Genomic DNA, 55,753 nt, shown 5'->3' on the forward strand with positions numbered 1-55,753 from the left:
GCAGCTGGCGCCCTGACCTGCTCGAGGAGTTCGGCGTCGGACCGATCGTGGCCGCGACGGTGTTGTGCGCCTGGTCCCACCCCGGCCGTATCCACTCCGAGGCGGCGTTCGCGATGCTCGCCGGCGTGGCACCGATCCCGGCCAACAGCGGCCAAGTCACCACCCGCTATCGGCTCAACCGTTACGGCGACCGCCAGCTCAACAACGCACTGCACACCGTGGTCCAGAGCCGGATCCAGTACCAGCCAGCCACCCGCGACTACGTCGCTCGCCGCACTGCCGAAGGCAAGACCGGCCGCGAGATCAAACGCTGCCTAGCCCGCTACGTCGCACGCGACCTATACCGGCTCCTTGAAAACACGCCCACAGCTGCTTGACGAAGCATAGGAGCGTCGCTCCTGGCATGGATCTCTGAACCGTTCCGACGGGCCCCCGTCTGGGGCCTTGATCAACTCGAGAGTCTCGATCCCGTACGGCTGCAGATCACGCAAATCCGCCGGTGTTGCGGAAGACGCCGTGTTCGCCAACGTCGCGGCAATTGGCCTGCGGCGTCATGCCGGTGGGGCGTCATAGTGGATCGTGCGGGGTTCGGTCGCGCCGACGCAGTCGGTGTGGCTCGGAGCCTCGGCTCGCAGGGATAGGAGTACCAGGGCGGCGCCGAGCGGCAGAAGGGGCACGGCGGCGGTGAGGAGGCCGCCGGCGCTGCTGGCTGGGACCAGGAGCGGTCCGAAGAGGGTGAGCACGCCGAGCCACGTCGGGACGGTGCGGGCTCGCAGGAGGGCGATAGCGAAGAGGGTGCCGCCCAGGACGAAGGCCGGGGCGAAGAGGAAGGGCAACCCGAGGATGCCTTGCTGTGCCACCTCGATGACGGCTCGGGCGGTGTCCGGGTGGGTAGGCACCAGCGCGGACATCACCAGGGTCTGCATGACGTCGCCCGCACCCAGGGCGATGGCGCCCGTCCCCCATAGCGCTGCCGCGATGGTGGCCAACCGCGCACCACGTCCGGTGACCAGCCGAAGCAGCGACACGAGACCGGGCACGAGAAGGAACGCGCCGAGCGCGATGCTCAACCCGCCCATGGTCCCCCTAAGGTGGTGGGCGGTGAAGTCCGCGAGATAAGCCGCGGTCCCCTGACCGGAGTCGATGCTCAGGGCATGCCCGGCCACGATGCCGACGCCGGCGCCCGCGAGGGCCAGGGCGGAGAGGCGCCGCCGCAGCGGCGTCGAGGGGGTCTGGGCCGGCGGGGTCGAGGTCGACTGGGCGGGGATCACGCTGTTCGTCATGGTGCTGTCCTTCATGGTCGGCTGTCGCCTCGGATGGGGCGTTGCACGACACTAGGTAGGCGGACCGTCGGCCCGGATCGGCCGCAGCGACCAGAGCGCACCTACCGCGCGGACCACCCCAGCTCATCCCTGAGACCGATCTACCGGCCCCGCCGGTCGGCCTACGCTCGCCCCATGAGCAGATGGCACGGGCGCACGCAGCCGCTCGACGCCGCGATCGCGCTCGGCTTCGCTGTGGTCGCCGAGATCGAGCGGTCGGTGTCCTCGACGAACGTGCTGCAGGGGACCGCTGCGCCGGGGCTGGACGCCGTGCTCGTGGTGGTGCCGGTCGTCCCGCTGCTGTGGCGGCGACGGAACCCGTTCGCGGTCCTTGTCGCCACCACCGCCGCCCTCGGTATCGTCGGCGGTCTGTTCCACGGCACGATCTGCTTTTTCGGCGGCCTGTTTGCGTTGCTCACGGCCCTGTATGCCGCGTCGAGCTATGCCAGTGCCGCAGCGGACAAGGTGGCCGTTGCGGTTCCCTTTGGCCTCTACGGCCTGTTGCCGCTGTTCGCTGGCAGCTACTTCAAGATCCCCGGCGACCTCGTCTTTGCCACGGTGCTGACGGCCGGGACCTGGCTGGCCGGTCAGGGCGCGCGACGGTGGCGCAGTCAGAGCCAGGCGCTGGCGGCAGCGCTGGTGGAGGTCGAGGCGGCCCGGGCCGCCCAGGCCGAGGTCGCCGTGCAGGCCGAACGCACGCGACTGGCGCGTGAGCTGCACGACATCGTCACCCACGGCCTGAGCGTGGTCGTCCTGCAGGCCAACCGGGCCCGGCTGGAGCTGCACGACCGCCCGCAGGAGGCGGCCGATGCGATCGTTGCCATTGAGTCGACCGGCCGGGAAGCCCTGATCGAGATGCGCCGGCTGCTCGGGATCCTGCGCGCCAGCCCCGATCGCAGGCTTGAGCCCGGTCTGGAACCCGCGCCCGGCCTGGCGAGCCTGCCCACCCTGCTGGAGCGGTTGCGCCGGTCCGGGCTGGACGTCGTCGCCAGCGGGAACGCCGGCCCGGCCCTGCCGACGGCGCTGGACCTCACGGCATACCGGATCGTCCAGGAGTCACTGACCAACGCGCTCAACCATGCGCGCCCTCCGGCCGCCCGTGTCGAGCTCACTCGGCTCGACGGCTCGCTGCGGCTTCGGGTGACCAGTCCAGGCGGCCAGCCCAGACAGGCTGGGGCCGCCCTGGCGCCCCGCGCCAGCAGGGGCCAGGGACTGGTCGGCCTCAGGGAGCGGGTCGGCCTGTTCGGCGGTACCTGCCATGCAGGCCCGACGACGGACGGTTCGTTCGTCGTCGACGTCACCCTGCCCGTGCCCGAGCATGAGGCGGCGTCGTGATCAGCGTGCTCCTCGCTGACGACCAAGCCCTCATCCGCAGCGGCCTGGCCGCGGTGCTCGACCCTGAGCCCGACATCGAGGTGGTCGGCGAGGCGAGCAACGGCCGGCAGGCGGTGACCGCCGCGACCCGGCTCCGGCCGGACGTGGTGCTGATGGACATCCGGATGCCGGAACTGGACGGTCTGGCCGCGACCCGGGAGCTGACCGCTCTACCGGGCGGTCCGCGCGTGGTCATCCTCACCACCTACGACCTGGACGAGTACGTGTATGCCGGTCTCAAGGCCGGCGCGAGCGGCTTCCTGCTCAAGGACGCCGAGCAGGGCCGGATCATCGAGGCCGTGCGGACCGTGGCCGCTGGGGAGGCGCTCCTTGACCCCGGCGTCACCCTACGGCTGATCGAGTCGTTCGTCGCTTCGCCCAGCCCGGCGCCGAGGCCGGGGTTCGCGTTGACCCACCGCGAGGACGACGTGCTGCGGCAGATGGCCAAGGGCCGGTCCAACGCCGAGATCGCCGGCGCCCTGTTCCTCAGCCAAGCGACAGTCAAAACGCACGTGGCCGCCCTGCTGGTCAAGATGCGCGCCCGGGACCGACTGCAGGCCGTCGTGCTGGCCTACGAGTCCGGGATCGTCCGACCCGGCGGCTGAGACCCCCACGGTGGTGTCCGGCCTGGCCCGCGTGGCCCCGTATGCGCATGAACGTCCCGTCTCCGGGGGCCAGGCGACCGGGCACGGTTCCGCCCCGGTCGCCTGGCCGTCGAGTGCCAAAACAGTCTCACGTCACCCTCAGGCCTGCTGGCCCTGCCGGAGCGAGTCGGCCACCGCAGGCTGTGATGGTGCAGGCAGGTTGGCCGGGGTGCTCCAGGAGTGGGCTGGGCTGCGCAGGATCGCGATGGCGGTCCCACCGAAGGCGGCGAGAAGGCACACCGAGGACAGGTAGGACGCCGCGTCGCTGACCGCGCCACCGGCGAACTCCACGACGAGGAAGGCGATGAGCGTGGCCGGGACCCAGCGTGCGACAACCTGGGACCGCCACAGGCCGACGGCCAGCAGAAGCAGGCCGACAACGGTGCCAGCCAGGCCCGCGAGGGAGAAGAGCATGACCGGGGTGTTGCCCATTTGGTCGACGAGGGCAGCATACGCAGTGCGACGACCCGCGTCGGAGTCTGTGGCCATGGCGACCTGGAGCAGCATCACGCCGCCGATAACGGCGTGCCCGAAGGCCCCCAGGACGGCCAGGGTCGCGCCGCTGGCGGACAGCTTGGGCGCCCTGGATCGGAGCAGGTGCCCGATGCCCAGGACGCCCACGATCAGGGGCAGCTGGGCCAGGACGAAGGTCGCGGCCGAGATGGCCGCGGACGGCGCGGCGTCCCGCAGGGCGGAGAGGCGCTGTGCGCCGTCTCCGGTCAGGGCGGGCTGGAGGGCGACCGAAACTGCGGAGAGGACGGCGGTCGCGATCAGGCCGGCGGCCGCAATGTTGCGTCGGTAGGTGGATGGCTGGTTCATGGGTGCTCCCGTAAGGGTCGGGCCGCGGGCGCGGCTTGGTTGACGCATCCAGCAAAGCCGCGGGACGAGGCGCGCGTCATCGGTCGCGGGAGCACATCGGGTGGCCTCAGGTTGACTGCGCGATCAACTCCGGATGATGGTGCCGGGGTGGCGTGGCGACCTATCGTTCACGTCATGAGACGAGCGCTGGTCGTGGATGCCGGGCTGGCGGTCGCCGTCGCGGCCGTCGGCGCCGCCGAGGTCCTCTTCCCGTTCAGCTCGCGGCAGGGCACCGGCTCTCTGGCCATGACCGCGGCCCAGGCGGTGGCGGCCGGGCTCGTGCTCGGTGTGCGCAGGGTCCGCCCGATCGCACCCCCCGTGGCCCTGTTGGTCCTTCTCCCGCTGTGCATGGCGGTCGGCCCCCTCTATCTGCTCTTCTACGGCCAGTTCCTGCCCCTGCTCCTGGCGGCGTACTCGGTCGCCCGGCACGGCAAGGGACGGACGCCGTATGTCGGACTGGCCGCCCTGGCCGTCCTGCTCGTCCTCGGCGAGCTGGCCATGCCCCTGTTACGGGCGCCCGGTGAACGGGTCTTCCACTGGGCCGTCCTGGCCTTGGCCTGGGCGGCCGGCTGGGCCCTGGCCCGCTACGAACGCAGGACCTCGGCTGCCACCCGCCGAGCCATCGACGCCGAGGTTGCCGCGGCGACCAGCGCCCTGGCGGCGGTCGCCGCCGAGCGGGCCCGGATTGCCGGCGAGCTGCACGACATCGTGGCCCACGCCGTCAGCGTGATGGTCGTGCAGGCCGGCGCCGCCGAGCAGGCAGTGACCGATGATCCTGCTTTCACCCAACAGGCTCTGGCCAGCATCCGCAGCACTGGGGCGACCGCGCTGGCCGAGATGAGGCGCGTCGTGGAGGTGCTCCGGGACACCCAGGGCGACCGGCTGGCCCTGGCGCCACAGCCGGGCATGGCGGCGATCGGGGAGCTGGTCGAGGCGGCGCGCTCCGGAGGTCTGGAGGCAACCTTGACCATCTCCGGTGACCAACGCGAGCTGTCGCCCGGACTGGAGCTGTCGGCCTACCGGATCGTGCAGGAGGCCTTGACCAATGTCCGGCGTCATGCGCAGGCCACGGCCGTCAGCGTCGCCCTGAACGTCGACGACTCGGCCGTGCGGATCCTGGTCCAGGACAACGGCACCGGCGCGCGGAACCCGGTGGGCGGCCACGGCCTGGTGGGCATGCGGGAGCGTGCCGCTCTCTACGGCGGGAGCGTAACCACCGAGGACGGCTCCGAGGGTGGTTTCGCCGTCCGGGCCGTGCTACCCAGCGGCGCGCGATGACCGGCGACCCGGTCCGGGTCGTCCTGGTCGACGACCAGGAGCTGGTCCGAGTCGGCTTCCGGCTCGTCCTGGAGCGGGCAGGTTTCGCGGTCGTCGGCGAGGCAGCCGACGGACTCCAAGCCGTCGCGGTGGCTCGGCAGACCACCCCCGACGTCGTCCTGATGGACGTCCGGATGCCACGCATGGACGGCATCGAGGCCACCCGACGCATCGTCGCCGCACACCCCAGGACGCGCGTCCTCGCCCTGACCACCTTCGACCTGGACCGCTTTGTGTACGCGGCGGTCAGCGCCGGCGCCAGCGGCTTCCTGCTCAAGGACGTTCCGCCCGACGACCTGGCCCACGCGGTGCGGGTGGTGGCCCGTGGGGAGGCGATGCTCGCGCCTGTCCTGACCCGCCGGCTCCTGGAGCGCTTCACCAGTAGCCCAACCCCAGGGCAGCTTCCATCACCGCTGCGGGACCTGCCCGAGCGCGACCTCGACATCCTGCGGCTCGTGGCGCGCGGGCTGTCCAACGCCGAGATCGGAACCGAGCTGCACCTGTCCCTGAGCACCGTCAAAACCTATGTTTCCAGGCTCCTCACCCACCTCAACCTCCGCGACCGGCTCCAGCTGGCCGTGCTGGCCTATGAGTCAGGCCTCGTCACGCCCGGACGCTGAGCGCGCGCCAGTTTCGGCGTCGCGCAACAGCACCACCTTCGACAAGCCACCTCGCCGGGCAGCACGCCGACTCCCCATTGGTACTGGCGAACAACGCCATCTCTGGGGGCGGTGACATGGCGTTCCCGCATATCGCCGGAAGCCTTTGAAGACCCGCGAGAGGAACCTCCTCAAGTCGGCTAACATCCGGCAAACGCGCGGGGAGGCCCGCGTCCGTCTCGCGGCCGAAAGGACGCGCAAACGGGGCTCGAACCAGATCTTCGAGCCGCACGCGGTTTATACGAGGTCTCGACCTCATCTCCCGTCGGATCCGCGGGCAGCAAGTCCTCGTGGAGGCCGACTGCGGCCGTGATGAGGGGCCGCTGGAGGTCCTCTTCGCTAGTGAGCAGGAAGAGCGCATGGAACCGTTGCCCATACGCTGCAAGCCCCGCGGACACGTCTATCCAGAACACGCTGCCGTCGGCATGACCGCGCGGGTCGCGGCATGTCCAGTCGATTCGGGGATGTAGCGCACCAGGTGTCACCTCGAACCGCTGCTTACCTCCCCTGCACGAGCTGGCCGGAGGGGAGGAGCAGTGGAGGGGCGGCTTACGCCGGGCCATATCGGCGAGTATGTCGATCTTCTCGAACTGCGGCTCGGAAAACAGGACGCCGGCATTCTTCATGTCGGCGTCAGGATTTGGGCTTTCTGATGCGCGTGGCACGCAATGAAGAGACATTCGCCCGCGACGACACGCTGCGATGCTTGATGCGAGAGAAGCAGTACCAGTCGGGTGCGGGCGCCCTCCGACTGGAGAGGCGGATCGTCCGAGTCCTTCAGGACGTCCGAGGACATTCGCCCTCACCGCTCCCTTTCGATATGACCGAGGATTGGACGAGCGAGCGGTTGAGTCCGCGCCCAGCCGGGCAGGGACATGGTGCCGCGGCCTGAGGTTAAGGGTCAGAGCCCCCATCCCGCTCCTCCCTCGGGTCGTGGCCTGAGCGGGACGTTTCCGCAGGCCAGCGCCTGGGTGGGCAGGACGTGTCGCGGCGCCAGTGTTAGGCAGGGGGCCATGGTGGCGCCGCGACACATCACTACTAGGGGCTCGGTGCGTGCCGGGCGGGCCGCCCCTCGAACGCTTAGGTGACAGGTGGCGGCCGGAAGGGTTAAATCACCTCAACACGCCCAAGAGTTGAGAAGCCGCCCCGGTAGGGCTCGAGAGGAACCTTCGATGCCCCGCGAGCTGGACGAGACATGGCGCTTGCTTGACGACTTCGCGGAGGCGGCCCGTCTCCTACAACGTCAAGGCGACAGTGCTGCGGAGCTACTTCCGGTGATATGCGAGCTGGCCCGGAAGGTGGTCGGTGGCGACCACGCGTCCCTGACCACGGTGCGCGCCGGAAGGTTCACGACGCTCGCGGCCACCAGCGACCTGCCCAGCGGCGCCGACCAGATCCAGCACGACACCAACCAAGGCCCATGTCTGGACGCGATCGGGACCACTGACGCCATCAGGGTCGACGACCTGTCCACCGACGCTCGATGGCCAGCGTTCGGGCAGCTGACGTCGACCCGGCTCGGGATGCACAGCCTGCTCCTGCATGTCCTGCCGGTGGCCGACGACGCGGCGGTCGCCGTCAGCGTCTACGCCGCCCGCTCCCAGGCGTTCTCGCCGGAGCACGAGACTCTGTTGGGGATCTTCGGAGCCACGGCCACCGCCACCCTGCGCGCTGCCCGCCATGACGACAGGGCCCAGCAGCTTGAACGGGCCCTGCACACGAGCCGGCGCATCGGCGTTGCGCTGGGAATCCTCATGACCATCCGTCATGTAACGCTCGACGAAGCCTGGACCCTGCTGTCCAAGGAGAGCCAGGACACGAACGTGAAACTGTCCAAGCTCGCCGAGCAGGTCCTCGAAACCGGAGACCTACGACGGCCCCTCGCAGGCTGATCCGCTAGGACCGAACCGTCCTCTGTGGCTATTGTCGATGTTGGCGCCTTGCCCGGACCCGCACGCCAGCTTCGATGGTGTCTGCCCGGGTCCAACAGCGCGGCTCGGGGGACGAACCATCAGGGTGACGTGCAGTGCGGGGAAGCACTGGCGTTGACGGCGCAGTGTCCCCACCTCGTTTGCGGAGTGGGGCACTGTTGCTGTCTTGACGTCGAGAGTCTGGGACAAGCGAATCCCCTCGACCCAAGGGGGGTTTGGGGAGGGGACGCGCGCTATCCATCCTGCCACCGCCGCGCGAGCCACGCATATGGCCAGTTATGACCATTGCAGCCGGTTCCTGCCCGAGCGCACACTCGCTGCGGGTAGAGGTGCCCCACGCCGGAGGGGATTCAGGGGGACAGGCGTGGGGAGCCTCGCCGCCCCCGTCACCTTGACGTAGGACCTCTGCGCGTCGTTCGCGTGGCCTGCCGTGGATACCTTTGCAACAGCGCGGCCTGCGACCTGTCCCTCACCGGGGCCGCGTAGCCGCCCTGCCGACCCCCTGTGCGGCGGGGCGGTGCCCAGTTGCTGAAGGGCCGGGTCGCGTTCATTGCGGCCGGCCAAGTCTCGCTTGCGCGTCGGTCAACAGGACCAGGAAACGAGCGAACTCGCCCTCGGGCATCCCGCAGGCGGTCGCTAGGTGCGCCAAGTTCCGACGCGCCACGGCCGAGTCTGTGGCGTGCCGTGCCATCAATATCCCGAGGGCAACGTTCCAGAAGAACTCGGGCGAGGAGAGCATGCGTCGCGCCCTCCCGTCCTGGCCACGTGCGGCCGGTTGGTCGCTCTCTCCGACCGATCGTAGATGCGCTCTGGTAGGTACAGCACCCCAACCGAACCAGCGCGGTGGGGGTGCCGTGTTGATGTCGAGAGGTCAGGCGTTGCGGAAAAGGTCCACCACGTCGACGCCCAAGAGGTCTGCCATCGCCTCGACGGCGTCCACCCCGACGTTGGTCGGCCCCCCGGACAGCAGCCAAACGCAGACGGTCCGGACGGATGCCGTTAGGAAGCTGACCTAAGTAGTCGCCTTGGTCCGTCGAAGGAGTCCTTCTGTGCCGCTTGCGTGGGCGGCCAACGCGGCTACTAGAGACTTCCTAGCAGGACCGGTGTCTGGCCAGACTCGGTCCAGGTGTCCGGCGGAAGGCTCTCCGCGCGGCTGCCCACTTTGTCGTTTGAGGTGTGGCTCTCTTTCGGTCTGCAATCCGTCGGGCACCGTGACGAGGCGTGGCTCGAAAGGGGACTGCCCAGCTCGTAGTAGCACTGCTCACCTCGCCGTCCCTATCGGTGCGAGGAAGCGGGAGAAGGCAATGACAAAGGTGATCATCGGGGTCGATCCCCACAAACTGTCGGCCACGATCGAGGTCGTCGACCAGCACGAGAAGCTGCTCGGGTCGGGCCGGTTCAGTACCGACCAGGCCGGCTTCCGGCTGCCGCCGCCGTCATGGGCATGAGGAATCTATATCCGGCCCGGGAGGAGCGTGGAGGGGGTCGCCCTTCCGGGGACGTGCCCCGAGGAAGTATGCGGTGGCGCTGATGAAGATGAGCAGGCTGGTCCAGTCGTTGAGGCGAAGGCCCAGGATGTGGTTGGCGGTGTCGATGCGGAGGTATTCGATCCATGCCCGACCGGCGGTGTAGGTCGCGACGTAGAGGGCGAAGGCGCGTCCGCGTGTCAGGGAGAACCGGCGGTCTGCCCATAGGACCAGTCCGGCCACGCCGAGGCACCACAGGGACTCGTAAAGGAAGGTCGGCTGGAAGGTGGCGTATTGCTGGTAGCCGGGCGGCCGGTGCGCGGCGTCAATGTGCAATCCCCAGGGAAGGGTGGTCGGGGCGCCGAAGAGTTCTTGGTTGAACCAGTTGCCCCACCGGCCGAACGCTTGGGCGATCGCGATGCCGGGGGCTGCGGCATCGGCGAACATCGCCACGGAGACTCCTGCGCGCCGAGCGCCGATCCATGCACCCAGGGCACCGAGGGCAACGGCCCCCCAGATGCCCAGGCCGCCTTGCCAGATCTTCAGGGCGTTCCATGGGTCGCGGCCGGGCTGAAAGTACAGCTCAGGGTCGGTCAGGACGTGGTACAGCCGACCCCCGGCGATACCGAATGGGACTGCCCAGCCTGCGATGTCCAGCACCACGCCGGGCGGGCCACCGCGGGCGCGCCAGCGCCGGTCGGTGATTAACACGGCCACCGCGATCCCGGCCAGGATGCACAGGGCGTAGGCGCGGATGGGTACCGGGCCCAGGTGCCAGACCCCTTGGGAGGGGCTGGGGATGCTCAACGGCAGGCGGGCAAGGTCCAGCCGGGTGTGGTTGGCCAGATCCGGGGTGGGCATCAGCGGGGCCATACTGCGAGGGCAACCGCCCACAGGGCCGTGCCGGCTATGCAGCCGGCCACCGCGATCAAGTCACGTCCTGACGCGGGACGGCCACGGCGTGCGGCCGCGGTCCGGGCCTGCACGCTGCGGACGGTGTTCGCGAGGGCTAGGAGGTTGAACCCAGTCGCGGCCAGCGTGAGCGCTGGGTGCAGCCGCAGCATCGGGAGCATGAGCAGCGTGACCAGCATCTGCCCGGCGAAGACGTGCCACCACCCGCGAAGCGGGAGACGTTCTCGGGTGGAGTCTTCAGCCGATCGGGCGGACACGGGGATCCCCATCATCGTTGGTGTGGTCGGTGTGCTCGTCCAGTAGCGTCACGAGTCGGTTCATCACCGGCATCGCAATGGTGATGATCTGTTGCTCTTGGGGGGTCAGTGCGGCTAGTGCGCTCGTGAGGGAAGTGATGTTGGTCTGCCGCCAGGAGGTGACCTGAGCGACCCCCGCCGACGTCAAGGAGTAAGTCACCGCTCGCCTGTCGGCGGCGTTGGAGGCCCGCTCGAGCATCCCGGCGACGGTCAGGGAATTGGCCAATGTGCTGATGGAGTTGGGTGCCAGCCGCAGGACCTGGGCAAGCTCTCCAGGCCTTGAGCCGGGGCGTTCGCCGATGACGCTGAGCAGCTCAAGCTGGGCCACACTCAGGGTCATCGCCGGCTGAGCGGCTCGAGCGGCCCGTCGCATCGCCCGGCGTAGCCTGGCCACGAGATCAGCGAAGTTGGAGGACAAATCCGTCACTGGCGTCGTCATGGGCTCAAGATCTTCATGCCGCGGCGACGAACCGGCCCAGCGGTGAACGCCATCAGCAGGCAGGCGAAGGTCAGACCCGCCATCACCAGCGGTGGGCTGGCCCAACCATGGGCCAGGCCGACTCGCACCCCCACGGCCGTCAACGCCACTGCCAGCGACGTCCCCAGCGCACGCGCGACGTTGATCATGCCGCCCGTCACGGCTGAGGCCGACTTCGGCACCGAGGTCATCACCATGGCGTTGTTGGCCGGTAGCACCAGGCCCAGGCTCACCCCGCTGAGCAGGAGTAACCCAGCCACAACCAGCGGCGATTCCCACACCAGGCACTGGAGCGCCGCGCTGACCGCGGCGGCCGCGGCACCGACCCGAACTCGAACGGGGTTGCTGACGCGGCGACCCAGACGCGCGCCAAGCAGTGCCGCCACTGCGAACCCGGCGGGAAGGCAGGTCAAGACCAGACCCCCGCGCGCGGTCGGCATGTTCCAGTCGTGGAAAACCTGCGGGTAGAGCACCAGGGGAGCGAACAACGCCAGGTAGCCCAGCAGCGCCCCACCCAACCCGCTGGCAATTCCCGAGGCCCGCATCCGTGCAGGCGAGACCAGCGGCGCCCTAACCCGCCCCTCGACCCCCCAAAAGGCAGCACCCACACCCACCGCCATGACGCCGGCCACGGCCACCAGGACCCACTTCGGCCGTGCGTCCGCCAACTGCGCAAGAGTCCACAAGGTCAACAGGGTGCTCGCGCCCAACAGTGCCGATCCGGCCAGGTCGCGGGTGCCGCGCTTCCTCAGGTCTCGACTTCGCGGCAGCAGCACCAACCCGGCGGCAATCGCGATCACCCCAACCGGGACGTTGACCCAGAAAACCGAGCGCCAGCCGAACTGGTCGACCAACAGCCCGCCCAGCGCCGGCCCCCCAGCCAGGCCCAACGCCTGTGCCGCCGCCTGCACGCCCAGCGCAGCGCGGGCGTGGCCGCTGCCGACGCTGCGCACCACCAGCGCAACACTGTTGGCCTGCAACAAGGCCGCCCCCAGGGCCTGCACCGCGCGCGCGGCCACCAACCAGCCCAAACTCGGGGCCAGCGCACACCCGGCCGAGGCCATGGTGAACAGGCCGAAACCATACACGTAGAGGAGCTTGCGGCCCCGCGCATCCGACCAGCGCCCAACTGGCACCAGCATCACGGCGAGTACGCCCAAGTAGGCCAGCGACACCCACTGCACGCCGGCAAGCGGAGCGTGGAAGTCGGCCTGCATGCGGGGAAAGGCCAACGTGACGATGCTGGCATCGAGCTGGCCCATGAAGGCACCCAGACATACCGCCAGGACCGCACCCCACGGCGCCCGCGGATGCTCACGCACGCGGGCCGGCCGTGCCATCTCTCGGCCCCACCAGGCCAAGGCGGCGGCCTCGGTCTTCTCCATGGGTATTAGTCTGTCACAGACAGACTAATACCTCCATCCTGCACTGGGTCTGGCCGACGGAGCCGCCACCAATCGCGCCGCGTGAGTGGACAGCCTCGGCCCTGGCCGCGGAGTCGGAACAGGACGCCGCCGCAAGGCTCCCACTCCGGGGTCGGGGAATCAACACACCCGAGGCACCGCCGTCGCCCTCGCCGACGGACGTCGCGGCCGCCGGCAATGCCGCCGAGGTCCCCGTCAAACCTACGTCCCCACTCTGGGTCGCTGCCGAGACAGTCAGCCGAGCCGCGCAGCATCGCAGGGGGTCCGACGTCCGCCCCTGACCTGCGGGTGGAACCGACCTCGCGGCACCCGTGCCGACTACTCTAGGAGCCCGCTGCGGTCGTTGGTCCGCCGATGGTTCCGGAAAGGCTGATGACACCGTGCTTCAGCGTGTGAAGTGCCTTTTCAGGGGACACCAGTGGCGCCCGGTCCGGCGGTACGGCAGCAATCTGCTCGTCTGCCTCAGGTGCGGACAGATGACGGAGCGCGACACAGCTCTGGGACGAGCGAAGCGACAACGTCCCTGAGGACCACTCGCGCTTGAGTGAATGGCTGCCGTCGCGGGGGCGGTGCGATTGGCCGTCGGTGCCTGGACCGCTCGTCAGTGGCCGCCGCCGAGGTGACCGGCCAGTCGGGTGTGTCGTTCTTGGCTGGCGTCGTTGAGGCCGATGATGGTGACGTTCTTGCCCTTGGCTGCGTACTTGGTGGTGATGGCGTCCAGGGCGGCGACGGTGGAGGCGTCCCAGATGTGGGAGCGGGACAGGTCGATGACGATGTTGCGGGGGTCGCCGACGTAGTCGAACTGGTAGACGAGGTCGTTGCTGGAGGCGAAGAACAGCTCGCCGACCACGGCATACACGCGGGTGTCCTCGTCGGGGTGGGCGATGTCGACGACCTGGGTGAAGTGGGCGACCCGTCGGGCGAACATGACCATCGCGACGATGACGCCGACGATGACGCCGATGGCGAGGTTCTGCGTGGCCACGACCACGGCGACAGTGGCGACCATGACCAGGGTCTCGCTCTTGGGCATCCGGCGCAGGGTGGCGAGCTGGATGCTGTGCCAGTCGAACGTGCCCACGGAGACCATGACCATGACCGCGACCAAGGCCGCCATCGGGATGACGGCCACGATGTCACCCAGACCTACGACAAGGATGAGCAGGAACAGTCCAGCCAGGAACGTGGAGATGCGGGTCCGGGCCCCGGAAGCCTTCACGTTGATCATGGTCTGCCCGATCATGGCGCAGCCGCCCATACCGCCGAAGAAGCCCGTGATGATGTTCGCGGCGCCTTGGCCCCACGCCTCACGGGTCTTGTGCGAGTGGGTGTCGGTGACGTCGTCGACGAGCTTGGCCGTCATCAGCGACTCCATCAGCCCGACGAGCGCCATCGCCAACGCGAACGGGCCGATGACGGACAACGTCTGGAGGTTGAACGGCACGTTCGGGAAGAACAGGGACGGCAGGTTGTCGGGAAGCTTGCCCTCGTCCCCGACGGTCGGCACGGCGATGGCCGTCGCCACGGTGAGGATGGTCAGGGCGACGATGGCCACCAACGGGGCGGGTACCGCCTTGGTGAACCGGGGCAGGAACACCATGACGACGATGCCGACCGCCACGAGCGGGTACACCGCCCACGGGACGTTGACCAGGTGCGGCACCTGCGCGAGGAAGATGAGGATGGCCAGGGCGTTGACGAAGCCGACCATGACCGAGCGCGGGATGAACCGCATCAGCTTGGCCACGCCGAGGACGCCGAGCACAACCTGGATGACGCCGCCGAGGATGACGGTGGCTATGAGGTAGTCCATCCCGTGCTCGCGCATCACCGGGGCGATGACCAGGGCGACCGCACCGGTCGCGGCCGAGATCATCGCCGGGCGGCCGCCGAGGAACGCGATCGACACCGCCATGGTGAACGAGGCGAACAAGCCGACGCGGGGGTCGACGCCGGCGATGATGGAGAACGAGATGGCTTCGGGGATCAGAGCCAGGGCGACGACGAGACCGGCCAGGACCTCGGTGCGCAGCCGCTTGGGCGAGCGCAGCGCGGCGCGCACCGACGTGGTGTCCCGTTCGTGGGGGAACTCGGTGACCTGGTTGAGGGCGGGGCTGGGTGGGGCAGCGGACAAGGGGTGCTCCTGTGGAGGGCGTGGTGGGTAGTGGCCCAGGGGGCCGGCCTCGGCACGACGGCGTGCGGGGGCGACGTGGGTGGGTGGTGCGGCGGGTTAGCTGAGCTCGTCGCGCAGCTGGTCGACGAACGCCTGCGCGCTGTCGGTCTGCTCGCGCAGGACGGTGAGCTTGTGCTCGACCAAGGCTTGGTAGGTGGCCATGCGCTCGGACAGGGACGCGCGGGTCTTGGCGGACAGGCGCGGGTTGGTGAGCCGGTCGCGGGCCTCGATGAGGTCACGCATCTCCTCGAGGGTGAAGTCCAGCGGCTTCATCCGCTTGATGAGCAGCAGCCGGGCGACGGCGTCCTCGCCGTACAGGCGGAACCCGCCGGCGCTGCGCTGCGCCTCGGGCAGCAGCCCGACCTCTTCGTAGTGGCGGATGGTGCGCAGGCTCAGCCCCGTGCGCTCGGCGACGTCACCGATCTGCATCAAGCTGGTTCGGGTGGGGTCCAAGTTCCGGTGCCTTCATCTCGCGTTAGGACTGGGGGTGGGACGGCGGGCGACCGTGGTGGTCCGTCGTCAGCGTGCCGTCGCCGTGGAACTCTACCCTGACGTGAGGGTAGAGTTGAAAATCGCGTGAGGCTGCCTCTGGCGCAGGAGAGTGACGCGAACGTGCCGTGACGAAGTAGGTGACGGCGCTGATGAAGATGAGCAGGCTCGTCCAGTCGTTGAGTCGAAGGCCGAGAACGTGGGTTGGCGGTGTCGACGCGTAGGTACTCGATCCAGGGCCGGCCGACGGTGTATGCGGCAACATGGAACGGGAAGGCCCGCCCGTGGGTGAGGGCAAAGCGCCGGTCTGCGGGCGGTGGCGGGGTGCCTATGCGCTGCTGCCGCGAGCAGTGCTGGGCGCTCTGGGAGGAGACCCCAGTCATTTTGCAGGTGGAGGCCCTTGACTCAAGCCGCCGCCATCACCGTTGGGCTGTTCCGCCGCCTCCTCGACGCGATTCTAGGAAGCGGGAGCGTCACGCTGGAGAACACCGTCGAGGTGTGCGTCCAACACGTGCAAGTCAGGGCCTAACGTCGCGAGGACCGATTGACTTCAGCCGCAGCGTTCAGGGCCTCTGCAGGGAAGCCGCGTAGGCGGCTTCGGCAGCCGCTGCGAGCGTGGTCAGGGTCTGCTGAATCCCACGGCGCAGCTGGCGGTCTCGTGGGATCAAGGTCTCCAGGATGCGGTTGGCCAACGGGCACCACAGGAACTCGTAGGACTCAACGACTTCGGTCCCGGTTTCGGTGGGTGTGAGGAGATAGCGCCAGCGGGTCTCTTCGCGACCGTCAGGGTGCATCACACTGAATGCGAACTCATCGCCTGGCGTGGCAGCGGTGATGGTGCACTCGGTTCGCCACCTGACCGGACCCAGATGGTTCGCGCCACGGAACCGGACCCCGACCGCCGCGCTGGTCGCACCGTCGAGCCATTCACATTTGTCGGTCTCGGGTGACCAGTCCCCCATTCGGCTGACGTCCGAGATCAACGCATAGATGCATTCGGCGGGCGCAGCGACGCGAACACGCGCTACTCCCTGCGTTGCTGAGGTCATGTCGGGAGCGTAGCTCCGTTGCCGTTGAAGGCATGCCGCCCGGACCATTGCCGGGGGCCCACCACGATCACGGTTCCAAACACGGTGCGATTCGGGTCGATCAGGCCGTCAGCGTGCCGGCTGCGGCCGTGATGGCGGTGGCCGAAGCGGAGACCTGGTCGGGGGTGGTGTGCCTGCCCAGGGACAGTCGGATCGCCCCAGCGGCCATCTCGGCGTTCACCCCCATCGCAACCAGCACGGCCGACGGCTCGATGTCTCCTGTGTGGCAGGCCGATCCGGTGGAGGCGGCGATCGCGGGGCAGATGGCCAGGACGTCCAACCCGCGGGTGCCGGGGACGGAGATGCTCAGCGTGTTCGGCAGCGCGTGCGCCGGGTCGCCGAGTCGGACGATGCCGGGGATCATCGCGGCGAGCTCGGACCAGAGTTGGTCGTGCAGGTGACCGATCCGTTCGGCATCGGCGCCCAGGTTCGCCGCGGCAAGAGCGCACGCGGCGCCCAGGCCGACGACGCTGGCCACGTTCTCGGTCCCGGGCCGGATGCCGTGCTCCTGGCCGGCACCTGCCACGACCGGGTCGATGGGGGTGCCGCGACGGATGTAGAGGGCGCCGATCCCTTTGGGGGCGTATCACTTGTGCCCGGCAATCGACAGCAGGTCCACGCCCAGGTCGTCGACGTCGACGGGGATCTTGCCTACGGCCTGTGCGGCATCGGTGTGGACCACCGCGCCGCGAGCGTGCAGAGACTCGGCCAGGTCCCTGATGGGCTGGATGGTGCCCACCTCGTTCTGGGCCAGGATCAGAGTGCCCAGCCCGACCGGGGAGCGCTCGGCACTGCAGGCGCCCGGGTCGATCCGACCAGCGCCGTCCACGGCCAGGGTGGTCACCTCCCAACCAGCGGCGGTCAGTAGGCGGGTGGTTTCGGTGGTGGCGGGGTGCTCAGCGGCGCTGGTGACCACGTGCATGCGTCCGGCCTGGATGGCAGCGGCGGCGGCTCGCTGCGTGAGGGCGGCAGCGAGCTGGCGGACCGTGGGTGAACCAGCCATGCCATCCGCGGTGGTGTACACGCGGCACGCCAGTGCCGGCACAGCACATGGCTGCTCGAACGGGTCGGTGCCCTCTAGCCAGACGGGGGGTGACCGCTCGAAGCCAACCCGCTGCGCTTCCTCGATGGTCTCAACCGCCAGAGTGGTCACCGAAACCGAGACTCCGGCTAGGTAACTCGGCCGCCGTGTTCACGCGCTGCACCGTCGGCTGCCAGCTGGGGCATCCGGCGAAGTACAGCACCGTCACGTCCACGCTCATGCGCTCATCGTCGCCCCACGCCCCATCGCGCGGACCCCCGACTGCCCAATCGGCTTGCGGCAGGCATTCGCGCTCACGCGGAGCGGGGCGCGTACATGATGAGCCCGACCCCAACCAGGCAGACCACAGCACCGAAGATGTCGAACCGGTCCGGGCGGAACCCGTCGAACACGACACCCCAGGCCAGCGACCCGGCGACGAACACCCCGCCGTACGCGGCCAGGATGCGCCCGAAGTTCGGGTCCGACTGGAAGGTGGCGACGAACCCGTACGCAGCCAGCGCCAGCACGCCGGCGCCGACCCACACCCAGCCGCGGTGTTCACGCACCCCCTGCCAGACCAGCCAGGCCCCACCGATCTCGGCGATGGCGGCGGTCAGGAACAGCAGGATGGAGCGGGTCACGGTCATGACGGCCGTGCTGTCATCCGCCTTGGGCCTCATGTCCTGGCGGCGCGGTGGTGAGGGTGACGTCGACCGGCCCGGGCGCGGACGGCGTGCATGAGGCCGCGGCGACCGCCTTGCGGCGACGGGGCAGAGCGAGTCCGGCGGCCGCCGCGACGACGAGTGCGAACACGGTCCCGGCGAAGACGAAGGTGACGGCGGTCGCGGCAAGTCCTGCCACTCCCAGCAGGGCAAGGAGCGGTGGGGCGCAGCAGACCGCGCAGGCTGCGGCGCCCGCACCGACCAGATGTCGGTCCCGAAACCCGCTCATGCCCGGCCCTTCGCCCTGCGGGCCGGGCGACTCGAGTCGGACCCAACCATCGGCAGCATCCTCGCCGACCCCTGGGTGGGTTGCCCGGTCGCGAGGCGCTCGAACGGCAGAGGGCAGCAGTCACTGCTGGCGCAGGAGACCAGGTCGTCACAGCCTGCGTCGAGTGCCGCCAGCAGGGTGGACCGGATGACGGTCAGGTCCGCCATGCGCGCCTCGACCTCGGCCAGTTTGGCCCTTGCCTGGGCCTGCAGACCGGTCTTGGCCGGGCGACCGTGGTGGTGTCGGCCGACCTCGAGCAGGTCCGCGACTTCCTCGAGGGTGAACCCGAGACGTTGGGCGGCCCTGATGACCCGCAGCACGGTGACCGCGTCGTGGTCGTACAGCCGGTGCCCTCCGGGGGAGCGGTCCGGCGCCGGGAGGAGTCCGCGGCGCTCGTAGTAGCGAAGCGTCTGCGCGTTCACCCCGGCCGCACGCGCCACTTCACCGCTGCGCAAACCTTGGCCGGTTCCGGCGTTCACGCGCGCCTCCGAGCTGCGCCCGAGGGGTCGGCGTGGGCCTGGGCTTGGGCTCGCGTCACCAGTGCGGCCAGCACGTCCACGTGCGCTGGAGGAACCTCGATGTCCAGGACCACGTCCCCTGGGCGGGCGGCCACCCGACCTGCGGCGGCAGGCCCAGGCAGCTGAGCATCGACGGTGAAGGTGAAGAACGAGCAGCACGCCGACTCGCGTTCGGTGAGGTCGAGGACGGCGGCCGTGAACTCGTCCGCCTGACGGCGCGGGCCGGCGGCCAGAACCAAGCGGGCGCGGGCCGCGTCGACGCGGTCGACGCGGTCGACGGCAACCAGGTGGTGGGCGAACAGTGTGTCGAACTCGGCCACCCGCAACGGTTGCTCGATGGTCGGCAGGGTGCACGCCTGCGGTGCCACCCAATCCAGATTGGTCATCAGCGATTCCTCCATCCGAACCCGTCGAACGGGCCCTGACCATCACGGTAAACCTGTACCTCAGTACCAGATGCAAGCCCCCAGAGCATGGTGGCAACCGGTCGTCCAGTCACTGCTAACATCTGAGCATGCGCTCAGATGACAAGGTTGCCGGGTTGGACGCGTGCGCGGTCGCGTGCGTGCACCCGCAGAAGGTCCAACTGGTCCGTGACGCCTCCCTGCCGGAGGCCGAACTGGTCCGCGCGGCGGGGATGTTCAAGCTGCTGGGCGACCCGACCCGCTCGCGGCTGCTGTACGCGCTGCTGGAGGCGGGCGAGCTGTGCGTGTGCGACCTGGCCGCTGCCACCGACACCCAGGAAGCCACGGTGTCGCAGTCGCTGCGGATGCTGCGAGCCTCCGGGGTCGTGACGGGTCGCAGGCAGGGACGGCTGGTGTACTACCGGCTCGCGGACGCTCACGTGCGGATGATGCTGGACCTGACCCGCGAGCACATCGGCCACGGACGCTCCCCCGCCGCTCCGGCGTTGGTGTCCACGTGAGCGGAGGGCACTCCCACGGTGGTCACGCAGGGGGCGCGCACCGGTGGCGGCTGCAGACTGCGTTCTTCCTCGTGGCCGGGTTCTTCGTCGTCGAGCTCGTCACCGGGCTGACGTCCGGGTCCCTGGCCCTGCTGTCAGACGCCGGGCACATGGCGGCCGATGTCGTCGCACTCGGCGCTGCGCTGGTCGCCACCCGCATCGCCACCCGCCCGGACAGCACCGGGCGGCGCACGTTTGGCTCCTACCGCGCCGAGGTGTTCGCCTCCGGACTGGCGGTCCTGCTCATGCTCGGCGTGTCGGTCTACATCGGGATCGAGGCCGTTCGCCGCATCGGGGGCACCCCGGAGGTGTCCTCCGGGCCCATGCTCCTGGTCGGCGCCATCGGGTTGGTCGTCAACATCATCTGCATCGTCCTGCTGCGCGGCGGCGCCGGAGAGTCCCTCAACGTCAAGGGCGCCTACCTCGAGGTGGTCGCCGACACGCTCGGGTCGGTCGGCGTCATCGTCGCCGGAGTCATGGTTGCCACAACGGGAAGCGCCTGGTGGGACACCGGCATCGCACTGGCCATCGCGGTGTTCGTTGCAGTGCGCGCGGTCATGCTCGGCCGGGAGGTGCTCGTCGTCCTTGGCCAACACGCCCCGGCCGGGATGGACCCCGACCGGGTCGCGGACGCGCTGGCCGCCGTGCCAGGAGTCAGCGAGGTCCACGACCTGCACGTGTGGACGCTGACCTCTGGGATGAACGTCGCCACGGCGCACCTGATGACCGGCGAAGATGCTGACCCGCACGCTGTGCTGGACGAGGCGCGGCAGGTCATGCGCACGAAGTTCGGCGTCGAGCACGCGACCCTCCAGGTCGAACCCGACACCCACACCGGATGCAAGGAGGTCACCTGGTGACCGCATGGACCACCCTCGCCAGCCCCGCACGGCGTGTGACCCTGATGCGCCGCGCGCAGCTGCTCGCCGCGGCATCCGTGGCGTACAACGTCGTCGAGGGCGTCATCGCCATCACCGCCGGCAACATCGCCGGCTCCTCCGCCCTGGTCGGGTTCGGCCTCGACTCCTTCGTCGAGGTGTCCTCCGGCCTGGTCATCCTCTGGCAGTTCCGGCACGCCATGCCCGAAAGCCGCGAACGAAGCGCACAGCGACTGATCGCGGTCTCGTTCTTCGCCCTTGCCGCCTACCTGACTATCGACGCCGGGCATGCCCTGCTGACTGGCGCGCGGCCGGATGGCAGCCCCATCGGGATCGGGTTGGCGGTTGCTTCGCTGGCGGTCATGCCGTTCCTGAGCCTGTGGCAGCGGCGCACGGGCCGCGAGCTCGGCTCCGGCGCCGTCGAAGGCGACGGCACCCAGACCTTGTTGTGCACGTACCTGTCCGCGGTCCTGCTCGTCGGACTCGTCCTGAACGCGACCCTCGGCTGGTCCTGGGCCGACCCCATCGCCGCGCTGGTCATCGCCGCCGTCGCCGCCCGCGAAGGCTGGCAGAACTGGCAGGGCGACGACTGCTGCGCCCCAGCCACGCTGTCCGCGGCAGGAGTCGGGGCGGACGCGTCGGCCGCTGCCATGGACGACAACTGCGGCGACGACTGCTGCGCCCTTGTCTCAGCCGAGCAGCCAGTGCTCGCCGAACCGTCGCGGCCGGTGGGTATCGAGCTCACCCGTCGCGGCGGCCACGACTGACCCGCCGAGAGGCCCCAGCGGGAACCTGTGCCGCCGAGCACACGTTTCGCCCTAACACGCCCCCGCCCGACCTGACCGCACACCAGTTCTGGAGCTGACTCCCCGTGAAGCGCAACGCCGTCATCTCGGCTGCCACCGTGGCCGTGTTCGCGGCCATCGTGGCCGCCGCCCTGACCCTCGGTCCGGAGAGCAAGACCCCTGCGGATGCCGCTGAGCCCGGCCAGTCGGCCGGCCGGCTTATCCGCGACGACAGCCACCGACTCGGGGCGCCCGGCACCGGCAAGGTCGTCCTCGTCGAGTTCCTCGACTTCGAGTGCGAGTCCTGCCGCGCGGCATACCCGGTCGTGGAGGACCTGCGAACCAAGTACGCCGGCAAGGTCGACTTCGTCGTGCGGTACTTCCCCATCCCCAGTCACGCGAACGCGCTCAACGCCGCCGTCGCCGTCGAATCCGCCGCCCAGCAGGGCAAGTTCGAGGAGATGTACAAGCGGATGTACGAGACCCAGACCAGCTGGGGCGAGCAGCAGGACTCCAAGGCCGACGTGTTCCGCGGCTTCGCTGCCGAGATGGGACTGGACATGGTCGCCTACGACAAAGCCGTCGCCGACAAGGCAACCGCGGAGCGGGTCGAGCGCGACCGCGAGGACGGCCTCGCCCTGGGCGTGAACGGGACGCCCACCTTCTTCCTCAACGGCAAGCAGCTCGAGCCCACCTCCGTCGAGGACTTCCACGCCCAGATCGACGCAGCCCTGGCCGGCTGACCCGTGGACTCGCCAAGCACCACCAAGACCGGAGCGGCCGCGGTCAACCCCAACGGACCCAGCCCTGCCACGGGCCGCGCACCCGAGGTCACCCGCGGGACCGCCTGGGCCCTCATGCTGGCCGGCCTCGCCGGGCTCGCGGCCGCCTTCACACTGCTCGTGGAGAAGGTCGCACTCCTGACCGACCCGGCATACGTGCCGTCCTGCAGCATCAACCCGGTCCTGTCCTGCGGGTCAGTCATGAACACCACCCAGGCGTCCGCCTTCGGCTTCCCCAACCCCATCCTCGGCGTCGCCGCCTTCACCGCCCTACTCACCCTCGGCAGCCTTCTGGTTGCCCGAGGGTCCCTGCCGCGGTGGTTCTGGTGGGGCATCCAGGCCGGGACCACGCTCGGGCTGGTGTTCGTGCACTGGCTGATCTTCGCCAGCCTCTACCGCATCGGCGCCCTGTGCCCGTACTGCATGGTCGTCTGGGTGGCCACCATCACCGCGTTCGTCACCACCACAGCCCACAACCTCAGGACCGGTCGGCTGCCGCTGGCGGTGCGGTGGCGCGGGGCCGCGGCCTACTCACCGAGTGTGGTCACCATCTGGCTGGTTGTCATCGCGAGCCTTGCCGTGGTCAGGTTCTGGGACTACTGGTCCACCTTGGCCTGAGCGCCACCGGGTAGAGCGCGCACCCCGAAGCGGAAGTCATTCTATATAAATGTAGAATGACCTCGTCCGAGCCCACCCCCGCCTTGCCGGTCCGCATCCTCCCACTGGTTGACGAGGGGCTGGGGAACTCGGCCTACCTGCTCGATCTCGGTGACGGGCGCGGGTTGGCGGTGGACGCGAGCCGGGACCTTCGGGCCCTGCACGCGACCGCCGACCAGCACGGGCTGAAGGTGGCCTTCGCCGCGGACACCCACCTGCACGCGGACTTCCTGTCCGGCTCGCTGGGTCTTGCTGCCAGTGATGGTGCGACGGTGTTGGCATCAGCCGCCGGCGGCCGCGAGTTCGCCCACAGGGCCTTGGCCGACGGTGACGAGGTCGACCTCGGTGGCCTGACCCTGCGCACCTTGGCCACTCCGGGCCACACCCATGAGCACATCGCGTTCGAGCTGCTCGACGGCGCGAACACCGTCGGCGTGTTCACCGGCGGGTCCCTGCTGGTCGGGTCCGCGGCCCGCACCGATCTCGTCTCGCCCGAACGCACCGAGGAACTCACACGGGTGCAGTACCAGTCGCTGCAACGCCTCGCCCGACTCGATGACCGGGTCGCGGTGTGGCCCACCCACGGAGCCGGGTCGTTTTGTTCCGCACCCCCCGGTGCCCAGCGAACCTCCAGTATCGGGACCGAGCGCGCCACCAACCAGCTGCTGCGCGCGCCGTCCGAGGACGCATTCGTCCAGGCCCTGCTGGGTTCGTTGGGCACGTACCCGCCGTACTTCAGCCGGCTCGGCGAGCTCAACCGCCTCGGGCCGCCCTTGGTCGACGGCGACTCCCTGAACTTCTTGGAACCGGGACAGGTTCGGGCGCTGGCGTCGGCCGGGTCCCCTGTCGTCGACGTGCGCGCCTTGGAGGCGTTCTCGGGCGCCCACGTGCCCGGGGCGGTGTCAATCCCGTTGCGGGACGCGTTCGCGACCTGGCTCGGCTGGCTCATCACCCCCGGCACGCCGCTGGTCGTGGTGCGTGACGCCGACCAGGACCCCGCTGAGATCGTGTGGCAGGCGCGCAAGGTTGGCTACGACCTGTTCGCTGGCGAGCTCACCGAGGGCCTAGCTGGATGGACCGCAGCCGGGTTGCCCACCGCGTCCATCCCGCTGGTCGCCGCCGACGCCCTGGACGGTGCGACCGTCCTGGACATCCGCCAGAGCGGCGAGTTCACCTCCGGACACGTGCCCGGTGCAGCCCACGTCGAGCTCGGTACCCTGACCGGCCACCCCCTCCCAGCTCTGCCGGCGGGACCCCTGGTGGTCATGTGCGGTCACGGGGAGCGTGCGATGAGCGCCGCCAGCCTCCTGGCCCGCGCCGGCCGACGTGAGGTTGCCGTCCTGGCCGGCGGACCCGGCGACTGGGCGGCCACGACCAGCCGGACGTTGGAGACCGGACGATGAGCGGCACCAACGCCCCCGACTCCACGGACGCTGCGCGGACTGAAGGAGCTCCAGCCATCCGGTTGGGGCTGCGGCAGAACGCCGCCCAGTTCGGGCTGCTCGTTGCCGTCAACGCCCTCGTCGGCGGGATGCTCGGGCAGGAACGCACCGTTCTTCCGCTGCTGGGCGAGCGCGAGTTCGGGCTGAAGGCGTACACCGCTGGGCTCAGCTTCATCCTCGTGTTCGGGCTCGCGAAGGCGGCCACGAACTACTTCGCCGGCACGATGGCCGACCGGTACGGGCGCAAACCGGTCCTGGTCGCTGGGTGGCTGGTCGCTGTCCCGGTGCCGCTGATGTTGATCTGGGCTCCTTCGTGGGCGTGGGTCATCGTCGCCAACGTCCTGCTCGGCATCAGTCAGGGCCTGACCTGGTCCACCACCGTGGTGATGAAGATCGACCTGGTCGGGCCGGCCCGCCGTGGCCTGGCGATGGGGCTAAACGAGGCCGCGGGCTACGGGGCCGTGGCCGTGACCGCGTTGCTCACCGGGTACCTGGCCCAGTCCTACGGGCTACGCCCGGCACCGTTCCTGCTCGGCATCGCGTTCGCCGCCCTCGGCTTGGGTCTGTCCACGCTGGTCGTGCGGGAGACCCGCGACCACGCACGCTTGGAGGCCGCCAGCCATGTCGCCCGGGACGACGGGTTGCATGACCACCTCCATGCCGAGCTGGGCAACCGGGCCGTGTTCACCCAGACGAGCTTCCGTGAACCCGCGCTGTCCTCAGCCAGCCAGGCCGGGCTGGTCAACAACCTCAACGACGGCCTGGCCTGGGGGCTGTTCCCCATCCTGTTCGCCGGCGCCGGCCTGAGCGTGGGACGCATCGGCGTTCTGGCCGCCGTGTACCCGGCCGTGTGGGGTGTGGGGCAGCTGCTCACCGGCGCCCTGTCCGACCGGTGGGGCCGCAAGTGGCTCATCGCCGGCGGCATGGGCCTGCAAGCGGTCGCGTTGGGGCTCGTCGCGCTTGGTGACTCGTTCACCGTCTGGGCCAGCGCGGCCGCACTGTTGGGGTTGGGGACGTCGGCGGTGTACCCGACGCTGCTCGCGTCCATCGGTGACGTCGCCCACCCGGCATGGCGCGCCCGTGCGGTCGGTGTCTACCGGCTGTGGCGCGACGGCGGGTTCGCCGCTGGCGCACTCCTGGCTGGCATCATCGCCGACGCGGTGGGGGTCCGGGCCGCGATCTGGGTGGTGGCCGCCCTGACCGCCGCGTCCGGGCTGGTCGTGGCGGTCCGCATGTACGAGACCCACCCCCGCGCCCACCGCCAACCGCGCACCCGGACTCCCGACGCAGAATCGACTCAGTCCGTCACGTCCGAGCAGGAGGCTCATCATGGGTGACCGCACCGCGAAGGCTGCGCTCTTCGCCGAGTTCGCCGCCACCGGAAAGGCCCTGTCAAACCCGTCCCGCCTCGAGCTGCTGGACCTGCTCGCCCAGGGACCACGCAGTGTCGAAGACCTCGCCGCCGCTGCGGACCTCGCGGTCGGGACCTGCTCGGCCCACCTGCAGACGCTGCGCGAGGCAGGCATGGTCAGCACTCGGCGCGACGGCAAGCGCGTCTTCTACTCCTTGACCGGCGACGACGTCGCCGCCCTGTTCGCGCAGCTGCGCACCGTCGCTCAGGGGCACCGCCCGCACACCGAGCTGGCCCGCCAGGCGTACTTGGGTCCCGACGACACGACCGCGGTGAGCACCCAGGAGCTCCTGGCCCGCCTGGGCGACGGCCGCACCGTTGTCCTGGACGTTCGCCCCGGCACCGAGTACGACGCCGGGCACCTGCCGGGGGCGGTGAACATCCCGCTGGACGAGCTCGCCGACCGACTCGCTGAGCTGCCTGCCGGGGCGGACATCGTCGCGTACTGCCGCGGCAGGTACTGCGTCCTGGCCCACGACGCCGCGCGGCTGCTGAACAGCGAAGGCATGACGGCTCGACGCGCGGAGGACGGCGTCCTGGAATGGCGCATCACTGGCAGCGCAAGGCTGGATGGAGCCGCCTGACGGGTAAGTCCAGGCCGTTCGCTCAGTACAGGCACCAGCTCAGGACATAGTCGGCCGGGCTTGCCTGCAGCGCCTGCACTGTCCACACGGTCACCGGTGCCAGCGCGGGGAATGCAAACAGTCCCACGCGGAGCCGGTACCGGGTTCGCCACAGGGTGACAGCCCACGGGATGGCGACCAGGGCAGCGAGCAGCACGAGTGACCGTTGAGCTTCGCCGAGGTCAGCAGCCTGTGCGGGTTCGTTGCACACGCCCGCGTGCATGAGGGTCTGGTACGCGGAGACGACGAAAGTGACGACCCACGTGACCAGCATCCCGACGACGATGGCGGTCCACCGGGCCGGGCGCCAGCCGCGCCACCGGATCAACGGACGCCGGCCAGTGTCTACACCAGTGGACGCACAAGTTGGACCGACGGCACCCTGGCCGGGCGCCTCCGACGAACCTGCTGTGTGCATGCCCAACCCTGACGTGTCCCAGTGCACACCACATCCGCTCAGGTACTCACCGGAAGCGACCCCGCGTCAGCTCAGGAGGGACCCGCCTCTGGTCCAGCGTGACGTCCGTCCGGACGCTGCGGCTCAGAGCGCCCCGGCTCCTCGAGGTGTTGCTTCAACGCGGTCAGGTTGGCGGGCATCTCCTTGGCCGCTTGGCGGCGCACCATGAGTGGGACGAGCAGCTTGCCGATGCCGTGGCCCTCGAAGTCGACGGCGATGGTCAAGCGGGAACGGGCATCGTCGAGCGGTTCGACGGTGACGTCGACGATGGCTCGGATGGGGCCGTCGATGCCGTGCACTCCCCACCGGTGCGGCGGCTCGATGTGGGTGACTGTGGAGGTGGAGGACCGGACGGCGCCGCCGATGCGGCGCGACGTCAGGCATCGGTCTCCGACCTTGGGGGCGCCGGTGGCCTCCATGTGGCCGTCAACGACGCCGTTCTGCCACTCGTGGAACCGGGTGGGGTCGGTGGCGTAGGCGAACACGTCCGCAGCGGCGCGGTTGACGTCCATGGTCACGGCGACCGGTGCCATCAGGACGCCCCGTTGGTGATGGCGGCGTACCGGTCCAGGTACAGCGGCCAGCCCTGGTCGCCGTCGATACCTTCATGGACCGCTTCCCAGCCGGGTCCGTGCCGGTCGATGTGGCGGTGCTCGAGCACGACACGTGTCTGACCGTCGCTCAACGGCGTGAACTGGACATCGACTTCGCTGGTCTTCGCCGGGTCGGTCTCGACCTGCCAGGTCGGGCCGATGTCCCAGCTGAACACGACCCGGCTCGGCGGGTCGTAGGTGAGGATTCGTGCCCACCGGCACTCGGACCCGTCCGTGCCGCGGTCGATGATGTGACCACCGACGCGCGGCTCGAACACGGTCGACGCGATGGGCACTGCCAGCAGGTTGTGCTCGGCCGGCTTGAAGTCGCCAAACCCGTCGGTGAACAGGGCGAACGCCCGCTCAACCGGGACGTTCACCACCACTTCCTTGCGCACCACCGGCGCGGCGGTCTGGGTCATGACTGCTCCCTTGGTGTCGGTTCGTTGGTGTTCCGCACGTACCCGGTCAGGGCCCGATTCCAGAAGGTGTCGAGTTGGTCGCGCATCGCGGCCACACCCGCGGGGTTGAGCCGGTAGATGCGGCGAGTGCCTTCGGCCTGCTCGGTGACCAGGCGGGCGGCCTTGAGGACCTTCAGGTGCTGGGACACCGCGGGCCGGCTCACGGGCAGGACATCGGCCAGCTCCCCCACGGCGCGGGGCCGTTCGGCCAGGCACTCGAAGATGGCGCGCCGCGTGGGGTCCCCGAGGGCGCTGAGCCCATCCACCTGTTGGTTAGCCACCACGAACGGTAAGTTATCACTTACCGATCGAGTTGCCCACCCTCGACCGCTGCCGGGTAGGCGTGGACGACTGCTCGTCGCAGGCGAGGAACGGCGGCGACCATGTGTTGCTGCGCCTCGTGCGCCAGGTCATGGGCGGCCGCCGCGCTCACGCCCGTCTCTACGTCGAGGGTGACGTCTGCCAGTAGCTCGTGACCGACCCACCGCATCCGCAGGTCACGCACCCCCACTACGTGCGGCATCGACACCAAGGCGTTCTGCGCGGCTTCGACCTTGTCCGGTTCCACGCCGTCCATCAGGCGCCGGAACACCTCGCGCGCCGCGGTGCGGAGCACCATGACGATGGCGACTGTGATGAGCAGGCCCACCAACGGGTCTGCCCAGTTCCAGCCGACGGCTACACCTCCTGCCCCGACCAGGACCGCCAGGGAGGTCAGGCCGTCGGTGCGCGCATGGTGGCCCTCTGCAACGAGAGCTGCCGAGCCGATGGCGTTGCCCTCGCGGATCCGGTACGCGGCCACGGCTTCGTTGCCGAGGAAGCCGACGAACCCGGCCAGAGCGACCCAGCCAAGGTTGTGTACCGGTGCCGGTTCAAGCAGCCGGCGGACGGCCTCCCAGCCAGCCAGGACCGCCGAGGTGGCAATCATCAGGATGACGAAGAGGCCGGCAAGGTCCTCGGCGCGCCCGAACCCGTACGTGTACCTGCGGGTCGGTGGACGCCGACCGAGCCAGAACGCCACCCACAGCGGGATGGCGGTGAACGCGTCGGAGAAGTTGTGGATGGTGTCGGCCAACAGAGCGACCGACCCTGACGCGAGGAAAACCAGCAGCTGGAGGACAGCGGTGAGGGCCAACCCGACGAGGCTGACCTTGACGGCGCGGATTCCGCGGGCGCTGGACTCCAGGGCGTCATCGACGGAGTCCGCCGCATCGTGGGAGTGCGGGGTGAACACGTGGCGAGCCCGACCCAGCCACCCGTGCTGGTGGTCGTGGTCATGGTCGTGGTCACGCACTGGCTCGCCCTCGTACGCATGCTCGTGGCCGTGCAGGCCCTCGACACTCCGTGGCTCGTGAGGCTGGTTCGGCACGTTGGGCGGCGCGGGCATGAGTCCAGCATAACTGCGTGTATGTGAAGGTACGCAGGCGGTAGGGTTTGATGTGTGCACGACGAACTCCCCACCCTGTCCATGCCGCACGACGACCAAGCTCAGCTGGCGGCGGAGACCTTCCGGATGCTGGCCGACCCGACGCGGATCAAGCTGCTGTGGGCGCTGATGCAGGGCGAGTCATCAGTGACCTGCCTGGCCGAGCTTGCCGGGGTCACGCCGACGTCGGTGAGTCAGCACCTGGCCAAGCTGCGACTGGCTGGCTTGGTCCGGGGACGCCGGGAAGGAACGTTCATTTACTACACGGCCGCTAACACCCATGTGCATACCTTGTTGGCTGAGGCAATGTCCCATGCGGAGCACGCCGATTCCGACCTCGGCTCGGAGGGCATGCACCGGCATGCCCTTCGTGCTGGCGCCCCGCCCACGTCTGGCGCCGCCCCATCACCCCGCTGAGGAATCCCTGACCGGGCGAAATAACGTCACGAACGCTGCGAGGCGGACGCTGACGTTCAGCTCGCCGAGAGCAGCCCCTTCATCGCGGCGATTTCCTTCGTCTGACCGTCGATGATGCTCTGCGCCAGGGTCCGAACCTGCGTGTCTTTCGTGGTGGCCAGGACGTCGTTGGCCATGGTGAGTGCGCCCTGGTGGTGGGCGATCATCATCGTCAGCCACATTCGGTCGAACTGGGCACCGGACGCCTGGCTCAGCTTGGTCATGTCGGCCTGGCTCATCATGCCGTCACTTCCGTGGTCCATGCCGGCCATACCGTTCATGTCCGCGGAGCCGGTGGGTGCGCCCCACGTGCCCAGCCATCCGGTCATGGTGGCGATCTCGGGGTCCTGGGCGGCCTTGATCTTCGTGGCGAGGGCCTTGACGTCGGCGGAGGAGGCCCGGGTCAGGGCCAGGTCGGCCATCTGCACGGCCTGCTGGTGGTGCGGCACCATCGTCTGCGCGAACATCACGTCGGCTGGGTCAACCTTGGCCGTGGACGTCGCGCTCGAGCTGGCGGTTCCCATTCCGTTCATCCCGGTCATGCCGTTGTGATCGGTGTCTGCCCCGCCGCAGGCGCTGAGGGCGATGGTGCCCGCCAGGACAGCGGTGACGGACAGGGCACGGGCAGTGGTGCGCACGGCGTGAGCTCCTTGCGTGGGGGGCGGGACGCGGGTGCCGGGCCGGAAGGGGGGACTCGCAGGCCCGGCACCCACACCTACCACGGTCCGGTTCGTCCCCTGAGGGTCCGGTGGGTATCCGATGAAGGTTCGATGAAGAACCAGCCGGACCAGGTCCGCGGAGCCCTCCCCCTGTGGTCGGGCCACTCGACCTCCAGAGACGCGCGTCCAGGTGGGGTGGGCGTCAGGTTCGATACGACAGGGTCGTCATCATCCCGGCCTCACCGTGGTATGCGTTGTGGCAGTGCGTCATCCACTGGCCGGGGTTGGTTGCGTCGAGGTCGACTGTGACCGTGCGCATCTGGGCCACGATGACGGTGTCCTTGCGCACCCCGGGGCGACCGGCGGCGTCGACGACGGCGAACGTGTGGCCGTGCAGGTGCATGGGGTGGAACATCATCGTCGCGTTCTTCAGCCGCAACCTGACCCGTTCCCCCTGGCGCACGTCCAGCGGTCGCTCATGGTCGAAGGTGCGCCCGTTGATGGTCCACTCGTAGCCGCTCATCGACCCGCCCAGGACGACGTCGTGAGTCCGGTCCACACGGCCGACGGGCATGGCCGCGGGCTCCGCTGGTGTCAGGTCGGCGACGGTCAGGACCCGTCCATCGAGCTCTTCCGGACGCACCTGCGGGGTCGGCACGGGCCCGGTGGACGTGCGCACCACAGCCATCCCCTGGCCTTGCTTGCCCTCGGCCGACGCCACGAGCGGGAACGCGCCGTCGCCCAGGTTGAGCATGACGTCGACGCGTTCACCCATGCCAAGCAGGACCGCGTCGCCGGTCACGGGCACCACGGGGAACCCGTCGGCGTGGGTCAGGCTCAGCTGGTGCCCGCCGACCGCGACACGGAAAGCGGTGTCCGAGGCGGCGTTCACCAGGCGTACCCGGACGCGCTGCCCGGGACGACCGGTCAGTGTCACCGGCGCCGCTGGCACGCGGCCGTTGACCAGGTAGTACGGGTAGGCGATGTCGCCGGCGCCACCCAGCAACGGTGACGTCATCGACTCACCACCCATGCCACCTCCACCCATGCCCATGCCGCCCATCCCGCCCGTGGCACCCATACCGGACCCTGTGGCGGCCCTGAGCGAGGCCAGGACCTGGTCGGGGGTGCGGCCGGTGCCGTCGATCCAGTCGTCGAGGACGACGACCCACTCGTGGTCGTACGCGCCGGGTTCGGCCGGGTCGTCCACCACTAGGACGCCGTAGAGGCCCCTGTCGAGCTGGACGCCGACATGTGGGTGGAAGAAGTACGTGCCCGGGTCGGGGACGGTGAAGTCGTACCGGAACGAGGTGTTCGGGGCGACCGGGGCCTGCGTCATGTCGGGGACGCCGTCCATGTCGTTCCGCAGCGCAATCCCGTGCCAGTGCACCGTCGTGGGCGTCGGAAGGCCGTTGCTCAGGTCGACGACCAGGCGGTCACCGGCTCGGGCGCGGATGGTGGGTCCTGGAACGGTCCCGAACGACCAGGTGTCGACCACCGGTCCGCCGAGGTCGACGCGGCCCGGCGTGGCGCTCAACTGGGACGTCACAGTCCGTCCGGTGTGCAACCGGGCGCGCTCGACCACCCCGACCACCGGGGCGGTGGGTGTGACGAGCCGGGTCGTAGGGGCTCCGCACGCTGCCAGGACGCCCAATCCGGCGAGCCCGGCACCTCCCGCGAGCACGGTCCGTCGTGCCAGGCGCCCAACGCCGGGATCGGGCGTCCAGGGACGGCTCATGCCCGGCTCATCGGGGCGGCGAGCCGGGCCCGGTACTCGGTCTCGTCGATGTCACCTGCGGCGAACCGTTGCTCGAGCAGGGCTCGCGCCGCCGGGGACACCTCGTGCCCGACCGGGGGCGCCGAACCGTTGTCGGTCCTGGCGACCATCGTGCGGTCACGTGCACCCCATGGCCAGCGCATCACGGCCACGATGGCCACAGCCACCAGGACCCATAGCCCGACCATCATCACCGACATGACCACCCAGTTGCCCCAGCCGGTGTCGTAGCCACCCATCATCGGGACCACCCTCTTCATCTTCTTCTCGTTGTGTGTCCTCCCAGCGTGCGACGGCCCCACTGCACCCCCGGTCGCGCAACGATGAAGGTTCGCTGAAGAAGAACCCGGTATGGCTCTTCGCACCTCGGCCGCGCGCGTTGGCCTGCGACGATGTCGCCATGAGCACCCCCGACGCCGCCCAACAAGCCAACGAAGTACGCGGGCTGCGCGCGCTGGTCGTCGAGGACGACACCCCGATGGCTGACGTCATCGCCAGCTACCTGGACCGCGACGGATTCGAGGTCCGCACCTGCGGAAACGGCCTCGACGCAGTCGAGGTCGCCCGCGAGCTCGACCCGGACGTCGTCGTCCTCGACCTCGGGCTACCGGGCCAGGACGGGCTGGAGGTGTGCCGGCAGCTGCGCACCTTCTCCGACGCGTACGTGGTCATGCTCACCGCACGTACCGACGAGGTCGACACGCTCGTCGGGTTGTCCGTCGGGGCCGACGACTACATGACCAAGCCGTTCAGCCCCCGCGAGCTCGTCGCGAGGTTGCGCGCCATGCTGCGCCGCCCCCGCCCCATCGGTGGGCACGGTACCGAGCAGCCCCACCTGCGCACCTTTGGTGACCTGTCCATCGACCCGCTGGGTCGCGACGTGTGGGTTGGTACGGAGCCGGTTCCCCTGACCCGCACCGAGTTCGACCTCCTCGCTGCCCTGTCAGCCAGGCCGCAGATGGCGTTCAGCCGACGGCAGCTCATCGAGGACGTGTGGGGGTCGGGCTGGGTCGGTGACGAGCACCTCGTCGACGTCCACGTACTCCACCTGCGTCGCAAGCTCGGTGACGACGCCACTACGTCCCGGTTCATCCGCACCGTTCGCGGCATCGGGTACCGGATGGGGACCGGCGCATGACCACCTCGACGCCGCCGACGCCCCCGCCCTCGCCCGAACCAGCGCGCTTAACGCAGTCGTCAGGAACGCCGGCACCTTCGTCGTCAGGGCGGGAACGGCGGCGTCCCGCGGGGCTGTCGACGCGCCTGCTGCTCGCCCAGGGGCTGCTCCTGGTAGCCGGGGCAGGCACAGCATGGCTCGTCGCCATCGCCATCGGCCCCGGCATCTTCCACCAGCACATGATCGAGGCCGGGGGCACCCACACCCCGGCCGAGCTCGACCACATCGAGCGCGGTTTCCGTGACTCGCTCGTCGTGGCGCTGTCCACCGGCCTGGTCGCCGCCGTCCTCATCGCACTGGTCGTCACGTGGTGGTTCAGCCGCCGGCTGCGCACCTCTACCGCTGCCGTCGCCGCGTCCACCACCCGCATCAGCCACGGCCACTACGACACCCGCGTCCCGACCGTCGGCCTCGGTCAGGAGTTCGACCACCTCGCCGACACCGTGAACGAGCTCGCCACCCGCCTCGGGCACGTCGAACAGACCCGCACCCGGCTGCTGGCCGACCTCGCCCACGAGATGCGCACCCCCCTGGCCAGCATCGACGCCCACCTCGAGGCCATCGAGGACGGGGTCCGCACCACCGACGCAGCCACCATGGCCGTCCTGCGCGGCAACAGCCGGCGCCTGCACCGCTTGGCCAACGACATCACCACCGTCAGCCGCGCTGAAGAAGGACGCCTGGGCCTGCGACCGACACCCACGGCAGCGGCCGACCTCCTGCGCGGCGCCGCCTCTGCTGCCGCGGACGCCTACTCCACCGCTGGTGTCACCCTGCGGACCGAGGTCAACACCCCCGCCGCCATCGACGTCGACCCCGACCGCATCAGCCAGGTCCTGACGAACCTGCTCGACAACGCCCTGCACCACACCAGGGCCCCAGGAGCAGTCACCCTCACCGCCCGCCGCGGTCACCTCCACACGGTCGAGCTCGTCGTCACCGACACCGGCGACGGCATCAGCGAAGCCGACCTGCCGCACATTTTCGAACGGTTCTACCGCGCCGACCCCTCCCGCCAGCACCGCGGCGGCAGCGGCATCGGGCTGACCATCAGCCGCGCCATCATCGACGCCCACGGCGGCACCCTCGTCGCCACCAGCAACGGACCCGGACGCGGCGCCACCTTCACCGCCACCCTCCCCGAATCCGGGCACCACCACCCCTGACCCCAAGCCGGCACCGCCGCCTCTAGTGACCTTCACCTCTTGACAGGATACCCCCTAGGGGTATCGTGGTGGATATGGACACAACCCACGACCACGCGAACCACTCCGACCTGCTGGGTGATGTGCGGGTGTCGTCGGTGAAGGACCCCGTCTGTGGCATGGACGTCGACACCGCCACCAGCGAGCACCGCACCGACCTCGACGGGCGCCCCCATCACTTCTGCTCGCCCGGGTGCAAGGCGAAGTTCGACGCCGACCCCAGCGCCTACCTGGTCGCCGGACCCGAGGCCCACCAACCCCACGCCCACGCCGACCAGCCTGCGCACGCCGCCGGCGCTGGCGACTCCGGTGGGGGCGTGGCGGCGGCAGAGTGGACGTGCCCGATGCACCCCGAGATCCGCCGGCCCGGGCCCGGCACGTGCCCCATCTGCGGGATGGCACTCGAGTCGGTGACCGTCACCGCCGACAGTGGCCCCAACCCTGAGCTCGCCGACATGGCCCGCCGGTTCAAGCTCGCAACCGCGCTGAGCATCCCGGTCCTCATCCTAGGCATGGGCCGCGACCTGGTCCCAGCCCTGCACGATGCCGTCTCCACGACGGCGTCGAACTGGGTCCAGCTGGCGTTCGCGACACCGGTCGTGCTGTGGGCAGGTGCCCCGTTCTTCGCCCGGGGCTGGACCTCGGTGCGCACGATGAAGCTGAACATGTTCACCCTCATCGCCATGGGCACCGGCGTCGCGTGGCTGTTCAGCGTCGTCGCCACCCTGGCCCCCGGGGTGTTCCCGGAGTCGTTCCGCATGGACGGCGGGGTCGCGGTCTACTTCGAAGCGGCCGCCGTCATCACCGCCCTCGTCCTGCTCGGCCAGGTCCTCGAGCTGCGCGCCCGAGAGAGCACCTCGGGCGCCATACGAGCCCTGCTCGACCTGACCCCGAAGACCGCCCGCCGACTCGACGGCTCCGGGACCGAGACCGACGTGCCGCTGGAGCAGGTCGTCGTCGGCGACCTGCTGCGCGTCCGTCCCGGGGAGTCCGTCCCCGTCGACGGACAGGTCCACGACGGGTCCTCCACCCTGGACGAGTCAATGGTGACCGGCGAGTCCATGCCCGTCACCAAGACCACCGGTGACCCGGTCATCGGTGGCACCGTCAACCAGACCGGTTCCCTGCTCGTGCGCGCCGGCAAGGTCGGCGCCGACACGATGCTGGCCCGGATCGTTCAGATGGTCGCCGACGCCCAACGCTCCCGGGCACCCATCCAGCGCCTCGCCGACAAGGTCTCAGCCCTGTTCGTCCCTGCCGTCATCCTGGCCGCGGTTGTCGCATTCGTCATCTGGGCCGCCCTCGGCCCCGACCCGCGCCTCGCGCACGCCCTGGTCATCGCCGTCAGCGTGCTCATCATCGCCTGCCCCTGTGCCCTCGGCCTGGCAACGCCGGTGTCGATCATGGTCGGCGTCGGACGCGGCGCGTCCCTGGGGGTGCTCATCAAGAACGCCGAAGCGCTCGAGCTGCTCGAGAAGGTCGACACCATCGTCGTCGACAAGACCGGCACCCTCACCCAAGGCAAGCCGTCCCTGACCCACATCAGCCCCGCGGCTGGATTCGACAAGAACGACGTGCTGCGCCTCGCGGCCGCCGTCGAACGACCCTCCCAGCACCCGCTCGGGGCGGCCATCGTCTCCGCAGCCACCGACGCCGCCCTGACGGTCCCGGACGTGGCCGACTTCGACGCCCCCACCGGCAAGGGCGTCGTCGGAACCGTCGAAGGGCGACGCGTCCTGGTCGGCACCGCCTCGTTTCTGGCGGCCAACGACGTTGCCACGGCTGCCTTGGACGAGGAGGCGGACCGGTTGCGCACCGACGGCGCCAGCGCCGTCTACGTCGCCGTCGACGGAAGCTTGGCCGCGGTCCTGGCCATCGCCGACCCCGTCAAGGACACCACGGCCTCAGCCCTGAACGCCCTGCGCCGGGACGGCATCGAGGTCGTCATGCTCACCGGCGACAACACCAGGACCGCCCAGGCCGTCGCACGCACCTTGGGCATCGACCGGGTCGAGGCCGAAGTCATGCCCGACCACAAGGCCGACGTCGTCACCAGGCTCCGCGCCGAGGGCAAGGTCGTGGCCATGGCCGGCGACGGCGTCAACGACGCACCCGCCCTGTCCGCGGCCGATGTCGGCATCGCCATGAGCACCGGGACCGACGTGGCCATCGAGAGTGCCGGCGTCACCCTCCTGCGCGGTGACCTCAACGGCATCGTCGCAGCGCGCGCCCTGTCCAAGGCCACCATGGGCAACATCCGCCAGAACCTCGTCTTCGCGTTCATCTACAACGCCGCCGGCATCCCCCTGGCCGCGGGCGTCCTGTACCCGGCGTTCGGGCTGCTGCTCTCACCGATGATCGCCGCCGCGGCGATGGCACTGTCATCGGTCAGCGTCATCAGCAACGCGCTGCGGCTGCGGAGTCGTCGCCTGTAGGCGGGTATCCGCGTTGTCGTAGGGACTGGTGAGGCCGTGAGCCCTCGCCCGGTCAGCGTTCAACGCGTCTGGCAGGCGGAGCAGCTGACCTCATCCGAAGGTGACCGACCGGCGCCTCACGCTGCGGTGAGAGCGGCGACGACCGGGTTCCGAATGTGTCAGCGAGGACGACGAACTCGTCTGCAGCAAGCAGCGGGAGCACGGTGCGCTCTTGTCCGCGTTGCCGCCGACGAGGGCGTTGACGAAACTGCGGCAGGTTGGCGCGTCGGCTGAGGGTGGGCGTGACGGCGTGGCCCGCGCCGAGTGTCGAGGGCGCGGTGGGTGTAGGCATCTCAGGCGAGGGTGAGGAAGAGCTTCTCCATCGTGGCCTGGTCCTCCGCGTTGATGCCGTCGGGTGAGGACATGCACTCACGCATGCCGGAGGAGACGATGGCGAAGCCGGCCCGGTCCAGGGCTCGGTTGACGGCGGCGAGCTGGGTGACGACGTCGCGGCAGTCGCGGCCTTCCTCGATGAGGCGGATGACGCCGCCGAGCTGGCCCTGGGCGCGGCGCAGGCGGTTGATGACGGGGGTCATGTCGTCGGTGTTGAGGGTGACCATGGTGGTGCTCCTTGCCGGGAGGTGGTGGCGGGGTCAGGCGGTGAGGGCGGTGAGGGCGGCCGTGAGTCGTTCGCGGGCGTCGGCGGCGACGTCGATGAGGTTCTCGTTGCGGGTCATGGTGACCATGACCTTGGGGTCCATGGCCTCGACGAGGGTGGTGGTGTCATCGATGGCGCGGACGAGCACGTTGCACGGCAGCAGCAGCCCGATCGACGGCTCGGCCTGGACCGCGGCGTACGCCAAAGGCGGTCGGCAGGCGCCGAGGATGACCTGGGCGGGGATGTCGACGTCCAGCTTGGCCTTGAGGGTGGCCGCGAGGTCGATCTCGGTCAGGACGCCGAAGCCCTGGTCGGCCAGCGCTGACCTCGCGGCCTCGAGGGTAGGTCCGAACGGCTGGTCGACGGTGGTGCTCAGGGCGTAGCTCACGGTGAGGCTCCTTGGTCAGTGCTGGCGGTGGCGCTTGGCGGAGCCGTTCGGGTGCTGGCGGCAGCCGGTCACGCGGGCTCGGTCTGCTGGGCGAGCTGGGTGCGGATGGCGTCCATGTCCAGGGCGCGCACGCCGTCGATGACCTGCTCCAGGCCGGCTGTGGGCAGGGCGCCGGGCTCGGAGAACACCAGGATGCCGTCGCGGAACGCCATCAGGGTGGGAATCGACGTGATCTTCGCAGCGGCGGCGAGGGCCTGCTCGGCCTCGGTGTCGACCTTGCCGAACACGATGTCCTCGTGCTGGATCGAGGCGGCCTCGAAGACCGGGGCGAACTGGCGGCACGGGCCGCACCAGGACGCCCAGAAGTCGACGAGGACGATGCCGCCGCCGGTGATGGTGGACTCGAAGTTCTGCCCGGTCAGGGTCGTGGTGCTCATGGGGTTCTCCTTGGTCTGCTGAGGTGAGGATACCTGCTGGGGTATGCAGCGCCCGACCAGTCTGCTCCATTCCCAATGCCCGGATGGATACCCCGTGGGGTACGTCACATGCCCGCTTCGCGATTTGACGGGAATGCCCCGGGGGGTACTACTCTTGGCCTCATCGGATACCCCACTGGGTATCAGAGTCCCCGTGAAGGAGAGCCGTCAGATGTCCGAGGTCAGCCTCGAAGCGTTCGCCGCGGCCCACGCCGACGGTGCTGCCGTCATCGACGTCCGGGAGCCCGGCGAGTACGTCGGTGGCCACGTCCCCGGTGCCGTGCTGATGCCGATGGGACAGCTGTCGTCGCGCACCAGCGAGCTCGCCCGGGACCAGACCGTGTACGTCATCTGCGCCAGCGGCAACCGATCCGGCGCCATGACCGACTACCTCGTCCGCGCCGGCTTCGATGCCGTCTCGGTCGCCGGCGGCACGTCCGCCTGGGCCAGCACGGGCCGCCCCGTCGTCACCGGGCAGCGCCCGACCGCCTGACCCTGCCCAGCCCGCAACGCACCCAGACCAGTCCCGGAAGGACACCCATGAACACCGCCGCCACGACCGTGAGCACCCCGGTCATCGTCCCCATCGAAACACCCACCCTCGGCGACCGCTCCTACCTGGCCCATGACGGTCAGGTCGGCGTGGTCATCGACCCGCAACGCGACATCGACCGCGTCCTGGCCCTGGCCTCGGACGGCGGCGTGCGCATCACCGACGTGTTCGAGACCCACATCCACAACGACTACGTCACCGGCGGCCTCGCCCTCGCCCAGGCCACCGGCGCCCGCTACCACGTCAACGCCGCAGACGAGGTGTCCTACGACCGTTCGCCCATCAGCGATGGCGACGTCATCGACGTGTCCGCAACGATGCGGATCCGCGCCATCGCGACTCCCGGCCACACCTACACGCACCTTTCCTACGCCCTCGAGTCGGCCGAGCAGGCAGGCGACGAGTTCGAGCCGGTCGGCGTGTTCACCGGCGGGGCCCTGCTGTTCGGGGCTACCGGCCGCCCGGACCTGCTCGGGCATGACCACACGAACGACCTGGTCCACCACCAGTTCGCGTCCGCGCACCGCCTCGCGGACGATCTCCCCGAGCACACCCACGTCCTGCCCACCCATGGCTTCGGGTCGTTCTGCTCCGCCGGCTCGACTGGCGACACCACGGCCTCGACCATTGGGGCAGAGAAGCGCCAGAACCCGGCCCTCACCCAGGACGAGGAGCGCTGGGTCGCGAACACCCTCGCTGGCCTCGACGCCTACCCCGCCTACTACGCGCACATGGCCCCCGCCAACAGTGCCGGGCCTGTCGCCCCAGACCTCGCCACCCCCGAGGAAGCGGACAAGAACACCCTCGCTGCGCGCATCGCGGCCGGTGAATGGGTCGTCGACCTGCGCACCCGCACCGCGTACGCAGCCGGGCACGTCAGCGGCACCCTCAACTTCGGCCTCGACGGCCAGTTCGCCACCTACCTCGGCTGGCTCATTCCCTGGGGCAGCCCAGTGACCCTCCTCGGAGACAGCCCGGAGCAGGTCGCCGAAGCCCAGCGTGAGCTGGTCCGCATCGGCATCGACCACCTCGCCGGCGCCGCCACCGGCACCCCGCACCAGTGGACCGACGACGAACTCGGCGCCTTCGAGCGGGCCGTGTTCGGCGACCTCGCCGAGGTCCGCCACCACCGCCGGGTCACCGTCCTGGACGTCCGAGGCGCGAGTGAGTTCGACAACGGGCACATTGACGGCGCCTTCAACATCCCCCTGCACGAGCTGCTCGCCCGCGTCGACGAAGTCCCTGCCGGTGAGGTCTGGGTGCACTGCGCCGGCGGCTACCGCGCCTCCATCGCCGCCTCGGTCCTGGCCGCCCGCGGCATCCCGGTGGTGGCAGTCGACGACAGCTTCGGCGAGAACGCTGCCAGCTCCGGCCTGCCCATCACCGCAGCGGCCTGACCCTCTTTCACCCGCGTACGACCCCATCCCTCGAAGGAGAACCACCATGTGCCGTCCCGCCACCTGCAAGGTCTGCGGCAAGACCACCTGGGCCGGCTGCGGCCAGCACGTCGACCAGGTCATGGCCAGCGTGCCCCGCTCCGACCGCTGCCCCGGCCACAGCGCCCAGGAGCAGGCCGCCGCCGGCGGTGGGTCATTCCTGAGCCGCCTGTTCGGCAGGAACTGACCGGTTCCCACCCAAGACCGGGCGTCGCCCTCATCCCCCCTGGCGGCGGCGCCCAGACCGGGACGCACACCCCCCGTACTGCGTCTTGGTCAACCCGTCGGGGACCTGCGCTCCTGCGCTGGTCTCCGGCGGGCCCACGAAAACCTAGGAGAGAACACCCACCGTGTCGCCCCTGGTAATGCCCCTTGGACTGCTCATCGGCCTGGCACTCGGCGCGCTGGGCGGTGGCGGATCCATCCTGACCGTCCCCGCCCTGGTGTACCTACTGGATCAGGACCCCAGGGCGGCCACGACCAGCTCGTTGCTCATCGTGGGCCTCACCTCCCTGATCGCTCTGACCCCGCACGCCCGCGCCGGGCGAGTCCGCTTCGGTCAAGGGCTCATGTTCGGGGCGCTCGGCACCGGTGGGTCGTTCGCTGGGTCCGCCCTGGCCTCCCACGTCAGCCCGCAAGTCCTGCTGACCGCGTTCGCCGGACTCATGCTCGTCGTCGCAGTCCTGATGTTGGCCAGGTCCCTGCGCCCACCCAGCGCCGCCGGACACGAGGACCCCACCGCAGAGCCCTTCATCACCTTCCACCCGCTCACCTGCGCCTGCCCCCGCGTCGCCAAGATCGTTGTCACCGCCACCGCCGTCGGACTGCTCACCGGGTTCTTCGGCGTCGGTGGCGGATTCATCCTCGTCCCCGCCCTCGTCCTTGCACTGGCCTTCCCGATGCCCGTGGCCGTCGGCACCTCGCTGCTCGTCATCGCCGTCAACAGCGCCACCGCCCTGACCGCCCGGATCTCCACCGGCAGCACGCACCTCGACTGGCCACTCCTCACCACATTCACCGCAGCCGCCATCGCCGGCAGCCTGCTCGGCGGCCGCATCACCACCCGCGTCCAACCCCGCCACCTCACCCAGGCATTCGCCGTCCTGTTGGTCGCCGTCGCGGTGTACACCGCAGCCAGCAGCATCGCCTCCTTGCGCTGACGTCAGGACGGGGGACGTTGTGCCCTGTGACTTCCAAGCCCTCTCTCTAGCGTCAGTAGTGCTGGATCAGGAGCTAGGAGTGAGACGCATGAGGCGACTACTGGTTCTCGGTGGCGGTACTGCCGGGACGATGATCGTGAACAAGCTGCGGCGCAGGCTGCCGGCGCGGGAGTGGGACATCACCGTCGTCGACCGCGACGACGAGCACCGGTACCAGCCCGGTTACCAGGTTGACGGTCGGACCTGCCGCCCCGCCGAGGCGTAGCCGGCCGAACCAGAGGGCGACGATGACGACGCGTTCGCGCCTCCTGGATGCAGGCTTGAGAGGTGAGATGTTGCACGAGTTGGTGCACGGATGATCGGAAATGGCCGCTGACCTGCGCGTTCGTCTACGTCTGAAAATCGGAAGGTCGGCGGTTCGACCCCGCCCCTGGCCGCCACAATCTTCTTGCAAAACCGCCCCTGACCTGCGGAAACGTGCCCGCGAATGGCACCCGACGGCGAGGCCCAATCGGGTCCCCCACACTCCGACCGAGAATCGGAAGGTCGGCCATTCGACCCAGCCTGGCCACCACCCCGAAGCCGCGGGTCGCAGCCCTGTGACCTGCGGCTTTGATCTCAACTCGGCACCTTCGGACGGAGGCTCAAATGACGTAAATGGTCGCCAGAGACCCCGATTGGCCAAGAGATGTGGCACGAGATGTTGCACGACATCTCGAAGTCAAGAGAACGTCTGAGCGAGAGAGCCCACACGGCCGGGAAGTTCGTGTCATCCAATGCGATCGGCAGCCTGTCCGACCCGAGTGGCCTTCTGAGCGCTCGCGGGCGGGCGGTCTGAGACCACGCCGCATGACATGGATCCGGGACGAGTCGCGCGCCGGGTGGCTCCGGAACAGGCGGACTAGGCAGACGGGTCCGTCGCCAGCTCGCGTTTGCTCATCAGCGCGACCAAGTCGTAGATCACGGTGGCCGCTGCCAGAGTGGTGATCTCGGCATGGTCGTATGCGGGTGCGACCTCCACGACGTCGGCGCCAACTACGTTTAGGCCGTCGAGGTTGCGCAGCAGCGACAACAGCTCACGACTTTGCAGACCGCCTGCCTCGGGTGTGCCGGTGCCTGGCGCGAAGGCAGGGTCCAGAACGTCGATGTCGATGGACAGGTAGACAGGCGTGTCACCGACTCGCTGCCGCACCTGCTCGACGGCGCCCTCGATGCCGATCCGGTCGAGGTCGCTGGCACGGATCGCCTTGAAGCCGAAGTCGGCGTCCTCCTTCAGATCGATCCGGTCATAGAGGGGACCTCGGACGCCCAAGTGAATGGAGTGATCCTCAGCGAGGAGGCCTTCCTCGAAGGCACGGCGCAGCACCGTGCCGTGGGTGACCGGGGCGTTGAAGTAGGTGTCCCACGTGTCGAGGTGGGCGTCGAAGTGGATCATCGCCACTGGCCCGTGCTGGCGCACCACTGACCTCAACATCGGCAGGGATATCGTGTGATCCCCACCGATCGCGATCACGCGCCGGTCGCCGCTACCCCCTTGCACTGCGTCGGCGTGGGCCTCGGTCTGCGCGATCGCCTCATTGATGCTGAACGGCGTGCACGCAACGTCCCCAGCATCGACGACCTGGACACGCTCGAACGGAGCCACGCCGAGCTCGACGTGAAACGCGGGTCGCAGGTGGCGCGAGGACTTGCGGACCTCCATCGGCCCGAAACGCGCACCCGGACGGAATGACGTACCACCGTCGAAAGGGACGCCCAGGATCGCGATGTCGTAGTCGCTCACCGTGTGGATCTCGGGGATGCGGGCAAAGCTCGAGGAGCCCGCGTAGCGCGGGACCTCAGTACCGCTGACCGGGCCGATGGGTAGAGGCACCCGCGCGCTCACGACTGGGCCTTCACGGCGTCGACGATAGTGGTTGCAGTGAACATTCAGTGCTCTTCTCGAGTCAGCGGAAGACGACGGTACGGTCGTTGTTGAGCAGGATCCGATGCTGGCCGTGCCAGGTCACGGCGCGAGCCAGAGCGAGGCTCTCAGCGTCGCGACCCGCCGTGACCAGGGCTTCGGGACCGTAGGTGTGGTCGACCCGGATGACCTCCTGCTCGATGATCGGTCCCTCGTCGAGGTCCGGGGTGACGTAGTGCGACGTCGCGCCCACCTGCTTGACGCCACGGTTGTACGCCTGGTGATAGGGCTTGGCGCCCTTGAAGCTGGGCAGGAAGGAGTGGTGGATGTTGATCGCACGCCCCTCGAGCTGCCTGCAGAGGTCGTTGGACAGCACCTGCATGTAGCGCGCCAGCACCACCAGGTCGATCTCGTGGCGGTCGATCAGGGCGAGCAGCCGCGCCTCGGCCTCCTCCTTGGTGTCCGGGGTGACCGGCACGTGCATGAAGGGAACGCCAGCCGACCCCGCCATCGTCCCGAGGTCCGGGTGGTTCGAGACGACGAGTGCGATGTCCACCCCCAGGCTGCCGACCTGCCAGCGGTAGAGCAGGTCGTTGAGGCAGTGGCCAAACTTCGAGGCCATCACCAGGACGCGCGTGCGTCGTGTGGCGTCGTGGAGCTGCCACTTCATCTCGTATGCCGTGGCCACCGTCGCGAAAGCGGCCTCCAGCTGCTCACGGGCACCGGCCGGAGCCTCGAAACAGGTGCGCAGGAAGAGCAGCCCGTGCACCGAGTCGTCGAACTGCTGATGCTCAGTGATGTCACAGCCGCCGTTCACCAGGACCGAGGTCACGGCGTGGACGATGCCGGCTCGGTCGGGACAGCTCAGGGTGAGGACGTACCGGTTGCTCATGGTGGTCTTCCGCTCAGCACTCGACGACGTTGAGGGCGAGGCCGCCGCGTGCGGTCTCCTTGTACTTGTCCTTCATGTCCGCGCCGGTCTCGCGCATCGTCTTGATTGCCTTGTCGAGCGACACGTGGTGGCGCCCGTCGCCACGAATCGCCAGTCGCGCTGCGGTGATTGCCTTGACCGAGGCCACCGCGTTGCGTTCGATACAAGGGATCTGGACGAGCCCACCAACAGGGTCACAGGTCAGACCGAGGTTGTGCTCGATGCCGATCTCGGCCGCATTCTCGACCTGCTCTGGCGTGCCGCCGAGCACCTCGGCGAGGCCGGCCGATGCCATCGAGCATGCTGAGCCGACCTCGCCCTGGCACCCGACCTCGGCGCCGGAGATGGATGCGTTCTCCTTGAAGAGCACACCGATCGCAGCGGCGGTGAGGAGGAACCGCACCACGCCGTCGTCGCTGAACGAGGGGATGAACCGCTGGTAGTAGTGCAGCACCGCCGGGATGATGCCAGCAGCACCATTCGTCGGGGCCGTGACCACCCGGCCGCCAGATGCGTTCTCCTCGTTGACAGCCAGCGCATAGAGGGTGACCCAGTCCATCGGCGCGAGGTGGTCGCGTTCGGCGTCGCCGTTGGCCAGGCTCCGTCGCAGGTGCGCAGCGCGCCGACGGACCTTGAGTCCCCCGGGTAGCACGCCATCGGTGCGGCAGCCGCGCTCGACGCACTCCTGCATCACCGCCCAGATGCGCAGCAGCCCAGACCTGATGTCCTCCTCGGTGCGCCAGGTGAGCTCGTTGGCGAGCATGACCTGGCTGATCGGCAGCCCCGTCTCGCGACAGTGCGCCAGCAGCTCCGCACCCGTGGTGAACGGGTAGCGGACCGGACTGCTATCCGGCACGATGCGCTGCTCCCCTGCCTCGCCCTGGTCGAGGACGAAGCCACCACCGACGGAGTAGTACTCGCGGACGCTGACGACTGCGCCGTCCGCACCCGTCGCCGCGAAGCGCATCCCGTTGGTGTGGAAGGGAAGCCGTTTGCGGCGATGCAGAACGACGTCCTCGTCGACGTCGAAGCCGATGGTATGCCGCGTGAGGAGTCCCAGCCGACCGGACTCCCGGACCGCCTGGACCGACGGCTCCGCCGCCGCGGGATCGACCTCCTCAGGCGTCTCCCCCAACAACCCGAGCACCACCGCCTTGACGCTGCCGTGACCGTGACCGGTGGCGCCGAGCGACCCGAACAGCTCGACCCGAACCCCCTGGACCGCCTCGAGGAGACCGTCCTTCTCGAGCGAGGCCGCGAACGACCTCGCCGCGCGCATCGGCCCCACCGTGTGCGAGCTGGAGGGCCCGATGCCCACGGAGAAGAGGTCGAAGACGCTTAGTGCCATGACGGATCCTGGTGGTACTCCGTGCAGGCGTCGACGATCCAGTCGGCGAGGTAGCGGGCGAAGGATGACCGGACCAGGATCCAGAACTCTGTCGCGGTGTCGTCGCGCACGACGAGCACGACCCCGGCGAGGGCGAGCATCGTCTGGATGCACGTCCCCTGGATGGCGACCCGTGGGTGCAGGTCGGTGGAGCAGCCGTGGGCGAGCAGGTCGCGTGCCTTGGGTCCGCTCAGCGAGATCGTCGTGCGCTGTGCGGAGACGTCGACGACGGCGCCGTGACCCGCCACTGCGGCGTCGAGGGAGTCGAGCAGGTCGGTGCGCTCGGCGGGTGCGACGACCAGCCACTCGTCGGGCCCCAGCCACAGGACCGACACGTCACCGGCGGTCACCGCGGTACAGGCGTCCTGCGGCACTGCAACACCCAAGACCTCCGCGACGGCCGCCGCCGCCGGACCCGTGGGGTCCAGACGCAGGTCGAGCTGCACGAGCAGGGGCAGCTCACGGACGAGGACCCCGGCGGGCAGTGCCTCCAGCTGGGTCGTTGCCGAAGCCAACGGGCTACGGCGCTCGGACCGGGAAATCGTCTCAACCGTCACGACGGCTGCCCTCCTTGTCGAACAGGACGCTGTCGGTGACCGTCACCGGCACCAGCTCGTCCTCGATGGGTACGTACAGGGTTTGGCCGATCCGCTCGCGCCCCGACCGGACGACGGCCAGGGCGAAGGTCCGGCCGAGAGCCGCGCTGCGGTAGCTCGACGTGACGTGGCCGAGCATCGGCACCGGTGGCGGTGGCAGCTCGGAGCACTCGACGACCTGTCCACCCTCGGGCAGCAGCACTGTCGGGTCGACGGGCACCAGGCCGACGAGCTGCTTGCGGTCCGCCCGGTGGTTCTCGGGTCGGTTGAAGGACCGCTTGCCGATGAAGTCGAGCTTCTTCTTGGAGATGATCCAGTCCATGCCGAGGTCCTGCGGGGTGACCGTCGCATCGGTCTCCTGGCCGATGATCGGGTAGCCCTTCTCTGCTCGCAGGACGTGCATGGTCTCGGTGCCATAGGCGGTGATGCCGTAGGGCTCACCTGCCGCCCACAGCGCCTCCCAGACGGCCTGGCCGTCCCAGGCGCTGACGTTGACCTCATAGGCCAGCTCGCCGGAGAAGCTGATTCGGGCGACCCGAGCCGGGATGCCGGCGACGGTGGCATCCCGCCAGGACATGAACGGGAACGCCTCCTTGGACACGTCCAGGTCGGGCGCCACCGCCGCGAGGACGTCCCGTGAGCGCGGTCCGACGAGCGGGATGGTGGCCCACTGTTCGGTCACCGAGGTCAGGTGCACCCTGAGCTCGGGCCACTCGGTTTGGACCCACTCCTCCATCCAGTCGAGGATCTTGGCCGCGTTCCCGGTGGTGGTGGTGAGCAGGAAGTGCTCGTCGGACACCCGGATGACGGTGCCGTCGTCGATGACCATGCCGTCGACGCCGCACATCACGCCGTAGCGTGCTGAGCCGATCTTCAGGCTGCTCATCAGGTTGGTGTAGAGCCGGTCGAGCAGCTCACCGGCGTCGGCGCCGCGGACGTCGATCTTGCCCAGCGTCGACCCGTCCATCATCCCGACGGAGTCTCGGACGGCTGCGCACTCGCGCAGCACCGCCTGTTCGATGTCCTCGGCGTCCTGCGGGTAGTACCAGGGTCGCTTCCACTGGCCGACGTCCTCGAACTCGGCGCCGTGCAGGACGTGCCAGTCGTGGATCGCGGTGACTCTGACGGGATCGTGGAGCGTGCCGCGGTCGCGACCCGCCAGGGCCGCGAACCCAACAGGCGTGTAGGGCGGCCGGAAGGTCGTCGTCCCCAACTCGGCGACGTCGGCGCCCAGCGCCTCGGCGATGATCCCGGACGCGATGACGCCGGAGGTCTTGCCCTGGTCGTGCGCGGTGCCGATCGTCGTGTAGCGCTTCACGTGCTCCACCGACCGCAGCCCGGCACCGGTGGCGCGCAAGATGTCGGAAACCGTGGCGTCGCGTTGGAGGTCGACGAACCGGGTGCAGGGAGCACCCGGATCGGCTTCGGGTACCGACCACAGGACCATGGTCGGGCAGCCGACTGGCGCGGCGGGTGTCCCCGGAAGGGACTCGGGCGAGGTGGCGGGCAGACCCAGGTCGGCGAGGGCCTGGACTGACACGGCCGCACCGCCGCTCAGGGCGCCACGCAGGGTGAACTCACCCGTTGCCGCCCCAGCCACGCTTGCAGCCGGGATGGCCGCACCGGGCACGAAGGCGCCGAGGCCGGCGTCGTAGCGCAGCTTGCCGCGCGCCTGGCTGAACAGGTGCACTGCGGGGTTCCATCCACCGCACACCAGGAGCAGGTCGCAGGCTATGCCGTCGCGGGTGCCCAGCGCGCCACCGACATATGGGGCCACGTGGGCCCGGCTGACGTGGCTGGTGCCACTGGTGCCGGTCACGACGTGACCCTTGCGGACCTCGATGCCGCGGTCGGCGCAGGCGGCCGTCCAGTGGGCTGGGACCTCCTGGCGTGCATCGATGACCGCCCGCACGGTGGCGCCTGCGTCCGCGAGGTCGATGGCCGCGGCATACGCGCTGTCGTCGGTGGTGAAGACCACGACCTCGCGCCCGGCGACGACTCCGAAGCGGTGCAGGTAGGTCCGAGCGGACCCGGCAAGCATGATGCCCGGCTTGTCGTTGCCAGGGAACACGAGCGGTCGTTCGTGTGCGCCGGTCGCGACGATGACGTGACGTGAGCGGATGCGCCAGATGCGTTGGCGCGACAGGTGTGCCGGTGCATCCAGTCCCAGGTGGTCGGTGCGCTTCTCGAGGGCGAGCACGAAGCCGTCGTCGTAGTAGCCGAAGGCCGTCGTGCGCTGCAGGACGGTGACATCGGGAAGGCTGCCCAGCTCGGCCACGGCCTCGGCGACCCACTGCAGGGCTGGGGCACCATCGATCTCGTCACTGATGCCCAGCAGGGAGCCGCCCGCTTCGGGCTGTTCGTCGACGAGGACGACCCGGGCACCGGAGCGGGCCGCGGTCAGGGCCGCCGCGAGCCCTGCCGGTCCGGCACCGACGATCAAGAGGTCGCAGTGCGTGTGGACCGCGTCGTAGCGGGACGGGTCGGGACGGTCGGCGAGCTTGCCCTGGCCAGGCAGCCCGCGGGCCACCAGCCCGTCGGAGAGCTCCACCGTGGTGGCGGTCAGCATCGGCTCTGGGAAGGGCGTCTCCACCTGGACCAGGGCGTTGGGGTCCTCGGCGCCGGCTGACATGATGCCGCGTGGCCGACCGAGCTTGATGCTGGTCGTGACCTGGTGGACTCCGTTGGCGAGGAGGGCCGAGGCGAGGGTGTCGCCGCGCAGACCCTCGTAGACCTCACCGTTGAAGGTGAAGGACATGGTGGCGTTGTGGTCGACCCGGCCTCCCTTGGGGAGACGGAACGTGGCGCTCATGAGATCACCGGCTTGGGCTGGTCGAGACGGTAGACGGCGAGCATCTGGTGCGTGGCGGTGTCGCGGACGGCGTTGAACCACCTGCGGCAACCGGACGAGTGCAGCCAGCGCTCGGCGAAGGGACCCTTGGGGTTGTCCCGGAAGAAGAGGAAGGCCGCCCACTCGACGTCGGACAGCGCCGCCGTGTCGGCGGGGTAGGCGACGTGCGCCTGGCCGCCGTAGTGGTATTCGGCTTCTTCGCGTGGCCCGCAGTAGGGGCATTCGATGAGCTGCATGCATACTCCTCGGTGGGTCAGTGAGCCACGGCAGCGGCGCCGTGCTCGTCGACGAGGGCGCCGGAGACAAAGCGCTCGAGCGTGAAGGGGGCGTTGTAGGGGTGCGGGCTGTCGTTCGCGACGGTGTGTGCGAAACACCAGCCGACGCCCGGCGTGGCCTTGAAACCGCCAGTGCCCCAACCACAGTTGAGGTAGAGGCCCTCGATGGGTGTCAGGCCCACGATCGGCGAGGCGTCTGGGGTCGTGTCGACGATGCCGCCCCAGCTGCGCAGCAGGTGGGCCCTGGCGAAGATGGGGAAGAGCTCGAGAGCGGCGGCCATCTGGCGTTCGATGATGTGGAAGGCACCGCGCTGGCCGTAGCCGTTGTAGCTGTCGATGCCGGCGCCCATCACCAGCTCGCCCTTGTGGGCCTGGGAGACGTAGACGTGCACGGCGTTGGACATCACGACGGTGGGGTGCACCGGTTCCAGCAGCTCGGACACAAGTGCCTGCAACGGGTGCGACTGGATCGGGAGCCGCAGACCGACCATCTCGGCGAGGACGGACGAGTGGCCAGCCGCAGCGAGCGCGACCTTGCCGGCCTTGATCGTGCCGCGGTTGGTGCGTACGGCGGCGATCCGGCCGTCCACAACGTCCAGGCCCTGCACCTCGCAGTTCTGGATGATGTCGACGCCCATGTCGTTGGCCCGACGCGCATACCCCCACGCGACGTAGTCGTGCTTCGCGATGCCGGCGCGCGGCTGGTAGGTCGCACCGTGCACCGGGTAGCGCACGTCGGGGTCGATGTTGACGATCGGGCACACCTCTTTGACCTGCTGGGGATCGAGCCACTCGGCGTCGATGCCGTTGAGCTTGTTGGCATTCACCCGGCGCATGGAGTCGCGCACGTCCTGCAGGCTGTGCGCAAGGTTGACCACACCGCGCTGGCTGAACAGGATCGGGTACTCGAGGTCCTCCTCCATGGTTTCCCACAGCTTCAGCGAGTGCTCGTAGATGCCGGAACTCTCGTCCCACAGGTAGTTGGACCGAATGATCGTGGTGTTGCGGGCCATGTTGCCGCCCCCGAGCCAGCCCTTCTCCAGGACTGCGATGTTGGTGATGCCGTGGTTCTTGGCCAGGTAGTAGGCAGTCGCCAGGCCGTGCCCGCCGCCGCCGACGATGACGACGTCGTAGGACGGTTTCGGGTCGGGGTTGCGCCACAGGAAGTCGGGGTGGTCGGGCAGGTCGGCGCCCGGGGCGCGGGTCGTGGTCGTCATGACTGGTGCCCCTCGTGGGTCGGGTAGAGCGGGAAGCGGTCGGTGAGGGCGCGGACGCGGGCGCGGAGGCCCTCGGCCACCGCGTCGTCGAAGCCGGGCAGGAGGGCCGAGGCGATGATGTCCGCGACCTCGCGGAACTCCTCGTCGCCGAATCCGCGGGTGGCCAGGGCCGGGGTGCCGATGCGGATGCCGGAGCTCACCATGGGTGGGCGGGGGTCGAACGGCACCGCGTTGCGGTTGACGGTGATGCCGACCTGGTCGAGCCGGTCCTCACCCTGCTGGCCGTCGAGGTCGGAGTCACGCAGGTCGACCAGGACGAGGTGGACGTCGGTGCCACCGGTGAGGACGGTGATCCCGGCCGCGGCCACGTCCGCGGAGAGCAGCCGGTCGGCGAGGATGCGGGCGCCTGCGAGGGTGCGGCGCTGTCGTTCGGCGAAGTCCTCCCCTGCGGCCACCTTGAACGCGACCGCCTTGGCGGCGATGACGTGCTCGAGCGGGCCGCCCTGCTGGCCCGGGAAGACGGCGCTGTTGATCTTCTTGGCCAGCTCGGCCGTCGAGAGGATCACCCCGCCCCTGGGTCCGCCCAGGGTCTTGTGGGTCGTCGTGGTGACCACGTGGGCGTGCGGGACCGGGTTGGGGTGCAACCCGGCCGCCACCAGCCCGGCGAAGTGGGCCATGTCGACCATGAGGTAGGCGCCCACCTCGTCAGCGATCGCCCTGAAGGCCGCGAAGTCGAGCTGACGCGGGTAGGCGGACCAGCCCGCGATGATGAGCTTGGGACGGTGCTCGTGGGCGAGCCTGCGGACCTGCTCCATGTCCACGCGGTGGTCCGACTGCGCCACCTGGTAGGCCGCGACGCGGTAGAGCTTGCCCGAGAAGTTGATCCGCATGCCGTGGGTGAGGTGACCGCCGTGCGCGAGGTCCAGACCAAGGATCGTGTCACCGGGCTCGATCAGCGCCACCATCGCCGCGGCGTTGGCCTGCGCGCCGGAGTGCGGTTGGACGTTGGCTGCCTCAGCGCCGAACAGGGCCTTGACCCGGTCAATGGCGAGCTGCTCGACCACGTCGACGTGCTCGCAACCGCCGTAGTAGCGGCGACCGGGATAGCCCTCGGCGTACTTGTTGGTCAGGACCGAGCCCTGGGCTTCCATGACCGCGAGGGGGGCGAAGTTCTCGCTGGCGATCATCTCGAGTGTTCCGCGCTGGCGGGCCAGCTCGGCGTCGAGCGCCACGGCGATCTCGGGGTCGAGGATGGCCAAGGGCGTATCGAGTACCGAGTCAGTACGCGGCAGCAGGTCAGTCATGGTCACGGTCCTTAAGCTCAGTCGTGTGATGTGTAGAGAATGCAACAGTGTTGCGTTCAAGTCAACACCTGCATGCCGACGAATCTCGGTATGGTGGTCTTGACAGCATGTCGTAGGCGCGCCTACCGTCCCATTAAACGCATACCTGTTGCAGATAACTCAACGAAAGGCATTTGCACATGAACCTCGAAAGGCTCAAGGACATCCCCAACGGCGAGAAAGTCCAGCCGACCTTCTCGGCGGCAGAGTTCGAGCGTCGGCTGACCAACCTGCGCAAGCACATGGCCGACGACGGCCTCGATGCGGTGCTCCTCACGAGCTACCACAACATCAACTACTACTCGGACTTCCTCTACACCTCGTTTGGGCGCAGCTACTTCCTGGTCGTGACCCAGAACGACTCCACCACCGTGTCCGCGAACATTGACGCCGGTATGCCGTGGCGTCGCAGCCAGGGCTCCAACATCGTCTACACGGACTGGCGCAGGGACAACTACCTGTATGCCGTCCAGCAGGTCCTTGAGCGCCAAGGTTTGCGCGGTGGTCGGCTCGGGGTCGAGGACGACCACATCAGCACCGATCTACGCGCTAAGGTCTCCGACGCACTGCCGGCGTGGACGCTCACCGACGTCGCCGCGGCAACGATGCGACACCGCATGGTCAAGTCGCCCGAGGAGATCGAGCTCATCAAGCACGGAGCGCGCATCGGAGACCTGGGTGGCGAAGCCATCCGTGAGGCCATCGCCGAGGGTGTCCCCGAGTTCGAGGTGGCCATCGCCGGCTCGAACGCGATGATCCGCGAGATCGCCAGGACCTTCCCCCATGCCGAGCTGCGGGACACCTGGGTGTGGTTCCAGTCCGGCATCAACACCGACGGCGCGCACAACTGGGCCACGAGTCGCAGGGTGCAGCGGGGCGACATCCTGTCGCTCAACTGCTTCCCCATGATCGCCGGCTACTACACCGCACTTGAGCGCACCCTCTTCTGGGGCGAACCGTCCCCCGAGCACCTGCGGCTGTGGGAGGTCAACGTCAAGGTGCACCGTCGCGGCCTCGAACTGATCAAGCCCGGCGCCGTGTGCAAGGACATCGCCGCAGAGCTCAACGAGATCTTCGACGCCGAGGGCCTGCTCGCCAACCGCACGTTCGGCTACGGCCACTCGTTCGGCGTGCTCTCGCACTACTACGGGCGCGAGGCGGGACTCGAGCTGCGCGAGGACATTGACACAGTTCTCGAGCCGGGCATGGTCGTGTCGATGGAGCCGATGATCATGGTGCCCGAGGGCCAGCCAGGCGCCGGCGGCTACCGCGAGCACGACATCCTCGTCGTCGGCGACGACGGGGCGGAGAACATCACCCGCTTCCCCTTCGGACCGGAGCACAACATCCTCGGAGTCTGAAGCCCCTACGCGTCCCTGGTCCCTCACCCGGGCGCGCCGGAACCATGCCGACGCCGGCCGTGCCACCTCATGTGGCAAGGTCGGCGTTGGCGGTTCCGGGCATGCCGCCGCGTCCAGCAGGGCGCGGGCCAGGTCCCCGAACACCCGACCACGCCGAAAGGAACAACCGTGGCCAAACACGACACAGAGCCCGAGGGCGAGTCGCGCGCCTCGGCGTCCGTGCTGCTCAACGGGTTACACGTCCTTGAGGCCTTCTCCATCGACGAGCCGGTGCTCGGGGTGACCGAGATCGCCCGCAAGGTCGACCAGCACAAGAGCACCGTCTCGCGGATCCTCGCGACACTGGAGCGGGCAGGCTACGTCGAGCGCGACGAGCGCAGCGGTCGCTTCCGGCTCGGACTCGGGCTCATCGCCCTGGCCGGGCCCCTGCTGGCCGACCTCGACGTGCGCCGAGTGGCCCTGGGGTCACTGCAGCAGCTGACCGACCGCACCGGCGAAACCTCCGCCCTGATGGTCTGGAACGGCCATGAATCGGTCGTCGTGGAGCAGGTCCAGAGCCCCAAGCAGGTCAAGCACACCGCTGCGATCGGCACCCGCTACGACACGTACGAGAGCTCCTCGGTCAAGGTCTTCCTGGCTGCCCTTCCGCCCAGTGAGGTAACGCGCCTGTTCGAACGACGACTGCTGGTCGGGACCTACGAAGAGCATGCGCTCGAGAGCTACGTCGCCGAGCTCGAACGCGTCACGGAGCTGGGCTTCGCCGTCAACGACGGCCGCACCTCGGTCGAGGAGGTCGGCGTTGCCGCCCCCGTCCGCGACCACCGCGGCGTCGTCGTCGCCGCCGTGCTGCTCTCGGCTCCTCGGTTCCGCGTGCCGCCGGCCATGCTGGACGTGCTCGCCCGAAGCGTCGCCGACACCGCCCTGGAGGTGTCGGCCCGACTGGGAGACACGTCGACGGCCTAGGAACACCAGACGACGCACCCGCCCACGGAGTCCGAGGGCGGGTGCAGTCAGTTCCGGGCGCAGAAGTCAGCCAAGGGTGGCAGTCTCACGCGCCCGGCTGGCGCCACCGACGGGAGTCCCGTCCTGCAGGATGGGTGCGTCCGGGAAGGTCGGCACCTCATAGCGGGTGTGCGTGCGCACCACCTTCGTCACGTTCGCAGCGTGCTCGGCAATCTCCTCCAAGGTGGTCACCCACATCCCGTCAAGGGCCTTGACACCCTCGATGAGCTGCTCGAGCGCGTGCGCCCGCGAAGGCCGCCCTGAGATGAACGGGTGGTTCGTCAGGACCCAACAGCCGCCCTGCGCGTGCTGGGCGTCGGCCTCCAGCTGCCACATCTCGCGCGCCTTGCTCGGGCTCTCGATGACTCCGCTGCCGGTCCAACCGGGATAGAACGCGTACTGCTCCCAGTCGTCCAGCGCCCAGTCGACCGGAATCTCGATGAGCGACTCCGCCGACCCCGGCTCGACAGCGAACCGGTAGGGGGCATCCCCGTCCAGCAGGCTCGAGTCGTACCGGAAGCCACGCTCGACCAGCAGCCCTGGCGTCTGGTAGTTCATCTCCCACCACGGCGCTCGATACCCCACCGGCACGACCCCTGCCACCCGGTGCAAGGCCTCCAGCCCACGATCGAGGTAACGCGCCTCCGTCTCACGGTCGATCCCCTGCATCTGCTCGTGCAGATAGCCGTGGTGACCGATCTCGTGGCCGCCGTCGACGATGGCTTGCACGACGTCGGGATGGCACTCAGCCGTGAAGCCTGGGACGAAGAAGGTCGCCCGAATGTCCTGTCGCGCAAGGATGCTCAGGATCTTCGGCACCGCGACCAAGGGACCGTAGGATTGGTGCGACATCAGCGACATCCGCTTCGCCGCGCCAGGGTCGTGCGCTAGCACGCACGACTCCGCGTCGACGTCGAAGGTGAACGACGCAGCAGCCCGTATGCCGTCCGGCCAGCTGAAGACTGGGTCGTCACCTCCCAGCAAGGTCACTGCTCGACTCGCAGTGCGTTGGCGCCCACGACGGAGTCCGTGGATGCCGCGGAACTGAGCGGCACGGCGCGAGTATCCGACGTCTGGCCGGTGCCT

General features: G+C 69.2%; 59 protein-coding genes and 1 pseudogene (1 of these 60 cut by a window edge). 26 read left to right on the forward strand and 34 right to left on the reverse strand.

The features are described 5' to 3' along the window. A partial coding sequence (locus EAH86_RS08345) for a transposase (RefSeq protein ID WP_140739076.1) occupies positions 1-377 on the forward strand: 377 nt, incomplete at its 5' end. A 174-nt stretch (positions 378-551) separates the two neighbouring features. On the opposite strand, the gene EAH86_RS08350 is transcribed toward EAH86_RS08345, so the two are convergent. Continuing rightward, entirely contained in the window at positions 552-1,283 is a 732-nt protein-coding gene (locus EAH86_RS08350; protein ID WP_161988598.1) for a DUF4386 family protein, read from the reverse strand. A gap of 174 nt (positions 1,284-1,457) precedes the next feature. Here EAH86_RS08350 and EAH86_RS08355 point away from each other — a divergent pair, with 174 nt between their 5' ends. Both EAH86_RS08355 and EAH86_RS08360 read left to right on the forward strand, forming a co-directional pair. Continuing rightward, complete coding sequence (locus tag EAH86_RS08355) at positions 1,458-2,657, forward strand: sensor histidine kinase (protein ID WP_161988599.1); 1,200 nt, start codon at positions 1,458-1,460, stop codon at positions 2,655-2,657. Beyond that, positions 2,654-3,301, forward strand: a complete 648-nt coding sequence (locus EAH86_RS08360; protein WP_140739085.1) for a response regulator — start codon at positions 2,654-2,656, stop codon at positions 3,299-3,301. Before EAH86_RS08355 ends, EAH86_RS08360 begins: the two co-directional genes overlap by 4 nt. Positions 3,302-3,439: 138 nt before the next feature. Here EAH86_RS08360 and EAH86_RS08365 read toward each other — a convergent pair whose 3' ends face one another. Then, positions 3,440-4,159, reverse strand: coding sequence for a hypothetical protein (locus EAH86_RS08365; protein ID WP_140739088.1), 720 nt, complete (start codon positions 4,157-4,159; stop codon positions 3,440-3,442). A gap of 174 nt (positions 4,160-4,333) precedes the next feature. Between EAH86_RS08365 and EAH86_RS08370 the strand changes: the two genes are divergently transcribed. The 4 genes from EAH86_RS08370 (at position 4,334) to EAH86_RS08385 (ending at position 9,553) form a co-directional block, all read left to right on the forward strand. Beyond that, positions 4,334-5,476, forward strand: coding sequence for a sensor histidine kinase (locus tag EAH86_RS08370; protein WP_140739091.1), 1,143 nt, complete (start codon positions 4,334-4,336; stop codon positions 5,474-5,476). Next, the gene (locus tag EAH86_RS08375) at positions 5,473-6,135 is read left to right on the forward strand and encodes a response regulator (protein WP_140739094.1); all 663 of its coding nucleotides are present in this window, start codon (positions 5,473-5,475) and stop codon (positions 6,133-6,135) included. The genes EAH86_RS08370 and EAH86_RS08375 overlap by 4 nt, the downstream gene beginning before the upstream one ends. Positions 6,136-7,346: 1,211 nt before the next feature. After that, positions 7,347-8,066 carry an ANTAR domain-containing protein gene (locus EAH86_RS08380; RefSeq protein ID WP_140739097.1) on the forward strand — a complete coding sequence of 240 codons (720 nt, stop codon included), beginning with the start codon at positions 7,347-7,349 and terminating at the stop codon, positions 8,064-8,066. 1,343 nt (positions 8,067-9,409) lie between these two features. Next, a complete protein-coding gene (locus EAH86_RS08385; protein ID WP_206665818.1) occupies positions 9,410-9,553 on the forward strand; it encodes a hypothetical protein in 144 nt (47 codons plus the stop codon). Here the strand turns inward: EAH86_RS08385 and lgt are convergent. The 11 genes and pseudogenes from lgt to EAH86_RS08450 all read right to left on the reverse strand — a co-directional run bounded on the left by lgt (position 9,542) and on the right by EAH86_RS08450 (position 19,349). Further along, a complete protein-coding gene (lgt, locus tag EAH86_RS08390) occupies positions 9,542-10,432 on the reverse strand; it encodes a prolipoprotein diacylglyceryl transferase (protein WP_140739100.1) in 891 nt (296 codons plus the stop codon). The two genes, EAH86_RS08385 and lgt, sit on opposite strands and share 12 nt — an antisense overlap. Positions 10,433-10,720: 288 nt before the next feature. Continuing rightward, positions 10,721-11,218 (reverse strand): MarR family winged helix-turn-helix transcriptional regulator, encoded by a 498-nt coding sequence (locus tag EAH86_RS08395; protein WP_140739103.1) that lies wholly within the window; start codon positions 11,216-11,218, stop codon positions 10,721-10,723. Then, a complete protein-coding gene (locus tag EAH86_RS08400; protein ID WP_140739106.1) occupies positions 11,215-12,642 on the reverse strand; it encodes an MFS transporter in 1,428 nt (475 codons plus the stop codon). Before EAH86_RS08400 ends, EAH86_RS08395 begins: the two co-directional genes overlap by 4 nt. Positions 12,643-13,282: 640 nt before the next feature. Then, complete coding sequence (locus tag EAH86_RS08405; RefSeq protein WP_140739109.1) at positions 13,283-14,815, reverse strand: SulP family inorganic anion transporter; 1,533 nt, start codon at positions 14,813-14,815, stop codon at positions 13,283-13,285. Between the two features lie 96 nt (positions 14,816-14,911). After that, the gene (locus EAH86_RS08410; RefSeq protein ID WP_425325222.1) at positions 14,912-15,307 is read right to left on the reverse strand and encodes a MerR family transcriptional regulator; all 396 of its coding nucleotides are present in this window, start codon (positions 15,305-15,307) and stop codon (positions 14,912-14,914) included. Between the two features lie 599 nt (positions 15,308-15,906). Beyond that, the gene (locus tag EAH86_RS08420; protein WP_161988601.1) at positions 15,907-16,392 is read right to left on the reverse strand and encodes an SRPBCC family protein; all 486 of its coding nucleotides are present in this window, start codon (positions 16,390-16,392) and stop codon (positions 15,907-15,909) included. 100 nt (positions 16,393-16,492) lie between these two features. Further along, positions 16,493-17,434 (reverse strand): annotated as a pseudogene (locus EAH86_RS20790) (cysteine desulfurase family protein). A 332-nt stretch (positions 17,435-17,766) separates the two neighbouring features. Beyond that, complete coding sequence (locus EAH86_RS08435; RefSeq protein WP_140739121.1) at positions 17,767-18,102, reverse strand: YnfA family protein; 336 nt, start codon at positions 18,100-18,102, stop codon at positions 17,767-17,769. A 13-nt stretch (positions 18,103-18,115) separates the two neighbouring features. Beyond that, positions 18,116-18,406, reverse strand: coding sequence for a hypothetical protein (locus tag EAH86_RS08440; protein WP_140739124.1), 291 nt, complete (start codon positions 18,404-18,406; stop codon positions 18,116-18,118). After that, entirely contained in the window at positions 18,403-18,924 is a 522-nt protein-coding gene (locus tag EAH86_RS08445; RefSeq protein ID WP_206665783.1) for a MerR family transcriptional regulator, read from the reverse strand. The genes EAH86_RS08440 and EAH86_RS08445 overlap by 4 nt, the downstream gene beginning before the upstream one ends. Next, positions 18,921-19,349, reverse strand: a complete 429-nt coding sequence (locus tag EAH86_RS08450; RefSeq protein WP_140739127.1) for a hypothetical protein — start codon at positions 19,347-19,349, stop codon at positions 18,921-18,923. Before EAH86_RS08450 ends, EAH86_RS08445 begins: the two co-directional genes overlap by 4 nt. Before the next feature lie 128 nt (positions 19,350-19,477). Here EAH86_RS08450 and EAH86_RS08455 point away from each other — a divergent pair, with 128 nt between their 5' ends. From EAH86_RS08455 to EAH86_RS08490, 8 genes are all read left to right on the forward strand, one after another. Next, entirely contained in the window at positions 19,478-19,888 is a 411-nt protein-coding gene (locus tag EAH86_RS08455; RefSeq protein WP_140739130.1) for an ArsR/SmtB family transcription factor, read from the forward strand. Further along, positions 19,885-20,787, forward strand: a complete 903-nt coding sequence (locus EAH86_RS08460; protein WP_140739133.1) for a cation diffusion facilitator family transporter — start codon at positions 19,885-19,887, stop codon at positions 20,785-20,787. Before EAH86_RS08455 ends, EAH86_RS08460 begins: the two co-directional genes overlap by 4 nt. Next, positions 20,784-21,572, forward strand: a complete 789-nt coding sequence (locus EAH86_RS08465; RefSeq protein ID WP_241668286.1) for a cation diffusion facilitator family transporter — start codon at positions 20,784-20,786, stop codon at positions 21,570-21,572. The genes EAH86_RS08460 and EAH86_RS08465 overlap by 4 nt, the downstream gene beginning before the upstream one ends. A 104-nt stretch (positions 21,573-21,676) precedes the next feature. Beyond that, on the forward strand, positions 21,677-22,333 hold the full coding sequence (locus tag EAH86_RS08470; protein ID WP_140739136.1) for a DsbA family protein: 657 nt from the start codon (positions 21,677-21,679) through the stop codon (positions 22,331-22,333). Positions 22,334-22,447: 114 nt separating this feature from the next. Beyond that, entirely contained in the window at positions 22,448-22,990 is a 543-nt protein-coding gene (locus EAH86_RS08475; protein WP_140740704.1) for a vitamin K epoxide reductase family protein, read from the forward strand. A 56-nt stretch (positions 22,991-23,046) separates the two neighbouring features. Beyond that, the gene (locus EAH86_RS08480) at positions 23,047-24,432 is read left to right on the forward strand and encodes an MBL fold metallo-hydrolase (protein WP_140739139.1); all 1,386 of its coding nucleotides are present in this window, start codon (positions 23,047-23,049) and stop codon (positions 24,430-24,432) included. Next, positions 24,429-25,808 carry an MFS transporter gene (locus EAH86_RS08485; RefSeq protein WP_140739142.1) on the forward strand — a complete coding sequence of 460 codons (1,380 nt, stop codon included), beginning with the start codon at positions 24,429-24,431 and terminating at the stop codon, positions 25,806-25,808. Before EAH86_RS08480 ends, EAH86_RS08485 begins: the two co-directional genes overlap by 4 nt. Beyond that, positions 25,801-26,466 carry an ArsR/SmtB family transcription factor gene (locus EAH86_RS08490; RefSeq protein ID WP_140739145.1) on the forward strand — a complete coding sequence of 222 codons (666 nt, stop codon included), beginning with the start codon at positions 25,801-25,803 and terminating at the stop codon, positions 26,464-26,466. The genes EAH86_RS08485 and EAH86_RS08490 overlap by 8 nt, the downstream gene beginning before the upstream one ends. 22 nt (positions 26,467-26,488) lie before the next feature. On the opposite strand, the gene EAH86_RS08495 is transcribed toward EAH86_RS08490, so the two are convergent. From EAH86_RS08495 to EAH86_RS08515, 5 genes are all read right to left on the reverse strand, one after another. Beyond that, complete coding sequence (locus EAH86_RS08495) at positions 26,489-26,779, reverse strand: hypothetical protein (protein WP_140739148.1); 291 nt, start codon at positions 26,777-26,779, stop codon at positions 26,489-26,491. Between the two features lie 215 nt (positions 26,780-26,994). Then, a complete protein-coding gene (locus EAH86_RS08500) occupies positions 26,995-27,495 on the reverse strand; it encodes an SRPBCC family protein (protein WP_091787697.1) in 501 nt (166 codons plus the stop codon). After that, a complete protein-coding gene (locus EAH86_RS08505) occupies positions 27,495-27,977 on the reverse strand; it encodes an SRPBCC family protein (RefSeq protein ID WP_140739151.1) in 483 nt (160 codons plus the stop codon). The genes EAH86_RS08500 and EAH86_RS08505 overlap by 1 nt, the downstream gene beginning before the upstream one ends. Further along, complete coding sequence (locus EAH86_RS08510) at positions 27,974-28,297, reverse strand: ArsR/SmtB family transcription factor (RefSeq protein ID WP_241668287.1); 324 nt, start codon at positions 28,295-28,297, stop codon at positions 27,974-27,976. Before EAH86_RS08510 ends, EAH86_RS08505 begins: the two co-directional genes overlap by 4 nt. Positions 28,298-28,317: 20 nt before the next feature. Then, positions 28,318-29,403, reverse strand: a complete 1,086-nt coding sequence (locus EAH86_RS08515; RefSeq protein ID WP_140739157.1) for a cation diffusion facilitator family transporter — start codon at positions 29,401-29,403, stop codon at positions 28,318-28,320. Between the two features lie 54 nt (positions 29,404-29,457). Between EAH86_RS08515 and EAH86_RS08520 the strand changes: the two genes are divergently transcribed. After that, a complete protein-coding gene (locus tag EAH86_RS08520; protein WP_206665784.1) occupies positions 29,458-29,859 on the forward strand; it encodes an ArsR/SmtB family transcription factor in 402 nt (133 codons plus the stop codon). A gap of 56 nt (positions 29,860-29,915) precedes the next feature. Here EAH86_RS08520 and EAH86_RS08525 read toward each other — a convergent pair whose 3' ends face one another. From EAH86_RS08525 to EAH86_RS08535, 3 genes are all read right to left on the reverse strand, one after another. Next, complete coding sequence (locus tag EAH86_RS08525) at positions 29,916-30,536, reverse strand: DUF305 domain-containing protein (protein ID WP_140739160.1); 621 nt, start codon at positions 30,534-30,536, stop codon at positions 29,916-29,918. A 223-nt stretch (positions 30,537-30,759) separates the two neighbouring features. Beyond that, positions 30,760-32,295: a multicopper oxidase family protein gene (locus EAH86_RS08530; protein WP_140739163.1), complete on the reverse strand. Its 1,536-nt coding sequence runs from the start codon at positions 32,293-32,295 to the stop codon at positions 30,760-30,762. Beyond that, positions 32,292-32,594, reverse strand: a complete 303-nt coding sequence (locus tag EAH86_RS08535) for an SHOCT domain-containing protein (RefSeq protein WP_241668288.1) — start codon at positions 32,592-32,594, stop codon at positions 32,292-32,294. The genes EAH86_RS08530 and EAH86_RS08535 overlap by 4 nt, the downstream gene beginning before the upstream one ends. Positions 32,595-32,734: 140 nt before the next feature. On the opposite strand from EAH86_RS08535, the gene EAH86_RS08540 reads away from it, so the two are divergent. The 3 genes from EAH86_RS08540 to EAH86_RS08550 all read left to right on the forward strand — a co-directional run bounded on the left by EAH86_RS08540 (position 32,735) and on the right by EAH86_RS08550 (position 37,151). Then, positions 32,735-33,472 carry a response regulator transcription factor gene (locus EAH86_RS08540; protein ID WP_140739166.1) on the forward strand — a complete coding sequence of 246 codons (738 nt, stop codon included), beginning with the start codon at positions 32,735-32,737 and terminating at the stop codon, positions 33,470-33,472. Further along, the gene (locus EAH86_RS08545) at positions 33,469-34,677 is read left to right on the forward strand and encodes a sensor histidine kinase (RefSeq protein ID WP_140739169.1); all 1,209 of its coding nucleotides are present in this window, start codon (positions 33,469-33,471) and stop codon (positions 34,675-34,677) included. Before EAH86_RS08540 ends, EAH86_RS08545 begins: the two co-directional genes overlap by 4 nt. Positions 34,678-34,751: 74 nt before the next feature. Further along, entirely contained in the window at positions 34,752-37,151 is a 2,400-nt protein-coding gene (locus tag EAH86_RS08550) for a heavy metal translocating P-type ATPase (protein ID WP_140739172.1), read from the forward strand. Between the two features lie 332 nt (positions 37,152-37,483). Here EAH86_RS08550 and EAH86_RS08555 read toward each other — a convergent pair whose 3' ends face one another. From EAH86_RS08555 to trxA, 3 genes are all read right to left on the reverse strand, one after another. Beyond that, entirely contained in the window at positions 37,484-37,750 is a 267-nt protein-coding gene (locus EAH86_RS08555; protein WP_056920565.1) for a metal-sensitive transcriptional regulator, read from the reverse strand. A gap of 33 nt (positions 37,751-37,783) precedes the next feature. Next, a complete protein-coding gene (locus tag EAH86_RS08560) occupies positions 37,784-38,176 on the reverse strand; it encodes a DUF302 domain-containing protein (protein ID WP_140739175.1) in 393 nt (130 codons plus the stop codon). A 68-nt stretch (positions 38,177-38,244) separates the two neighbouring features. Then, positions 38,245-38,613, reverse strand: coding sequence for a thioredoxin (trxA, locus tag EAH86_RS08565; RefSeq protein WP_140739177.1), 369 nt, complete (start codon positions 38,611-38,613; stop codon positions 38,245-38,247). Positions 38,614-38,824: 211 nt separating this feature from the next. Here trxA and EAH86_RS08570 point away from each other — a divergent pair, with 211 nt between their 5' ends. The 5 genes from EAH86_RS08570 (at position 38,825) to EAH86_RS08590 (ending at position 42,066) form a co-directional block, all read left to right on the forward strand. Then, positions 38,825-39,145, forward strand: a complete 321-nt coding sequence (locus tag EAH86_RS08570; RefSeq protein ID WP_140739179.1) for a rhodanese-like domain-containing protein — start codon at positions 38,825-38,827, stop codon at positions 39,143-39,145. A 47-nt stretch (positions 39,146-39,192) separates the two neighbouring features. Then, a complete protein-coding gene (locus EAH86_RS08575; protein WP_140739181.1) occupies positions 39,193-40,602 on the forward strand; it encodes an MBL fold metallo-hydrolase in 1,410 nt (469 codons plus the stop codon). A 46-nt stretch (positions 40,603-40,648) separates the two neighbouring features. Continuing rightward, positions 40,649-40,828, forward strand: coding sequence for a hypothetical protein (locus EAH86_RS08580; protein WP_091787661.1), 180 nt, complete (start codon positions 40,649-40,651; stop codon positions 40,826-40,828). A 163-nt stretch (positions 40,829-40,991) separates the two neighbouring features. Next, positions 40,992-41,801, forward strand: coding sequence for a sulfite exporter TauE/SafE family protein (locus EAH86_RS08585; protein WP_241668289.1), 810 nt, complete (start codon positions 40,992-40,994; stop codon positions 41,799-41,801). Positions 41,802-41,889: 88 nt separating this feature from the next. Continuing rightward, a complete protein-coding gene (locus EAH86_RS08590; protein WP_241668290.1) occupies positions 41,890-42,066 on the forward strand; it encodes a hypothetical protein in 177 nt (58 codons plus the stop codon). A gap of 636 nt (positions 42,067-42,702) precedes the next feature. Here the strand turns inward: EAH86_RS08590 and speB are convergent. The 8 genes from speB to glyA all read right to left on the reverse strand — a co-directional run bounded on the left by speB (position 42,703) and on the right by glyA (position 52,265). Then, positions 42,703-43,686 (reverse strand): agmatinase, encoded by a 984-nt coding sequence (speB, locus tag EAH86_RS08595; RefSeq protein WP_241668291.1) that lies wholly within the window; start codon positions 43,684-43,686, stop codon positions 42,703-42,705. A 61-nt stretch (positions 43,687-43,747) separates the two neighbouring features. After that, positions 43,748-44,596: a formyltetrahydrofolate deformylase gene (gene purU / locus EAH86_RS08600; protein ID WP_140739187.1), complete on the reverse strand. Its 849-nt coding sequence runs from the start codon at positions 44,594-44,596 to the stop codon at positions 43,748-43,750. A gap of 13 nt (positions 44,597-44,609) precedes the next feature. Beyond that, positions 44,610-45,983, reverse strand: coding sequence for an L-serine ammonia-lyase (locus EAH86_RS08605; protein WP_140739190.1), 1,374 nt, complete (start codon positions 45,981-45,983; stop codon positions 44,610-44,612). Then, positions 45,974-46,579: a sarcosine oxidase subunit gamma gene (locus EAH86_RS08610; RefSeq protein ID WP_206665785.1), complete on the reverse strand. Its 606-nt coding sequence runs from the start codon at positions 46,577-46,579 to the stop codon at positions 45,974-45,976. The genes EAH86_RS08605 and EAH86_RS08610 overlap by 10 nt, the downstream gene beginning before the upstream one ends. After that, complete coding sequence (locus EAH86_RS08615) at positions 46,569-49,430, reverse strand: sarcosine oxidase subunit alpha family protein (protein ID WP_140739193.1); 2,862 nt, start codon at positions 49,428-49,430, stop codon at positions 46,569-46,571. Before EAH86_RS08615 ends, EAH86_RS08610 begins: the two co-directional genes overlap by 11 nt. Continuing rightward, complete coding sequence (locus tag EAH86_RS08620; protein WP_140739196.1) at positions 49,427-49,705, reverse strand: sarcosine oxidase subunit delta; 279 nt, start codon at positions 49,703-49,705, stop codon at positions 49,427-49,429. The genes EAH86_RS08615 and EAH86_RS08620 overlap by 4 nt, the downstream gene beginning before the upstream one ends. A gap of 17 nt (positions 49,706-49,722) precedes the next feature. Continuing rightward, positions 49,723-50,961: a sarcosine oxidase subunit beta family protein gene (locus tag EAH86_RS08625; RefSeq protein WP_140739199.1), complete on the reverse strand. Its 1,239-nt coding sequence runs from the start codon at positions 50,959-50,961 to the stop codon at positions 49,723-49,725. Further along, positions 50,958-52,265, reverse strand: a complete 1,308-nt coding sequence (gene glyA, locus EAH86_RS08630; protein WP_140739202.1) for a serine hydroxymethyltransferase — start codon at positions 52,263-52,265, stop codon at positions 50,958-50,960. Before glyA ends, EAH86_RS08625 begins: the two co-directional genes overlap by 4 nt. Positions 52,266-52,444: 179 nt before the next feature. Here glyA and EAH86_RS08635 point away from each other — a divergent pair, with 179 nt between their 5' ends. Together EAH86_RS08635 and EAH86_RS08640 are read left to right on the forward strand one after the other, a co-directional pair. Next, positions 52,445-53,665 carry a M24 family metallopeptidase gene (locus EAH86_RS08635; RefSeq protein WP_140739205.1) on the forward strand — a complete coding sequence of 407 codons (1,221 nt, stop codon included), beginning with the start codon at positions 52,445-52,447 and terminating at the stop codon, positions 53,663-53,665. Positions 53,666-53,833: 168 nt separating this feature from the next. After that, a complete protein-coding gene (locus EAH86_RS08640; RefSeq protein WP_241668292.1) occupies positions 53,834-54,628 on the forward strand; it encodes an IclR family transcriptional regulator in 795 nt (264 codons plus the stop codon). Positions 54,629-54,694: 66 nt separating this feature from the next. Here EAH86_RS08640 and EAH86_RS08645 read toward each other — a convergent pair whose 3' ends face one another. Together EAH86_RS08645 and EAH86_RS08650 are read right to left on the reverse strand one after the other, a co-directional pair. Further along, positions 54,695-55,657, reverse strand: a complete 963-nt coding sequence (locus EAH86_RS08645; RefSeq protein ID WP_140739211.1) for a polysaccharide deacetylase family protein — start codon at positions 55,655-55,657, stop codon at positions 54,695-54,697. Continuing rightward, on the reverse strand, positions 55,654-55,753 hold the end of the coding sequence (locus EAH86_RS08650) for a purine-cytosine permease family protein (protein WP_140739214.1). 1,421 nt of this gene lie beyond the right edge of the window; the window shows 100 of its 1,521 coding nt (coding positions 1,422-1,521); its start codon lies off the right edge, out of view — the gene reads right to left on this strand; its stop codon occupies positions 55,654-55,656. The genes EAH86_RS08645 and EAH86_RS08650 overlap by 4 nt, the downstream gene beginning before the upstream one ends.

The organism is Pedococcus bigeumensis (genome assembly GCF_006438965.1).
Taxonomy (GTDB): Bacteria; Actinomycetota; Actinomycetes; order Actinomycetales; family Dermatophilaceae; genus Pedococcus; species Pedococcus bigeumensis_A.

Bases quoted from the DNA above. Each gene is read 5' to 3' on its own strand.
- EAH86_RS08570 (WP_140739179.1), top strand. From the start codon at position 38,825: ATGTCCGAGGTCAGCCTCGAAGCGTTCGCCGCGGCCCACGCCGACGGT.
- EAH86_RS08490 (WP_140739145.1), top strand. From the start codon at position 25,801: ATGGGTGACCGCACCGCGAAGGCTGCGCTCTTCGCCGAGTTCGCCGCC.
- EAH86_RS08370 (WP_140739091.1), top strand. From the start codon at position 4,334: ATGAGACGAGCGCTGGTCGTGGATGCCGGGCTGGCGGTCGCCGTCGCG.
- EAH86_RS08530 (WP_140739163.1), bottom strand. From the start codon at position 32,295: ATGAGCCGTCCCTGGACGCCCGATCCCGGCGTTGGGCGCCTGGCACGA.
- EAH86_RS08480 (WP_140739139.1), top strand. From the start codon at position 23,047: ATGACCTCGTCCGAGCCCACCCCCGCCTTGCCGGTCCGCATCCTCCCA.
- EAH86_RS08545 (WP_140739169.1), top strand. From the start codon at position 33,469: ATGACCACCTCGACGCCGCCGACGCCCCCGCCCTCGCCCGAACCAGCG.
- EAH86_RS08455 (WP_140739130.1), top strand. From the start codon at position 19,478: ATGCGCTCAGATGACAAGGTTGCCGGGTTGGACGCGTGCGCGGTCGCG.
- EAH86_RS08475 (WP_140740704.1), top strand. From the start codon at position 22,448: ATGCTGGCCGGCCTCGCCGGGCTCGCGGCCGCCTTCACACTGCTCGTG.
- EAH86_RS08620 (WP_140739196.1), bottom strand. From the start codon at position 49,705: ATGCAGCTCATCGAATGCCCCTACTGCGGGCCACGCGAAGAAGCCGAA.
- EAH86_RS08505 (WP_140739151.1), bottom strand. From the start codon at position 27,977: ATGACCCAGACCGCCGCGCCGGTGGTGCGCAAGGAAGTGGTGGTGAAC.
- EAH86_RS08420 (WP_161988601.1), bottom strand. From the start codon at position 16,392: ATGACCTCAGCAACGCAGGGAGTAGCGCGTGTTCGCGTCGCTGCGCCC.
- EAH86_RS08515 (WP_140739157.1), bottom strand. From the start codon at position 29,403: ATGCCCGCGCCGCCCAACGTGCCGAACCAGCCTCACGAGCCACGGAGT.
- EAH86_RS08380 (WP_140739097.1), top strand. From the start codon at position 7,347: ATGCCCCGCGAGCTGGACGAGACATGGCGCTTGCTTGACGACTTCGCG.
- EAH86_RS08635 (WP_140739205.1), top strand. From the start codon at position 52,445: ATGAACCTCGAAAGGCTCAAGGACATCCCCAACGGCGAGAAAGTCCAG.
- EAH86_RS08625 (WP_140739199.1), bottom strand. From the start codon at position 50,961: ATGACGACCACGACCCGCGCCCCGGGCGCCGACCTGCCCGACCACCCC.
- EAH86_RS08355 (WP_161988599.1), top strand. From the start codon at position 1,458: ATGAGCAGATGGCACGGGCGCACGCAGCCGCTCGACGCCGCGATCGCG.
- EAH86_RS08435 (WP_140739121.1), bottom strand. From the start codon at position 18,102: ATGACCGTGACCCGCTCCATCCTGCTGTTCCTGACCGCCGCCATCGCC.
- EAH86_RS08400 (WP_140739106.1), bottom strand. From the start codon at position 12,642: ATGGAGAAGACCGAGGCCGCCGCCTTGGCCTGGTGGGGCCGAGAGATG.
- EAH86_RS08615 (WP_140739193.1), bottom strand. From the start codon at position 49,430: ATGAGCGCCACGTTCCGTCTCCCCAAGGGAGGCCGGGTCGACCACAAC.
- EAH86_RS08575 (WP_140739181.1), top strand. From the start codon at position 39,193: ATGAACACCGCCGCCACGACCGTGAGCACCCCGGTCATCGTCCCCATC.
- EAH86_RS08450 (WP_140739127.1), bottom strand. From the start codon at position 19,349: ATGACCAATCTGGATTGGGTGGCACCGCAGGCGTGCACCCTGCCGACC.
- EAH86_RS08605 (WP_140739190.1), bottom strand. From the start codon at position 45,983: ATGGCACTAAGCGTCTTCGACCTCTTCTCCGTGGGCATCGGGCCCTCC.
- EAH86_RS08440 (WP_140739124.1), bottom strand. From the start codon at position 18,406: ATGAGCGGGTTTCGGGACCGACATCTGGTCGGTGCGGGCGCCGCAGCC.
- EAH86_RS08385 (WP_206665818.1), top strand. From the start codon at position 9,410: ATGACAAAGGTGATCATCGGGGTCGATCCCCACAAACTGTCGGCCACG.
- EAH86_RS08375 (WP_140739094.1), top strand. From the start codon at position 5,473: ATGACCGGCGACCCGGTCCGGGTCGTCCTGGTCGACGACCAGGAGCTG.
- lgt (WP_140739100.1), bottom strand. From the start codon at position 10,432: ATGCCCACCCCGGATCTGGCCAACCACACCCGGCTGGACCTTGCCCGC.
- EAH86_RS08535 (WP_241668288.1), bottom strand. From the start codon at position 32,594: ATGAAGAGGGTGGTCCCGATGATGGGTGGCTACGACACCGGCTGGGGC.
- EAH86_RS08580 (WP_091787661.1), top strand. From the start codon at position 40,649: ATGTGCCGTCCCGCCACCTGCAAGGTCTGCGGCAAGACCACCTGGGCC.
- EAH86_RS08365 (WP_140739088.1), bottom strand. From the start codon at position 4,159: ATGAACCAGCCATCCACCTACCGACGCAACATTGCGGCCGCCGGCCTG.
- EAH86_RS08500 (WP_091787697.1), bottom strand. From the start codon at position 27,495: ATGGCACCGGTCGCCGTGACCATGGACGTCAACCGCGCCGCTGCGGAC.
- EAH86_RS08540 (WP_140739166.1), top strand. From the start codon at position 32,735: ATGAGCACCCCCGACGCCGCCCAACAAGCCAACGAAGTACGCGGGCTG.
- trxA (WP_140739177.1), bottom strand. From the start codon at position 38,613: ATGAGCACCACGACCCTGACCGGGCAGAACTTCGAGTCCACCATCACC.
- EAH86_RS08555 (WP_056920565.1), bottom strand. From the start codon at position 37,750: ATGGTCACCCTCAACACCGACGACATGACCCCCGTCATCAACCGCCTG.
- purU (WP_140739187.1), bottom strand. From the start codon at position 44,596: ATGAGCAACCGGTACGTCCTCACCCTGAGCTGTCCCGACCGAGCCGGC.
- EAH86_RS08350 (WP_161988598.1), bottom strand. From the start codon at position 1,283: ATGACGAACAGCGTGATCCCCGCCCAGTCGACCTCGACCCCGCCGGCC.
- glyA (WP_140739202.1), bottom strand. From the start codon at position 52,265: ATGACTGACCTGCTGCCGCGTACTGACTCGGTACTCGATACGCCCTTG.
- EAH86_RS08485 (WP_140739142.1), top strand. From the start codon at position 24,429: ATGAGCGGCACCAACGCCCCCGACTCCACGGACGCTGCGCGGACTGAA.
- EAH86_RS08495 (WP_140739148.1), bottom strand. From the start codon at position 26,779: ATGCTGGTCACGTGGGTCGTCACTTTCGTCGTCTCCGCGTACCAGACC.
- EAH86_RS08395 (WP_140739103.1), bottom strand. From the start codon at position 11,218: ATGACGACGCCAGTGACGGATTTGTCCTCCAACTTCGCTGATCTCGTG.
- EAH86_RS08550 (WP_140739172.1), top strand. From the start codon at position 34,752: ATGGACACAACCCACGACCACGCGAACCACTCCGACCTGCTGGGTGAT.
- EAH86_RS08590 (WP_241668290.1), top strand. From the start codon at position 41,890: ATGAGGCGACTACTGGTTCTCGGTGGCGGTACTGCCGGGACGATGATC.